At 70.1% G+C, this 55,473-nt stretch carries 56 protein-coding genes (2 of these 56 cut by a window edge); 42 read left to right on the top strand and 14 right to left on the bottom strand.

Annotated features, from left to right (window positions below):
* On the top strand, positions 1-1,123 hold the 3' portion of the coding sequence (gene pgi / locus ACIBJB_RS31605; RefSeq protein WP_398935567.1) for a glucose-6-phosphate isomerase. It extends 533 nt beyond the left edge of the window; 1,123 of the gene's 1,656 nt are visible here — the last part of the coding sequence; its start codon lies beyond the left edge, outside the window; the stop codon is at positions 1,121-1,123.
* 66 nt (positions 1,124-1,189) lie between these two features.
* Here pgi and pgl read toward each other — a convergent pair whose 3' ends face one another.
* Genes pgl through tkt form a run of 5 tightly spaced genes read right to left on the bottom strand, consistent with a single transcriptional unit; the run spans position 1,190 to position 7,920 of the window.
* Positions 1,190-1,972, bottom strand: a complete 783-nt coding sequence (pgl, locus tag ACIBJB_RS31600) for a 6-phosphogluconolactonase (RefSeq protein WP_069763046.1) — start codon at positions 1,970-1,972, stop codon at positions 1,190-1,192.
* On the bottom strand, positions 1,969-3,156 hold the full coding sequence (opcA, locus tag ACIBJB_RS31595; RefSeq protein WP_398935565.1) for a glucose-6-phosphate dehydrogenase assembly protein OpcA: 1,188 nt from the start codon (positions 3,154-3,156) through the stop codon (positions 1,969-1,971). The genes pgl and opcA overlap by 4 nt, the downstream gene beginning before the upstream one ends.
* On the bottom strand, positions 3,153-4,676 hold the full coding sequence (gene zwf, locus ACIBJB_RS31590) for a glucose-6-phosphate dehydrogenase (protein ID WP_398935563.1): 1,524 nt from the start codon (positions 4,674-4,676) through the stop codon (positions 3,153-3,155). The genes opcA and zwf overlap by 4 nt, the downstream gene beginning before the upstream one ends.
* A 4-nt stretch (positions 4,677-4,680) precedes the next feature.
* On the bottom strand, positions 4,681-5,799 hold the full coding sequence (gene tal / locus ACIBJB_RS31585) for a transaldolase (protein WP_398935561.1): 1,119 nt from the start codon (positions 5,797-5,799) through the stop codon (positions 4,681-4,683).
* A 33-nt stretch (positions 5,800-5,832) separates the two neighbouring features.
* Positions 5,833-7,920 carry a transketolase gene (tkt, locus tag ACIBJB_RS31580; RefSeq protein ID WP_398935559.1) on the bottom strand — a complete coding sequence of 696 codons (2,088 nt, stop codon included), beginning with the start codon at positions 7,918-7,920 and terminating at the stop codon, positions 5,833-5,835.
* Between the two features lie 354 nt (positions 7,921-8,274).
* Here tkt and ACIBJB_RS31575 point away from each other — a divergent pair, with 354 nt between their 5' ends.
* From ACIBJB_RS31575 to ACIBJB_RS31560, 4 genes are all read left to right on the top strand, one after another.
* Positions 8,275-9,228, top strand: a complete 954-nt coding sequence (locus tag ACIBJB_RS31575) for a heme o synthase (RefSeq protein ID WP_398935557.1) — start codon at positions 8,275-8,277, stop codon at positions 9,226-9,228.
* A 44-nt stretch (positions 9,229-9,272) separates the two neighbouring features.
* Positions 9,273-9,605, top strand: a complete 333-nt coding sequence (locus tag ACIBJB_RS31570; protein ID WP_398935555.1) for a hypothetical protein — start codon at positions 9,273-9,275, stop codon at positions 9,603-9,605.
* A 228-nt stretch (positions 9,606-9,833) separates the two neighbouring features.
* Positions 9,834-10,940 (top strand): amidohydrolase family protein, encoded by a 1,107-nt coding sequence (locus ACIBJB_RS31565; RefSeq protein WP_398935553.1) that lies wholly within the window; start codon positions 9,834-9,836, stop codon positions 10,938-10,940.
* Between the two features lie 19 nt (positions 10,941-10,959).
* Positions 10,960-11,676: a nucleotidyltransferase domain-containing protein gene (locus tag ACIBJB_RS31560; protein WP_398935551.1), complete on the top strand. Its 717-nt coding sequence runs from the start codon at positions 10,960-10,962 to the stop codon at positions 11,674-11,676.
* On the opposite strand, the gene ACIBJB_RS31555 is transcribed toward ACIBJB_RS31560, so the two are convergent.
* The 4 genes from ACIBJB_RS31555 to ACIBJB_RS31540 all read right to left on the bottom strand — a co-directional run bounded on the left by ACIBJB_RS31555 (position 11,631) and on the right by ACIBJB_RS31540 (position 15,434).
* Positions 11,631-12,653, bottom strand: coding sequence for a heme A synthase (locus ACIBJB_RS31555; RefSeq protein ID WP_398935550.1), 1,023 nt, complete (start codon positions 12,651-12,653; stop codon positions 11,631-11,633). The two genes, ACIBJB_RS31560 and ACIBJB_RS31555, sit on opposite strands and share 46 nt — an antisense overlap.
* A gap of 38 nt (positions 12,654-12,691) precedes the next feature.
* A complete protein-coding gene (locus tag ACIBJB_RS31550; protein WP_398935548.1) occupies positions 12,692-13,462 on the bottom strand; it encodes an ABC transporter permease in 771 nt (256 codons plus the stop codon).
* A gap of 180 nt (positions 13,463-13,642) precedes the next feature.
* Positions 13,643-14,566 carry an ABC transporter ATP-binding protein gene (locus tag ACIBJB_RS31545; RefSeq protein ID WP_398935546.1) on the bottom strand — a complete coding sequence of 308 codons (924 nt, stop codon included), beginning with the start codon at positions 14,564-14,566 and terminating at the stop codon, positions 13,643-13,645.
* Positions 14,567-14,576: 10 nt separating this feature from the next.
* A complete protein-coding gene (locus tag ACIBJB_RS31540; protein ID WP_398935544.1) occupies positions 14,577-15,434 on the bottom strand; it encodes an aminoglycoside N(3)-acetyltransferase in 858 nt (285 codons plus the stop codon).
* 160 nt (positions 15,435-15,594) lie between these two features.
* Between ACIBJB_RS31540 and ACIBJB_RS31535 the strand changes: the two genes are divergently transcribed.
* The 8 genes from ACIBJB_RS31535 to ACIBJB_RS31500 all read left to right on the top strand — a co-directional run bounded on the left by ACIBJB_RS31535 (position 15,595) and on the right by ACIBJB_RS31500 (position 22,268).
* The gene (locus tag ACIBJB_RS31535; protein WP_398935542.1) at positions 15,595-16,338 is read left to right on the top strand and encodes a helix-turn-helix transcriptional regulator; all 744 of its coding nucleotides are present in this window, start codon (positions 15,595-15,597) and stop codon (positions 16,336-16,338) included.
* Positions 16,335-17,756: a Fe-S cluster assembly protein SufB gene (gene sufB, locus ACIBJB_RS31530; protein WP_398935540.1), complete on the top strand. Its 1,422-nt coding sequence runs from the start codon at positions 16,335-16,337 to the stop codon at positions 17,754-17,756. Before ACIBJB_RS31535 ends, sufB begins: the two co-directional genes overlap by 4 nt.
* Positions 17,757-17,815: 59 nt before the next feature.
* Positions 17,816-18,997 (top strand): Fe-S cluster assembly protein SufD, encoded by a 1,182-nt coding sequence (gene sufD / locus ACIBJB_RS31525; protein ID WP_398935538.1) that lies wholly within the window; start codon positions 17,816-17,818, stop codon positions 18,995-18,997.
* Positions 18,997-19,326 (top strand): non-heme iron oxygenase ferredoxin subunit, encoded by a 330-nt coding sequence (locus ACIBJB_RS31520; RefSeq protein ID WP_383865099.1) that lies wholly within the window; start codon positions 18,997-18,999, stop codon positions 19,324-19,326. Before sufD ends, ACIBJB_RS31520 begins: the two co-directional genes overlap by 1 nt.
* Positions 19,327-19,333: 7 nt before the next feature.
* Positions 19,334-20,098 carry a Fe-S cluster assembly ATPase SufC gene (gene sufC, locus ACIBJB_RS31515; protein WP_398935536.1) on the top strand — a complete coding sequence of 255 codons (765 nt, stop codon included), beginning with the start codon at positions 19,334-19,336 and terminating at the stop codon, positions 20,096-20,098.
* Complete coding sequence (locus ACIBJB_RS31510) at positions 20,095-21,369, top strand: cysteine desulfurase (RefSeq protein ID WP_398935534.1); 1,275 nt, start codon at positions 20,095-20,097, stop codon at positions 21,367-21,369. Before sufC ends, ACIBJB_RS31510 begins: the two co-directional genes overlap by 4 nt.
* 99 nt (positions 21,370-21,468) lie before the next feature.
* Complete coding sequence (sufU, locus tag ACIBJB_RS31505; protein WP_398935532.1) at positions 21,469-21,939, top strand: Fe-S cluster assembly sulfur transfer protein SufU; 471 nt, start codon at positions 21,469-21,471, stop codon at positions 21,937-21,939.
* Complete coding sequence (locus tag ACIBJB_RS31500; protein ID WP_028809645.1) at positions 21,936-22,268, top strand: metal-sulfur cluster assembly factor; 333 nt, start codon at positions 21,936-21,938, stop codon at positions 22,266-22,268. Before sufU ends, ACIBJB_RS31500 begins: the two co-directional genes overlap by 4 nt.
* 84 nt (positions 22,269-22,352) lie before the next feature.
* Here the strand turns inward: ACIBJB_RS31500 and ACIBJB_RS31495 are convergent, their stop codons facing one another.
* Positions 22,353-23,171, bottom strand: a complete 819-nt coding sequence (locus ACIBJB_RS31495) for an AbfB domain-containing protein (protein WP_398935530.1) — start codon at positions 23,169-23,171, stop codon at positions 22,353-22,355.
* Positions 23,172-23,373: 202 nt separating this feature from the next.
* Here ACIBJB_RS31495 and ACIBJB_RS31490 point away from each other — a divergent pair, with 202 nt between their 5' ends.
* From ACIBJB_RS31490 to ACIBJB_RS31465, 6 genes are all read left to right on the top strand, one after another.
* The gene (locus ACIBJB_RS31490) at positions 23,374-23,694 is read left to right on the top strand and encodes a DMT family transporter (RefSeq protein WP_398935528.1); all 321 of its coding nucleotides are present in this window, start codon (positions 23,374-23,376) and stop codon (positions 23,692-23,694) included.
* A complete protein-coding gene (locus ACIBJB_RS31485) occupies positions 23,694-24,275 on the top strand; it encodes a TetR/AcrR family transcriptional regulator (protein WP_398935526.1) in 582 nt (193 codons plus the stop codon). Before ACIBJB_RS31490 ends, ACIBJB_RS31485 begins: the two co-directional genes overlap by 1 nt.
* Positions 24,276-24,867: 592 nt before the next feature.
* The gene (dapD, locus tag ACIBJB_RS31480) at positions 24,868-25,857 is read left to right on the top strand and encodes a 2,3,4,5-tetrahydropyridine-2,6-dicarboxylate N-succinyltransferase (RefSeq protein ID WP_398935524.1); all 990 of its coding nucleotides are present in this window, start codon (positions 24,868-24,870) and stop codon (positions 25,855-25,857) included.
* 115 nt (positions 25,858-25,972) lie between these two features.
* A complete protein-coding gene (locus tag ACIBJB_RS31475; protein WP_398935522.1) occupies positions 25,973-26,188 on the top strand; it encodes a hypothetical protein in 216 nt (71 codons plus the stop codon).
* Positions 26,189-26,333: 145 nt separating this feature from the next.
* Positions 26,334-26,903 (top strand): SigE family RNA polymerase sigma factor, encoded by a 570-nt coding sequence (locus ACIBJB_RS31470; protein WP_398935520.1) that lies wholly within the window; start codon positions 26,334-26,336, stop codon positions 26,901-26,903.
* Positions 26,900-28,126 (top strand): WD40 repeat domain-containing protein, encoded by a 1,227-nt coding sequence (locus ACIBJB_RS31465; RefSeq protein ID WP_398935518.1) that lies wholly within the window; start codon positions 26,900-26,902, stop codon positions 28,124-28,126. Before ACIBJB_RS31470 ends, ACIBJB_RS31465 begins: the two co-directional genes overlap by 4 nt.
* Here the strand turns inward: ACIBJB_RS31465 and dapA are convergent, their stop codons facing one another.
* Complete coding sequence (gene dapA, locus ACIBJB_RS31460) at positions 28,127-29,020, bottom strand: 4-hydroxy-tetrahydrodipicolinate synthase (RefSeq protein WP_398935516.1); 894 nt, start codon at positions 29,018-29,020, stop codon at positions 28,127-28,129. It lies immediately after the preceding gene.
* A 152-nt stretch (positions 29,021-29,172) separates the two neighbouring features.
* Between dapA and ACIBJB_RS31455 the strand changes: the two genes are divergently transcribed.
* Genes ACIBJB_RS31455 through ACIBJB_RS31440 form a run of 4 tightly spaced genes read left to right on the top strand, consistent with a single transcriptional unit; the run spans position 29,173 to position 30,962 of the window.
* Positions 29,173-29,301, top strand: coding sequence for a hypothetical protein (locus tag ACIBJB_RS31455; RefSeq protein ID WP_263973619.1), 129 nt, complete (start codon positions 29,173-29,175; stop codon positions 29,299-29,301).
* Positions 29,298-29,990 (top strand): hypothetical protein, encoded by a 693-nt coding sequence (locus ACIBJB_RS31450; RefSeq protein ID WP_398935514.1) that lies wholly within the window; start codon positions 29,298-29,300, stop codon positions 29,988-29,990. The genes ACIBJB_RS31455 and ACIBJB_RS31450 overlap by 4 nt, the downstream gene beginning before the upstream one ends.
* A gap of 52 nt (positions 29,991-30,042) precedes the next feature.
* Positions 30,043-30,462, top strand: coding sequence for a phage holin family protein (locus ACIBJB_RS31445; protein ID WP_365642759.1), 420 nt, complete (start codon positions 30,043-30,045; stop codon positions 30,460-30,462).
* A complete protein-coding gene (locus ACIBJB_RS31440) occupies positions 30,459-30,962 on the top strand; it encodes a DUF3618 domain-containing protein (RefSeq protein ID WP_398935512.1) in 504 nt (167 codons plus the stop codon). Before ACIBJB_RS31445 ends, ACIBJB_RS31440 begins: the two co-directional genes overlap by 4 nt.
* A 67-nt stretch (positions 30,963-31,029) precedes the next feature.
* Here the strand turns inward: ACIBJB_RS31440 and ACIBJB_RS31435 are convergent, their stop codons facing one another.
* Entirely contained in the window at positions 31,030-32,001 is a 972-nt protein-coding gene (locus ACIBJB_RS31435; protein ID WP_398935510.1) for a YihY/virulence factor BrkB family protein, read from the bottom strand.
* Between the two features lie 79 nt (positions 32,002-32,080).
* On the opposite strand from ACIBJB_RS31435, the gene ACIBJB_RS31430 reads away from it, so the two are divergent.
* From ACIBJB_RS31430 to ACIBJB_RS31420, 3 genes are all read left to right on the top strand, one after another.
* Entirely contained in the window at positions 32,081-32,782 is a 702-nt protein-coding gene (locus ACIBJB_RS31430) for an antibiotic biosynthesis monooxygenase (RefSeq protein WP_398935507.1), read from the top strand.
* Positions 32,783-32,844: 62 nt separating this feature from the next.
* Entirely contained in the window at positions 32,845-33,441 is a 597-nt protein-coding gene (locus ACIBJB_RS31425) for an ArsR/SmtB family transcription factor (protein WP_398935506.1), read from the top strand.
* Between the two features lie 3 nt (positions 33,442-33,444).
* Positions 33,445-34,179 (top strand): SRPBCC domain-containing protein, encoded by a 735-nt coding sequence (locus tag ACIBJB_RS31420; protein ID WP_398935504.1) that lies wholly within the window; start codon positions 33,445-33,447, stop codon positions 34,177-34,179.
* A 19-nt stretch (positions 34,180-34,198) separates the two neighbouring features.
* Here the strand turns inward: ACIBJB_RS31420 and ACIBJB_RS31415 are convergent, their stop codons facing one another.
* Positions 34,199-36,022 (bottom strand): endonuclease/exonuclease/phosphatase family protein, encoded by a 1,824-nt coding sequence (locus tag ACIBJB_RS31415; protein ID WP_398935502.1) that lies wholly within the window; start codon positions 36,020-36,022, stop codon positions 34,199-34,201.
* A gap of 276 nt (positions 36,023-36,298) precedes the next feature.
* Here ACIBJB_RS31415 and ACIBJB_RS31410 point away from each other — a divergent pair, with 276 nt between their 5' ends.
* The 7 genes from ACIBJB_RS31410 (at position 36,299) to ACIBJB_RS31380 (ending at position 44,325) form a co-directional block, all read left to right on the top strand.
* A complete protein-coding gene (locus ACIBJB_RS31410) occupies positions 36,299-37,732 on the top strand; it encodes a hypothetical protein (protein ID WP_398935500.1) in 1,434 nt (477 codons plus the stop codon).
* A gap of 210 nt (positions 37,733-37,942) precedes the next feature.
* The gene (locus tag ACIBJB_RS31405; protein ID WP_398935498.1) at positions 37,943-39,388 is read left to right on the top strand and encodes an alkaline phosphatase PhoX; all 1,446 of its coding nucleotides are present in this window, start codon (positions 37,943-37,945) and stop codon (positions 39,386-39,388) included.
* Between the two features lie 88 nt (positions 39,389-39,476).
* Positions 39,477-40,124 (top strand): GntR family transcriptional regulator, encoded by a 648-nt coding sequence (locus tag ACIBJB_RS31400; protein ID WP_398935496.1) that lies wholly within the window; start codon positions 39,477-39,479, stop codon positions 40,122-40,124.
* Positions 40,125-40,153: 29 nt separating this feature from the next.
* Positions 40,154-41,170 carry a 1-aminocyclopropane-1-carboxylate deaminase gene (locus tag ACIBJB_RS31395; protein ID WP_398935494.1) on the top strand — a complete coding sequence of 339 codons (1,017 nt, stop codon included), beginning with the start codon at positions 40,154-40,156 and terminating at the stop codon, positions 41,168-41,170.
* 45 nt (positions 41,171-41,215) lie between these two features.
* On the top strand, positions 41,216-42,256 hold the full coding sequence (locus tag ACIBJB_RS31390; RefSeq protein ID WP_398935492.1) for a LacI family DNA-binding transcriptional regulator: 1,041 nt from the start codon (positions 41,216-41,218) through the stop codon (positions 42,254-42,256).
* A 52-nt stretch (positions 42,257-42,308) separates the two neighbouring features.
* Positions 42,309-43,193 (top strand): LysR family transcriptional regulator, encoded by an 885-nt coding sequence (locus ACIBJB_RS31385; protein WP_398935490.1) that lies wholly within the window; start codon positions 42,309-42,311, stop codon positions 43,191-43,193.
* Positions 43,194-43,266: 73 nt separating this feature from the next.
* The gene (locus ACIBJB_RS31380; protein WP_398935488.1) at positions 43,267-44,325 is read left to right on the top strand and encodes a tartrate dehydrogenase; all 1,059 of its coding nucleotides are present in this window, start codon (positions 43,267-43,269) and stop codon (positions 44,323-44,325) included.
* An 87-nt stretch (positions 44,326-44,412) separates the two neighbouring features.
* On the opposite strand, the gene ACIBJB_RS31375 is transcribed toward ACIBJB_RS31380, so the two are convergent.
* Positions 44,413-46,035: a PucR family transcriptional regulator gene (locus ACIBJB_RS31375; RefSeq protein ID WP_398935486.1), complete on the bottom strand. Its 1,623-nt coding sequence runs from the start codon at positions 46,033-46,035 to the stop codon at positions 44,413-44,415.
* Between the two features lie 278 nt (positions 46,036-46,313).
* Here ACIBJB_RS31375 and solA point away from each other — a divergent pair, with 278 nt between their 5' ends.
* From solA to ACIBJB_RS31330, 9 genes are all read left to right on the top strand, one after another.
* A complete protein-coding gene (gene solA / locus ACIBJB_RS31370) occupies positions 46,314-47,468 on the top strand; it encodes an N-methyl-L-tryptophan oxidase (RefSeq protein WP_398935484.1) in 1,155 nt (384 codons plus the stop codon).
* A gap of 114 nt (positions 47,469-47,582) precedes the next feature.
* Complete coding sequence (locus ACIBJB_RS31365) at positions 47,583-48,263, top strand: haloacid dehalogenase type II (RefSeq protein WP_398935482.1); 681 nt, start codon at positions 47,583-47,585, stop codon at positions 48,261-48,263.
* A gap of 99 nt (positions 48,264-48,362) precedes the next feature.
* Positions 48,363-49,454, top strand: coding sequence for an extracellular solute-binding protein (locus ACIBJB_RS31360; RefSeq protein WP_398935480.1), 1,092 nt, complete (start codon positions 48,363-48,365; stop codon positions 49,452-49,454).
* Entirely contained in the window at positions 49,447-50,610 is a 1,164-nt protein-coding gene (locus tag ACIBJB_RS31355) for an ABC transporter ATP-binding protein (protein WP_398935478.1), read from the top strand. Before ACIBJB_RS31360 ends, ACIBJB_RS31355 begins: the two co-directional genes overlap by 8 nt.
* A gap of 3 nt (positions 50,611-50,613) precedes the next feature.
* A complete protein-coding gene (locus ACIBJB_RS31350; RefSeq protein ID WP_398935476.1) occupies positions 50,614-51,516 on the top strand; it encodes an ABC transporter permease in 903 nt (300 codons plus the stop codon).
* A complete protein-coding gene (locus ACIBJB_RS31345; RefSeq protein ID WP_398935474.1) occupies positions 51,513-52,352 on the top strand; it encodes an ABC transporter permease in 840 nt (279 codons plus the stop codon). The genes ACIBJB_RS31350 and ACIBJB_RS31345 overlap by 4 nt, the downstream gene beginning before the upstream one ends.
* Before the next feature lie 32 nt (positions 52,353-52,384).
* Positions 52,385-53,665 (top strand): NAD(P)/FAD-dependent oxidoreductase, encoded by a 1,281-nt coding sequence (locus ACIBJB_RS31340; RefSeq protein WP_398935472.1) that lies wholly within the window; start codon positions 52,385-52,387, stop codon positions 53,663-53,665.
* A 43-nt stretch (positions 53,666-53,708) separates the two neighbouring features.
* Positions 53,709-55,160: an NAD-dependent succinate-semialdehyde dehydrogenase gene (locus tag ACIBJB_RS31335; RefSeq protein WP_398935470.1), complete on the top strand. Its 1,452-nt coding sequence runs from the start codon at positions 53,709-53,711 to the stop codon at positions 55,158-55,160.
* A gap of 1 nt (position 55,161) precedes the next feature.
* Positions 55,162-55,473: the start of a D-2-hydroxyacid dehydrogenase gene (locus ACIBJB_RS31330; protein WP_398935468.1), read on the top strand. The gene runs 672 nt beyond the window's last position; 312 of the gene's 984 nt are visible here — the first part of the coding sequence; the start codon lies at positions 55,162-55,164; its stop codon lies off the right edge, out of view.

Here is a 55,473-nt window from a genome sequence, read left to right as displayed (position 1 = left end):
CCTCACCGTCCGTTTCGTGTCGAACGTCGACGGCGCCGACCTGCACGAGGCCACCCGCGACCTGGACGCGGCCGAGACGCTGTTCGTCATCGCCTCGAAGACCTTCACCACCATCGAGACCATCACCAACGCCACCTCGGCGCGCGCGTGGCTGCTCGGTGAGCTGAAGGCGGATCAGGAGGCGGTCGCCCGGCACTTCGTGGCCCTGTCGACGAACGCCGAGAAGGTGGCGGACTTCGGCATCGACACGGCCAACATGTTCGAGTTCTGGGACTGGGTCGGCGGCCGCTACTCCTACGACTCGGCGATCGGTCTGTCGCTGATGATCGCCATCGGGCCCGAGCGCTTCCGCGAGATGCTCGACGGCTTCCACCTCGTCGACGAGCACTTCCGCACCGCCCCGGCCGAGTCCAACGTCCCCTTGCTCCTTGGCCTGTTGGGCATCTGGTACGGCAACTTCCATGATGCGCAGTCGCATGCCGTGCTGCCGTACAGCCACTACCTGTCGAAGTTCACCGCGTATCTCCAGCAGCTGGACATGGAGTCCAACGGCAAGTCGGTGGACCGTGACGGCAACCCCGTGGAGTGGCAGACCGGCCCGGTCGTGTGGGGCACGCCCGGCACCAACGGGCAGCACGCCTACTACCAGCTCATCCACCAGGGCACGAAGCTGATCCCGGCGGACTTCATCGGCTTCGCCCGGCCGGTCGCCGAGCTGTCCGACGCGCTCAGGGCGCAGCACGACCTGCTGATGGCGAACTTCTTCGCCCAGACGCAGGCGCTGGCCTTCGGCAAGACCCCGGACGAGGTGCGTGCGGAGGGGGTGACCGAGGAGCTGGTCCCGCACAAGACGTTCAAGGGGAACCACCCGACCACGACGATCCTGGCCCGCGAGCTGACCCCGTCGGTCCTCGGCCAGCTCATCGCGCTCTACGAGCACAAGGTGTTCGTCCAGGGCGCGATCTGGAACATCGACTCCTTCGACCAGTGGGGCGTCGAGCTCGGCAAGGTCCTCGCCAAGCGCGTCGAGCCGGCGCTCACGGAGGGCGCCGAGGTGCCTGGCCTGGACGCGTCCACGAAGGCCCTCGTGACGACGTACCGGGAGCTGCGCGGACGGCAGTGAGAACGCGGACGCCGGGCCCCTCCTGGGAGGGACCCGGCGTCCGAACCGCCTTTGCGGAGGCGGGTGTTACGACGAAGCAGGCGGATACAGCGACCTCGGCAGCTGGGAGGCCGCCGCCGAGTCCAGCAGCCACAGGGTGCGGGCCCGGCCACGGGCCCCGGCCGCCGGCGCCTGGATCTCGCCCGCGCCGGACAGGGCGATCGCCGCGGCCTGGGCCTTGTCCTCACCGGCCGCCAGGAGCCAGACCTCACGGGCCGCGCGGATGGCGGGCAGCGTGAGGGTGACCCGGGTCGGCGGTGGCTTCGGGGCGCCGTGGACGCCGACGACCGTGCGCTCGGTCTCCCGTACCGCGGGGAGCTCCGGGAACAGGGACGCCACGTGGGTGTCGGGGCCCACGCCCAGCATCAGGACGTCGAAGGTCGGGACCGCGCCATGGTTCTCGGGACCGGCCGCCCGGGCCAGCTCCTCGGCGTAGGCCGCCGCCGCGGCCTCGACGTCGTGCCCGTGCGGACCGTCCGACGCGGGCATGGCATGCACACGCTTCGGGTCCAGCGGTACGGCGTCCAGCAGGGCCTCGCGGGCCTGCGTGACGTTGCGCTCCGGGTCGCCCTCGGGCAGGAAGCGTTCGTCGCCCCACCACAGGTCCAGACGGCTCCAGTCGACGGCGTCCCGGGCGGGCGCCGCGGCCAGCGCGGCGAGCAGGCCGTTGCCGTTGCGGCCGCCCGTGAGGACCACCGACGCCGAGCCCCGGGAGGCCTGCGCGTCCACGATCTTCGTGATCAGACGGGCCGCGGCGGCCTGGGCCATCAGCTCCTTGTCGTGGTGCACGACCAGCTGCGGGGTGCTCACTTCGCCGCCTTCCCGGACAGCCCCGAAGGGACCGGCTTCAGCGATGCCGACGGCGCCGCTTCCGGCCCGGAAGCTTTCGCAGCGCCCTCGACAGGGGCTTTGACGGCGACTTCCGCGGAGGCTCCGGCTGCGACCGGCTCCGCGGAGACGGAATCTCCGGAGCCGGGTTCGCCGGCGACGGAGCCGGGTTCTCCTTTGGTGCCGGAACCTCTGGCGCCGGACCCTTTGGCGCTGGGCCCGGGTTCCGGAAAGGGCGCCGACGGGTTCAGCCGCTCCACCCCGAACCGCAGTGCGGAGGCGTACGTGTCGTCCGGGTCCAGCCGGCGCAGCTCCTCCGCGATCAGCTCGGCGGTGTCCCGGCGCTTGAGCGCCACCGCACGGTTCGGCTGCCCCTGGATGGAGAGCGTGGCGAGCGAGCCGTCGGCACGGTCCAGGACGATCGGGCCGCTGTCCGTCTGCATGCGGACCGCCGTGAGGCCAGGACCGTTCGACAGTGACCGCTTCACCGGCACGTCCAGGCGGTCCGCCAGCCACATCGCCAGCAGCTCGCAGCTCGGGTTGAACTCCTCGCCCTCCACCTCGACGGCGTCCACCTTGCAGGTGACCTGGTCGAGCGCGGCGGCCAGCATCGAGCGCCAGGGCGTGATCCGGGTCCAGGAGAGGTCGGTGTCGCCCGGCTTGTAGGTGTCGGCGCGCGCCGTCAGCTCGCGCACCGGCTGCTCGGAGGAGTAGGTGTCGGTGACCCGTCGCTGCGCGAGCGCGCCGAGCGGGTCCCCGGCCGGGTCGAGCGGCGCGTCCACCGGCCACCACACGACGACCGGCGCGTCCGGCAGCAGCAGCGGGAGCACGACCGACTGGGCGTGGTCGACGACCTCGCCGTACAGCCGCAGCACCACCGTCTCGCCGGTGCCGGCGTCGGCGCCCACCCGGACCTCGGCGTCGAGGCGGGACTGGGTGCGGTCACGAGGACTCCGCGACACCCGCTTGATGACCACCAGCGTCCGCGAGGGGTGCTCGCGGGACGCGTCGTTGGCGGCCTTGAGGGCGTCGTAGGCGTTCTCCTCGTCCGTGACGATGACCAGCGTGAGGACCATGCCGACGGCCGGTGTGCCGATGGCCCGGCGGCCCTTGACCAGCGCCTTGTTGATCTTGCTGGCGGTGGTGTCCGTGAGGTCTGTCTTCATGGCCGGCGCCAGCTCCGTCCCTCTCGTGCGAGCATGTCGTCCGCCTCGACCGGGCCCCAGGTACCGGAGGGGTACTGGGCCGGCTTGCCGTGCGTGTCCCAGTACTCCTCGATCGGGTCGAGGATCTTCCAGGACAGCTCGACCTCCTCCGTGCGGGGGAAGAGGTTCGAGTCGCCGAGCAGGACGTCGAGGATCAGGCGCTCGTACGCCTCGGGAGAGGACTCCGTGAACGACTCGCCGTAGGCGAAGTCCATGGACACGTCCCGGATCTCCATCGAGGTGCCCGGCACCTTGGAGCCGAAGCGGACGGTGACGCCCTCGTCGGGCTGGACGCGGATGACGATCGCGTTGGAGCCGAGCTCCTCGGTGGCCGTCGTGTCGAAGGGGGAGTGCGGCGCGCGCTGGAAGACCACCGCGATCTCGGTGACCCGGCGGCCCAGCCGCTTGCCGGTGCGCAGGTAGAAGGGGACGCCCGCCCAGCGGCGGTTGTCGATCTCCACCTTGATGGCCGCGTACGTGTCGGTCTTGGACTGGGGGTCGATACCGTCCTCTTCGAGGTAGCCGACCGCCTTCGCGCCGCCCTGCCAGCCCGCCGCGTACTGACCGCGCACGGTGTTGCGGCCCAGGTCCTTCGGCAGCTTCACCGCGCCGAGCACCTTGGTCTTCTCGGCGGCCAGCGCGTCCGCGTCGAAGGAGGCCGGCTCCTCCATGGCGGTGAGGGCCATGAGCTGGAGCAGGTGGTTCTGGATGACGTCACGGGCGGCGCCGATGCCGTCGTAGTAGCCGGCCCGGCCGCCGATGCCGATGTCCTCGGCCATCGTGATCTGCACGTGGTCCACGAAGGACCGGTTCCAGATCGGCTCGAACATCGTGTTGGCGAAGCGCAGCGCCAGGATGTTCTGGACGGTCTCCTTGCCCAGGTAGTGGTCGATGCGGAAGACCTGGTCCGGGGCGAAGACCTCCTCGACGGTCGCGTTGAGCTCCTCGGCCGACTTGAGATTGTGGCCGAAGGGCTTCTCGATGACCGCGCGCCGCCAGGAGCCGCTCGACTGGTCGGCCAGCCGGTGCTTCTTCAGCTGCTGGATAACCACGGGGAAGGCCGACGGCGGCACGGACAGGTAGAAGGCGAAGTTGCCGCCGGTGCCCTGTGCCTTGTCGAGTTCGTCGATGGTGTCGCGCAGCCGCTCGAACGAGTCGTCGTCGTCGAAAGTGCCCTGGACGAAGCGCATCCCCTGGATGAGCTGCTGCCAGACCTCCTCGCGGAACGGCGTCCTGGCGTGCTCCTTGACGGCGTCGTGGACGACTTCCGCGAAGTCCTCGTTCTCCCAGTCCCGCCGGGCGAAGCCGACCAGCGAGAAGCCCGGTGGCAGCAGACCCCGGTTCGCGAGGTCGTACACGGCGGGCATGAGCTTCTTTCGTGACAAATCGCCCGTGACGCCGAAGATGACCAGGCCCGACGGCCCCGCGATACGCGGGAGCCGTCGGTCGGCGGGGTCACGCAGCGGGTTGCTGCTCGACAAGAGTTCAGCCCTCCGATGGGGCGAGGCGCTGAAGCTCCGCCTCGGTCGACTTGAGCAGGTCGTTCCAGGACGCCTCGAACTTCTCGACGCCCTCGTCCTCCAGGAGCTGCACCACCTCGTCGTACGAGATCCCGAGCTTCTCGACGGCGTCGAGTTCCGCACGGGCCTGCTCGTACGTACCGGCGACCGCGTTGCCGCGGATCTGGCCGTGGTCCTCGGTGGCGAACAGGGTCGCCTCCGGCATGGTGTTCACCGTGTTCGGCGCCACCAGCTCGTCGACGTACAGCGTGTCCTTGTAGGCCTTGTCCTTGACGCCGGTCGAGGCCCACAGCGGACGCTGCTTGTTCGCGCCGGCGTTCTCCAGCTTCGACCAGCGCTCGCCCGAGAAGACCTCCTCGTACGCCTGGTAGGCGAGGCGCGCGTTGGCGACGCCGGCCTTGCCGCGGGCGGCCTTGGCCTCGTCGGTGCCGAGCGCGTCGATGCGCTTGTCGATCTCGGTGTCCACGCGGGACACGAAGAAGGACGCCACGGAGTGGATCTTCGACAGGTCGAGACCCCGCTCCTTGGCCTTCTCCAGGCCGGCCAAGTAGGCCTCCATGACCTCGCGGTAGCGCTCCAGCGAGAAGATCAGCGTGACGTTGACGCTGATCCCGAGGCCGATGACGTCGGTGATGGCCGGGATGCCGGCGCGCGTGGCCGGGATCTTGATGAGGGTGTTGGGGCGGTCGACCAGCCAGGCGAGCTGCTTGGCCTCGGCGACGGTCGCCTTCTCGTTGTGCGCCAGGCGCGGGTCGACCTCGATCGACACGCGACCGTCCTGGCCGCCCGTGGCGTCGAAGACCGGGCGCAGGATGTCGGCCGCGTCCCGGACGTCCGCCGTGGTGATCATGCGGATGGCCTCTTCGACCGTGACCTTGCGGGCGGCGAGGTCGGACAGCTGCTGGTCGTAGCCGTCGCCCTCGGAGATCGCCTTCTGGAAGATCGACGGGTTGGTGGTGACGCCCACGACGTGCTGCTGGTCGATCAGCTCGGCGAGGTTGCCGGACGTGATCCGCTTGCGCGACAGGTCGTCCAGCCAGATCGCCACGCCTTCCTCGGAGAGGCGCTTGAGTGCGTCTGTCATGGAATTACATCTCCTACGTGTCGTATGTGAGCGTCAGCGCTGGGCGGCGGCGAGAGATTCCCGTGCCTTCGCGGCCACGTTCTCGCCAGTGAAGCCGAACTCCTGGAAGAGGACCTTGCCGTCCGCGGAAGCACCGAAGTGCTCCAGGGAAACGATGCGACCGGCGTCCCCGACGTACTTGTGCCAGGTAAGGCCGATACCCGCCTCGACCGCGACACGGGCCCTCACGGCCGGGGGCAGGACGCTGTCCCGGTACCCCTGGTCCTGCTCCTCGAACCACTCCACGGACGGCATGGACACGACGCGCGTCGGCACCCCGTCGGCCTCCAGCTGCTCGCGTGCCTCGACGGCCACGTGCACCTCGGAACCGGTGGCGATGAGGATGACCTCGGGAGTCCCGGTGGAGGCCTCGAACAGGACGTAACCGCCCTTGACGGCGTCCTCGTTGGGCTCGTACGTCGGCACGCCCTGACGGGTCAGCGCCAGACCGTGCGGGGCACCCTTGCCGAACTCCTTGGTCCAGCGCTTGAGGATCTCGCGCCAGGCGATCGCGGTCTCGTTGGCGTCGGCCGGGCGGACCACGTTCAGACCGGGGATCGCCCGCAGCGCGGCGATGTGCTCGACCGGCTGGTGCGTGGGGCCGTCCTCGCCGAGGCCGATGGAGTCGTGCGTCCACACGTACGTCACCGGCAGGTGCATCAACGCCGAGAGCCGGACGGCGTTGCGCATGTAGTCGGAGAAGACGAGGAACGTACCGCCGTAGATACGGGTGTTGCCGTGCAGCGCGATGCCGTTCATCTCCGCGGCCATGGAGTGCTCGCGGATACCGAAGTGGATTGTGCGGCCGTACGGGTCCGCCTCCGGCAGCGGGTTGTCCGCAGGGAGGAACGAACTGTTCTTGTCGATCGTGGTGTTGTTCGAGCCCGCGAGGTCGGCGGAGCCGCCCCACAGCTCGGGGATGACCGCGCCGAGGGCCTGCAGGACCTTGCCGGACGCGGCACGCGTGGCGACACCCTTGCTGGGCTCGAAGACCGGAATCGAGGACTCCCAGTCCTTGGGCAGCTCACCCGCGGCGATGCGGTCGAACTCGGCCGCGCGCTCGGCGTTGTTGTTGCGCCACTCCTGGAAGGACTTCTCCCACTCGGCCTTCGCCTGACGGCCGCGCTCCAGCGCCTGGCGGGTGTGGTTGATGACCTCGTCCGCGACCTCGAAGGACTGCTCCGGGTCGAAGCCCAGCACCCGCTTGGTCGCCGCGACCTCGTCGTCGCCGAGCGCCGAGCCGTGCGCGGCCTCGGTGTTCTGTGCGTTCGGGGCGGGCCAGGCGATGATCGAGCGCATCGCGATGAAGGACGGCTTGTCCGTCACCTGCTTCGCGGCCTCGATGGCGTTGTAGATGGCGTGCGGGTCGATGTCACCGTCCGGCTTGGGGGCCACGCGCTGGACATGCCAGCCGTAGGCCTCGTAGCGCTTGACGGTGTCCTCGGAGACGGCCGTCTCGGTGTCGCCCTCGATCGAGATGTGGTTGTCGTCCCACAGCAGGATCAGGTTGCCGAGCTTCTGGTGGCCGGCCATCGAGGACGCCTCGGCGGAGATGCCCTCCTGGAGGCAGCCGTCACCGGCGACGGCGAAGACGAAGTGGTCGAAGGGGGAGGTGCCCTCGGGGGCCTCCGGGTCGAACAGACCGCGCTCGTAGCGGGCGGCCATCGCCATGCCGACGGCGTTGGCGACACCCTGGCCGAGCGGACCGGTGGTCGTCTCGACGCCCTTGGTGTGGCCGTACTCCGGGTGGCCGGGGGTCTTCGAGCCCCAGGTGCGGAACGCCTTCAGGTCGTCCAGCTCCAGGCCGAAACCGGCCAGGTACAGCTGGGTGTAGAGGGTCAGGGACGAGTGGCCGGCGGACAGCACGAAGCGGTCGCGTCCAACCCAGTCGGGGTCGGCCGGGTCGTGCCGCATCACCTTCTGGAAGAGGGTGTAGGCGGCGGGCGCCAGGCTCATCGCCGTACCGGGATGGCCGTTGCCGACCTTCTGTACGGCGTCGGCGGCCAGGACGCGGGCGGTGTCGACGGCCCGCTGGTCCAACTCGGTCCACTCGAGGTCTGTGGTGGTCGGCTTGGTGCTCACCCTGGGTCAGGGCTCCTCTCCACATGTCACGCATGTCGAAATGCCGGTGCACGGGACGCCCGGCCGTTGTCGAGCCTACCCCCGTAAGTACGTGCGTTTTTTCGAGTCATTCCAGACTGCCGGGCCGGGCGGACATCCGCCTCCCGACTGGCCCGTACCGCATTCGGCAACTGAATACGCAGCCGCTCGTAAGAGTGCTCAACCGAGTGCGCCCGAGCTCTTCCGGGGGCGTCCTCGGACACGACCCGACCCCCGCGAATGCCCGGGTATGGGCAACGTCTACAGTGGCGTGGTACGCGCGAGCCTTTACCGGGACTTCACACGGGTGGGGCTTGCTGGGATGTCTCTGTAGGGGTGTGCGTGACGGCCGTCGAATCCCGTCCAGCCGGAGTGCTGGGGGAGAGCAAGAGCTCGAGTCACCGGCCGTTCGGGGCCCGTGTCAAGGCATTCGTGGCGCTGACCAAGCCCCGGATCATCGAGCTGCTGCTCATCACCACCGTTCCGGTGATGTTCCTGGCGCAGCAGGGTGTGCCGGACCTGAAGCTGGTCCTGCTCACCTGCGTCGGCGGCTACCTCTCGGCGGGCGGCGCCAACGCGCTCAACATGTACATCGACCGCGACATCGACGCGCTCATGGACCGCACCTCGCAGCGTCCACTGGTGACCGGCATGGTGTCGCCGCGCGAGTGTCTGGCCTTCGGCATCACGCTCGCGGTCGTCTCGACGCTCCTGTTCGGCCTCGCCGTCAACTGGCTGAGCGCCTGGCTCTCCCTCGGAGCGCTCCTCTTCTACGTCGTCGTCTACACGATGATCCTCAAGCGCCGTACCTCGCAGAACATCGTGTGGGGCGGCATCGCCGGCTGCCTTCCGGTCCTCATCGGCTGGTCGTCCGTCACGAACTCCATGGCCTGGGCGCCGGTCATCCTCTTCCTGGTCATGTTCTTCTGGACGCCGCCGCACTACTGGCCGCTGTCCATGAAAGTGCGTGAGGACTACGCGCGCGTGGGCGTGCCGATGCTGCCGGTGGTCGCCTCCAACAAGGTGGTCGCCCGGCAGATCGTCCTCTACAGCTGGGTGATGGTCGGGGTGTCGCTGCTGCTTCAGCCGCTCGGCTACACCGGCTGGTTCTACACGGTGGTCGCGCTGCTCGCGGGCGGCTTCTGGCTGTGGGAGGCGCACGGGCTGCAGAACCGCGCCAGGGCCGAGGTGACGGGCGCGAAGCTCAAGGAGATGCGGCTGTTCCACTGGTCGATCACCTATGTGTCGATCCTCTTCCTCGCGGTGGCGGTCGACCCCTTCCTGAGGTAAGGGTCACGTCGCCGTTCCCTCTACCCGTCGGTAGCATCCTGGTCATGGCAGACACGCAGCAGGTTGACGCGAAGGCCGAGCGCAAGGTCGCCCGGCTCGCCAAGCAGATCAGCGCCTTCTCCAAGGAGCACGGTGGCGCCGAGGGCCAGCTGGCCTACGTCGGCGAGCGCGGCACCCGGATCGTCCTCGTCGGCGAGGACGGCGGCTGGGGCGACCTGATGGCCCCCACGTACGAGATCGCCGAGAAGGCCGTCGAGAAGTCCGGCATCACCGTGCACGAGGAGTTCGACGGCGAGTTCGCCGCGAAGGTGAGGACGGGGCCGTACGAGTGGACCCGGATGGCGGGCATCCAGGTCGGCGGCCCGAGCAACGGCTGATCAGTCGTCCCCCGAAGCGGGGCTGCATCGACGTGCGACTCCGCCGCGTGGGTGCGATCAGCCACGACGGGCCCGCAGTCGCGCGAGAGGCCGGCGCCCTCCCTCACGGCCGGCGAAACGGCTCAACCCGCGGAGCGCTTCGCACGGGGTGTGTGACAGCAACACCTGATGCCCGGTTCACCCGTTAGGACCTGTAGCAAGCGCACAGTCCTGCCACGGGGAGCCCGGATGATCGAAACGCCGTCCCTCGTGGACCAGTACTGCCACGGCGTACTGAGGACGGAGCTGGGTCTCGGCACCTTCGAGGCCCAGCTGGCCCGCACCGAGGGCCCGCCCGCCCCGGGGACCACGCTGTTCGACACCCAGACGGGCTTCGCCGTACGACGATGGTGCCCGCCCCTGCTCGGCCTGGAACCGCACTGTCCGCCCGCCCGCTATCTGGCCCGGCGCCGGGAACTCGGCGTACTGGAAGCGGGCCGCAGACTGCTCCGCGGCAGCGGCATCACCACCTATCTGGTCGACACCGGGCTGCCCGGCGACCTCACGGGACCCACCGAGCTGGCCTCCGCCGCGGCCGCCGAGGCCCGCGAGATCGTGCGCCTGGAGCTCCTCGCCGAACAGGTCGCCGACACCTCCGGCACCGTCGAGTCCTTCCTCGCCAACCTCGCCGAGTCGGTGCACGGAGCCGCCGCGAGCGCGGTCGCCTTCACCTCGGTGGCGGGGGTACGGCACGGTCTGGCGCTCGCGCCCGAGCCGCCGGGGCCGGGAGAGGTGCGGGGCGCGGCGGGCCGATGGCTGGCGGGCCGCCGGGTGGGCGGCGAGCTGTCCGACCCCGTGCTCCTACGGCACCTGCTGTGGATCGCGGCCGCCTCGGGCCTGCCCCTCCAACTGCATGCCGGGCTCGGCGAACCGGGTCTGCGCATCGACCGCACGGACCCCGTCCTGCTCACCGACTTCGTCCGGGCCACCGCGGGTCTTGGCACCGACCTCGTCCTGCTGCACAGCTACCCCTACCACCGGCACGCCGCCCATCTCGCCGGCGTCTTCCCGCATGTCTACGCCGACTCCGGAGCCGCCCTCGTGCGCACCGGCGCCCGCGCGGCGACCGTCCTCGCGGAGATCCTGGAACTGGCTCCCTTCGGCAAGATCGTCTTCTCCAGCGGGGCCCACAGCCTGCCCGAACTGCATGTCGTGGGCGCCCGGCTGTTCCGGGAGGCGCTGGCCCGGGTGCTCGGTGGCTGGGTCACGGAGGGGGCCTGGTCGCTGGCGGACGCGCAGCGGGTGGCGGCACTCATCGCGGCGGGGAACGCGCGCAGGGTGTACGGGCTGGAGTGAGCTGTACAGGATGGGGCCCATGCAGACCGACGTCTTGCTGGACCGCTTCCTCGCCGACCTGGCCCCGCTCGCCCCCGTCGCCGTCTGGGCCCACGGCTCCCTCGCGGGCGGCGACTACCAGGAGGGCCGCAGCGACCTGGACCTGATCGCCGTACTCGACCGGCTGGGGCCGCGGACGGTCTGGCGGCTGGCGAAGCTGCACGCGCGGCTGCGGGCCGAGCCGCTGTCCGGGCAACTGCACTGCACCTACCTGACGCCTGCCGCCGACATGGGCCGCCGCCATCTCACCTGGGCGCACGAGGAGCTGTTCAAGCGGCCGGTCACCCCGGTGACCCGACGCGAACTGCACAGCTTCGGACGGGTGCTGCTGGGGAAACCGCCCCCGGACCTGCTGCCGCCGGTGTCGGACCGCGAACTCACCGACTTCGTCTGCCGTGACCTGCGCGACTTCTGGCGCCCGGCCCTCGGCAACGCCCCGCTGTGGACCCGGGACGTGTGGGTCGACCTGGGGCTGCTGACCTTCGCCCGCGCGAGTGTCACGCTGCGGGAGGGACGACTGGTCAGCAAGCGCGAGGCGCTGGAACTGCTGCCGGGGCTCGGGGCGCCCATGGAGGTCGTCGAGGACATCCGGAGGCGCCGCTACGGCTGGCCCGGACCCCCCGTGGAGAACAGGGCGGCGCTGACCCGCGGCTACCTGGGCCCGGCGATCGACGAACTGGTGGCGGCGTACGACTGAGCCGGGAGCTCGGCCTGCTCGCCCTCGGACCGCTCCCGCAGGGCCAGCAGGACACGCAGGACCGCGATCCACACCAGGGCCGAGCCGAGCATGTGCAGGCCGACCAGGAACTCGGGCAGGTCGGTGAAGTACTGGACGTAGCCGATGACGCCCTGGGAAAGGAGGACCAGGAAGAGGTCGCGGGTGCGGTGCAGGGGACCCTTGGGGGCGTCGACCGCCTTGAGGATGAACCACAGGGCGAAGGTCAGCGACACCACGATCCAGGCCAGGACCGCGTGCACCTTGGCCACCGTCTCCCAGTCCAGCGGCATCCGGTCGACCTCGCTGGAGTCACCGGCGTGCGGTCCGGCGCCGGTCACGACGGTGCCGACGAGGATCAGCAGGGCGGCGGCCGCGACCAGGAACCACACCAGCTGCTGCACCGGCTTGCCGACCAGCGGACGGGGTGCCGTGTCACCCTCGCGGGTGCGCTGCCACATCACCGCGGCGACCGTGATCAGGGCCGTCGTCGCCACGAAGTGGGCCGCGACGGTGTAGGGGTTGAGACCCACGAGGACGACGATGCCGCCGAGGATCGCATTGCTCATCACGATCCAGAACTGTGCCCAGCCCAGGCGGGTCAGGCTGCGCCGGTACGGCTTCTCGGAGCGCGCGGCGATGATCGCCCAACCGACGGCGGCGCACAGCACATAGGTGAGCATCCGGTTGCCGAACTCGATGGCGCCGTGGATGCCCATCGCGCGGGTCGCGGTCAGCGAGTCGTCCGTGCACGTGGGCCAGGTCGGGCACCCCAGCCCCGACCCGGTCAGCCGCACCGCCCCGCCGGTGACCACGATGACCACCGCCATGACGAGCGCGGCGAGAGCCGCCCGCTGAACCGTCCGGGAAGTCGGGGTCCAGCGTGCGGCGATGAAGGCGAGCGGGTTGCGGACGGCCGCTACGGCGTCGGCGCGGGTCAGGTTCGGCACGCGTTCCATCGTAGGGGGCCGCTTGTGCACGCGTTCACGAGGGCCCCCTACTCCCAGCGGAAGAAGCGTCCGGCCAGGGCCAGACCCGCCACGGCCCACACCGCCAGGATCCCCAGGTCGCCCCACGGCATCCCGGCCCCGTGCTGCAGCACGTCCCGCAGGCCGTCCGACAGGGCCGTGATCGGCAGCAGACCCAGTACGTCCTGCGCGCCCGAAGGGAACTTGGACAGGGGGACCATCACTCCGCCGCCCACAAGCAGCAGGAGGAAGACCAGGTTCGCCGCGGCCAGGGTCGCCTCCGCCTTCAGGGTGCCGGCCATCAGGAGGCCGAGGCCTGAGAAGGCCGCCGTGCCGAGGATCAGGAGCAGCAGGACGGCGAAGGGGTTGCCGTGCGGGGACCAGCCCAGCGTGAAGGCGATCACCGTCAGGAGGATCACCTGGAGGATCTCCGTCACCAGGACGGATGCCGTTTTCGCCGTCATCAGGCCCCAGCGGGGGAGCGGGGAGGAGGCCAGACGCTTCAGGACGCCGTATCGGCGTTCGAAGCCGGTCGCGATCGCCTGGCCCGTGAACGCCGTCGACATGACCGCGAGGGCCAGGACGCCGGGGGTGAGGAAATCCACCGCCTTGCCCTCGTCCGTGTCGATGATGTCCACCGAGCTGAACAGGACCAGAACCAGGGTCGGGATCACCACCGTCAGCAGGAGCTGTTCGCCGTTGCGCAGGAGCATCTTCGTCTCCAGGACCGCCTGGGTCGCGATCATGCGTCCCAGCCGTGCCGCGCCCGGCTTCGGGGTGTACATACCGGTGGCCGTCACGCGCGCAGCTCCTTGCCCGTGAGTTCAAGGCTGTGTCTTCCCGGGGGGCGACCCCCGGACTCCCGGCAGGTCCTTGTGTGGGCCGGGATCATGAGCGCAACTCCTTGCCCGTGAGCTCCAGGCTGTGTCTTCCCGGGGGGCGACCCCCGGACCCCCGGCAGGTCCTTGTGCGGGCCGAGATCATGAGCGCAACTCCTTGCCCGTGAGCTCCAGAAACACGTCTTCCAGGGTGTGCCGTTCCACCGAGATCTTCTCCGGCATCACGCCGTGCTGGGCGCACCAGGACGTCACCGTCGCCAGCAGTTGCGGGTTGACCTTGCCCACGACCCGGTAGGAGCCGGGGGTCAGTTCGGCCGCCGAGCAGTCCGCCGGGAGGGCCTTGAGCAGGGAGCCCACGTCGAGCCCGGGGCGGCCCATGAAGCGCAGGGTGTTCTCGGCGCCGCCCCGGCACAGCTCCTCCGGGGAGCCCTGGGCGATGACCCGGCCGCCGTCGATGATCGCGACGTCGTCGGCGAGCTGTTCGGCCTCGTCCATGTAGTGCGTGGTGAGGATCACCGAGACGCCGTCCGCGCGCAGGTCGCGGACCAGGTCCCAGGTCGAGCGGCGGGCCTGCGGGTCCAGGCCGGCGGTCGGTTCGTCCAGGAACACCAGTTCCGGGCGGCCCACGACGGCCATGGCGAGCGCCAGCCGCTGCTGCTGGCCGCCGGACAGGCGCCGGTACGTCGTCCGGCCGCAGCTGCCGAGGCCCAGGCGCTCGATCAGCGTGTCCACGTCGAGCGGGTGTGCGTGGAGCCTGGCCACGTGCCGCAGCATCTCGTCGGCCCGGGCGCCCGAGTACACGCCCCCGGACTGCAGCATCACGCCGATCCTCGGGTGCAGCTCACGGGCCTGTCGCACCGGGTCGAGGCCCAGGACCCGGACCGTGCCGGAGTCCGGCCGGCGGTATCCCTCGCAGGTCTCGACGGTGGTCGTCTTGCCCGCGCCGTTGGGCCCGAGTACGGCGGTCACGCCCGCCCGGGCCACCAGGTCGAGGCCGTCCACGGCGGTCTTCGTGCCGTACCGCTTCACCAGGGCGTGGACCTGGACCACGGGCTCACTTCGCATGGGCCCGAGTCTAGGTTCGCCGCCCGCGCCGCAGACGGGCGGGTGCAGGATCTCCACCCAGCGCATTGCCGGGAACGTCCTCCCGTGAGCGATGCAGCGCCAGCCACCGCTCCGCGTACCGCACGGCGTCCGCCACCGGGAACAGCCGTGCGTCGGCCGCGCCCACCTTTCCCCGTACGACGACGGCCCGGTCGCGCTCGAAGTCGTGGCCCAGTTCGTCGAAGCGGTCGGAGGTGATCGAGACCTCCGTCACCACCTCCCACCCGTCCGGTCCCGGGCGACCGACCCGCACGAGCGGGGTCGGGACGCGGTACTCGGCGAGATGGAAACTCGTACAGGTGTCGTAGCCCGCGCCGAGGAGCAGCACGCGCGCGTGCAGGGCCTCGAGGCGGGCCAGCGGGCTCTGCTCGCCGAGGCGGCAGTCGGGGGCGTGGCCGTCCAGGACCGCATGCGCGCCGGGGCCTATCGCCGCGAAGGAGGTCTGCGGGTGTGCGCTGCGCCGGGCGCCGGGCCAGGTGCGCACCGTCTCCGGGATCACGCCGACCCCGCGCGAGGGCGTGACGAGGGGGTCGTAGGCGGGCATGGTCGCCCGGATCGTGTCCCACCACTCCTCGGGCACCGGCGGGTCGCTCCACACCGCCGGGTCGGAGAGGTCGCCGGTCTGGGTGGGGACCACGAGGGTGCCGTCCGGGCCGAGGGCGTCGAGCAGCCCCTGGACCACCGCGACCGGGCCTCCGCAGACCCAGCCGAGGGCGCTCAGGGAGGAGTGCACGAGGAGGATCTCGCCGCTGCGGACGCCCAGCTCGCGCAGCTGCCCCGCGAGGGTGTCGCGGGTGACAAGTGGGCCGGTGGGAGGTGGTTTCGGCATGGTTCCGGAGTGTCCCTGACAGGGCCGCGACATGCCACCGGTTTGATCGATCAAGATCGTTCCCCCAGGTCAGGTTAGGGATGCCTAAGTGATGCAGGGCACCGTCCACCCGGTGGGACGCGGCTTGCCCGGTCCTGAGGAATTACGCAACAATGGCGTTGTGAAAAACGTCGGCGAGGCTCGGGAGACCCCCACGGGGGCCCCTCAGGAGGAGCTCGCGACCGGTGAGCGGTCCACCCGCAACCGCGTCGCGCGATCCATCCTGGACCACGGCCCGTCGACCGTCGCCGAGCTGGCCGGTCGACTGGGCCTGACCCACGCGGCCGTCCGACGTCATCTGGACGCCCTGGCGGCCGACGAGGTCGTGGAGGCGCGGGAGCAGCGGGTGTACGGCGCGCGGACGCGTGGCCGCCCCGCCAAGGTCTTCGCGCTCACCGACTGCGGCCGGGACGCCTTCGACCAGTCGTACGACAAGCTCGCCGCGGACGCCCTGAGCTGGATCCAGGAGCGGTTCGGCGGGGACGAGGCGGTCGTGGCCTTCGCGCGTGCCAGGATCGCCGCGCAGGCCGAGGAGTACCGCAAGGCCGTCGAGTCCGCCGCCCCCGAGGAGCGCACCGAAGCCCTGGCCAAGGCCTTGAGCGCGGACGGGTACGCTGCTACGGCGCGGAGCGCACCGGTCGGCGAGCAGCTCTGCCAGCACCACTGCCCGGTGGCCCATGTCGCGGAGAAGTTCCCCCAGCTCTGTGAGGCGGAGACCGAGATCTTCTCCCAGCTGCTCGGAACGCACGTCCAGCGACTGGCGACCATCGCGCACGGCGACGGCGTCTGCACGACGTTCATCCCCAAGATTTCCCACATGTCTGATCACGCATCTGCAAGCACGGCCGGGAGGAACCCCGCATGACTCTCCCCACGGAGACTGCCCACCCCGAGCTCGAGGGCCTGGGCACGTACGAATACGGCTGGGCCGACTCCGACACGGCCGGCGCTTCCGCGCGGCGCGGAATCAACGAGGACGTCGTCCGCGACATCTCCGCGAAGAAGAACGAGCCGGAGTGGATGACCAAGCTCCGCCTCAAGGGCCTGCGCCTGTTCGCCAAGAAGCCCATGCCGAACTGGGGCTCCGACCTCTCCGGCATCGACTTCGACAACATCAAGTACTTCGTGCGTTCCACGGAGAAGCAGGCGGAGTCCTGGGAGGACCTGCCCGAGGACATCAAGAACACGTACGACAAGCTCGGCATCCCCGAGGCGGAGAAGCAGCGCCTCGTCGCCGGTGTCGCGGCCCAGTACGAGTCCGAGGTCGTCTACCACCAGATCCGCGAGGACCTGGAGGAGCAGGGCGTCATCTTCCTGGACACCGACACGGCGCTGAAGGAGCACCCGGAGCTCTTCAAGGAGTACTTCGGGACCGTCATCCCCGTCGGTGACAACAAGTTCGCGTCGCTGAACACCGCGGTGTGGTCCGGCGGCTCCTTCATCTACGTGCCGAAGGGCGTGCACGTCGAGATCCCGCTCCAGGCCTACTTCCGTATCAACACGGAGAACATGGGCCAGTTCGAGCGGACCCTGATCATCGTCGACGAGGGCGCCTACGTGCACTACGTCGAGGGCTGCACGGCGCCGATCTACAAGTCGGACTCGCTGCACTCCGCGGTCGTCGAGATCATCGTCAAGAAGAACGCCCGCTGCCGTTACACGACCATCCAGAACTGGTCGAACAACGTCTACAACCTGGTCACCAAGCGCGCCGTGGCGTACGAGGGCGCGACCATGGAGTGGATCGACGGCAACATCGGCTCCAAGGTGACGATGAAGTACCCGGCCGTCTACCTGATGGGCGAGCACGCCAAGGGCGAGACGCTCTCCATCGCCTTCGCGGGCGAGGGCCAGCACCAGGACGCCGGCTCCAAGATGGTCCACATGGCGCCGAACACGTCCTCCAACATCGTGTCGAAGTCCGTGGCGCGTGGTGGCGGCCGTACGTCCTACCGCGGTCTCGTGGAGATCGGCGAGGGCGCGCACGGCTCGAAGTCCAACGTGCTGTGCGACGCGCTGCTCGTCGACACCATCTCCCGCTCGGACACGTACCCCTACGTGGACGTCCGTGAGGACGACGTGTCCATGGGCCACGAGGCGACCGTCTCCAAGGTCTCCGAGGACCAGCTCTTCTACCTGATGAGCCGTGGTCTGAGCGAGTTCGAGGCGATGGCCATGATCGTGCGCGGCTTCGTCGAGCCCATCGCGAAGGAACTCCCCATGGAGTACGCGCTCGAACTCAACCGGCTGATCGAGCTGCAGATGGAAGGCGCGGTCGGTTAAGACCCGCCCCCGACAGCAGCAGCAATTTTCTGACGTAGGAAGAGAGCAGACCGACAGCCATGGCTGAGGCTCAGAACATCCCGGTGGGGTCCACCACCGCCGGCCAGATCGCGGTGGCCGCCGAGTCGACCGTCGCCACGCGCATGAGCGCGCCCCCGTCCTTCGACGTGGCGGACTTCCCGGTCCCCCACGGCCGCGAGGAGGAGTGGCGGTTCACGCCGCTGGAGCGACTGCGCGGGCTGCACGACGGCACCGCGGTCGCCACCGGCGACGGCCTGAAGGTCGACATCGACGCCCCCGAGGGTGTCGTGATCGAGACCGTCGGCCGTGACGACGCGCGGATCGGCAAGGCCGGCACCCCGGTGGACCGCATCGCCGCCCAGGCGTACTCGGCGTTCGAGAAGGCCGGCGTGGTCACCGTCCCCAAGGAGACGGTGCTCACCGAGCCGATCCGGATCGCCGTGCACGGCGAGGGCGGCACCGCCTACGCCCACCAGGTGATCGAGCTCGGAGCCTTCGCCGAGGCCGTCGTGGTCCTCGACCACACCGGTGACGCCGTACTCGCCGCCAACGTCGACTATGTCCTCGGGGACGGCGCCAAGCTGACCGTCGTCTCCGTCCAGGACTGGGACGACAAGGCCGTGCACGTGGCCCAGCACAACGCGCTGATCGGCCGGGACGCCACCTTCAAGTCGTTCGTGGTCACCTTCGGCGGCGACCTGGTCCGGCTGCACCCGCGCGTGTCCTACGCCGGCCCCGGTGGCGAGGCCGAACTGTTCGGCCTGTACTTCACCGACGCGGGTCAGCACCAGGAGCACCGCCTGCTGGTCGACCACAACACCCCGCACTGCAAGTCGAACGTCGCCTACAAGGGCGCGCTGCAGGGCGAGGGCGCCCACGCGGTGTGGATCGGTGACGTGCTCATCGAGGCCAAGGCCGAGGGCACGGACACGTACGAGATGAACCGGAACCTGGTTCTGACCGACGGCGCCCGGGTCGACTCCGTGCCGAACCTCGAGATCGAGACCGGCGAGATCGTCGGAGCGGGCCACGCGAGCGCCACCGGCCGCTTCGACGACGAGCAGCTCTTCTATCTGATGGCCCGCGGCATCCCGGCCGACGAGGCCCGGCGCCTTGTCGTCCGCGGCTTCTTCGCCGAGCTGGTCCAGCAGATCGGCGTCGACGACATCGAGGAGCGCCTCCTCGTGAAGATCGACGAGGAGCTGGAGGCGTCGGTCTGATGACTGCCCCGTCGACGTTCGTACGCGCCTGCGGGCTGAGCGAGCTGGAGGAGGACACCCCGAAGCGGGTGGAACTCGACGGCACGCCGGTCTCGGTCGTCCGGACCGAGGGGGAGGTGTTCGCCATCCACGACATCTGCTCCCACGCGAACGTCTCGCTCTCCGAGGGCGAGGTGGAGGACTGTCAGATCGAGTGCTGGCTGCACGGCTCCAGCTTCGACCTCCGCACCGGCAAACCGTCCGGCCTTCCCGCGACGCGCCCCGTCCCCGTATACCCCGTAAAGATCGAAGGGGACGACGTGCTCGTCTCCCTTTCCCAGGAGTCCTGAGGCACCCATGGCAACGCTTGAAATCCGAGACCTGCACGTCACCGTCGAGGCCGACAACGCCACGAAGGAGATCCTCAAGGGCGTCGACCTCACCGTGAAGCAGGGCGAGACGCACGCCATCATGGGCCCCAACGGCTCCGGCAAGTCGACGCTCGCCTACTCGCTCGCGGGTCACCCGAAGTACACCATCACGAGCGGCACCGTCACCCTCGACGGCGAGGACGTCCTGGAGATGTCCGTCGACGAGCGCGCCCGCGCGGGCCTGTTCCTGGCGATGCAGTACCCGGTCGAGGTCCCCGGCGTCTCGGTCTCCAACTTCCTTCGTACGTCCGCCACCGCCATCCGCGGCGAGGCCCCCAAGCTGCGCACCTGGGTGAAGGAGGTCAAGGAGACCATGGAGCGTCTCCACATGGACCCCGCCTTCGCCGAGCGCAACGTCAACGAGGGCTTCTCCGGCGGTGAGAAGAAGCGCCACGAGATCCTCCAGCTGGAGCTGCTGAAGCCGAAGGTCGCGATCCTCGACGAGACGGACTCCGGTCTGGACGTCGACGCGCTGCGGGTCGTCTCCGAGGGCGTCAACCGCGTCCGTGAGACCGGTGAGGTCGGCACCCTGCTGATCACGCACTACACGCGCATCCTGCGCTACATCAAGCCCGACTTCGTCCACGTCTTCTCCGGCGGCCGCATCGTCGAGTCCGGCGGCGCCGAGCTCGCCGACAAGCTGGAGAACGAGGGCTACGAGGCATACACGAAGGGTGGCGTATCCGCGTGACGCAGCTGCCGGGCCTCCTCACCGGGACATCGCAACTACTTGACGAGGCGCTCCGCAAGGACTTCCCGATCCTGGACCGCCAGGTCCACGACGGCAAGAAGCTCGTGTACCTGGACAACGCGGCGACCTCGCAGAAGCCGCGCCAGGTGCTCGACGCCCTGAACGAGTACTACGAGCGCTACAACGCCAACGTCCACCGCGGTGTGCATGTGCTCGCCGAGGAGGCCACGGCGCTGTACGAGGGCGCGCGCGACAAGGTCGCCGCCTTCATCAACGCGCCGAGCCGCGACGAGGTGATCTTCACCAAGAACGCCTCCGAGTCGCTCAACCTCGTGGCGAACATGCTGGGCTGGGCCGACGAGCCCTACCGCGTGGACCACGAGACCGAGATCGTCATCACCGAGATGGAGCACCACTCCAACATCGTGCCGTGGCAGCTGCTCGCGCAGCGCACGGGCGCGAAGCTGAAGTGGTTCGGCCTGACCGACGACGGCCGGCTCGACCTGTCCAACATCGACGAGATCATCACCGAGAAGACGAAGATCGTCTCCTTCGTGCTGGTGTCGAACATCCTGGGCACGGTCAACCCGGTCGAGGCGATAGTCCGCCGCGCGCAGGAGGTCGGTGCCCTGGTCTGCATCGACGCCTCGCAGGCCGCGCCGCACATGCCGCTGGACGTCCAGGCCCTCCAGGCCGACTTCGTGGCCTTCACCGGTCACAAGATGTGCGGCCCGACCGGCATCGGCGTGCTCTGGGGCCGCCAGGAGCTCCTGGAGGACCTGCCGCCGTTCCTGGGCGGCGGCGAGATGATCGAGACCGTGTCGATGCACTCGTCGACGTACGCCCCGGCGCCGCACAAGTTCGAGGCGGGCACGCCTCCGATCGCGCAGGCGGTCGGTTTGGGTGCCGCGATCGACTACCTCTCCTCGATCGGCATGGACAAGATCCTCGCGCACGAGCACGCGCTCACCGAGTACGCGGTGAAGAAGCTCGGCGAGGTGCCGGACCTGCGGATCATCGGCCCGACCACGGCCGAGGACCGGGGCGCGGCGATCTCCTTCACGCTCGGTGACATCCACCCGCACGACGTGGGCCAGGTCCTCGACGAGGAGGGCATCGCGGTACGCGTGGGTCATCACTGCGCACGCCCTGTCTGCCTGCGGTACGGAATTCCTGCGACCACGCGAGCGTCGTTCTATCTGTACTCCACGCCGGCCGAGATCGACGCTCTGGTCGACGGCCTGGAGCACGTACGGAACTTCTTCGGCTGAGGGGCGTGCTGAAACCGTGCTGTGTTATCCCGGGGGACAACCCCCGGACCCCCGGCCGAAAGGCCACGCCACGGACGATGGGATGCGAGGTTTGTCGTCGTGAAGCTGGACTCGATGTACCAGGAAGTCATCCTGGACCACTACAAGCACCCGCACGGGCGTGGTCTGAGGGATGGCGACGCCGAGGTGCACCATGTGAACCCCACGTGCGGTGACGAGATCACCCTCCGTGTGAAGTACGACGGCAAGACGATCGAGGACGTCTCGTACGAGGGCCAGGGCTGCTCGATCAGCCAGGCCTCCGCCTCCGTGCTGAACGACCTCCTCGTCGGCAAGGACCTGGCCGACGCGCAGAAGATCCAGGAGACCTTCCTGGAACTGATGCAGTCGAAGGGCAGGATCGAGCCCGACGACGCGATGGAAGAGGTGCTGGAGGACGCGGTCGCGTTCGCCGGTGTCTCCAAGTACCCGGCCCGGGTCAAGTGCGCCCTCCTCAGCTGGATGGCGTGGAAGGACGCGACGGCCCAGGCGCTGGGCGCCGACGCCGACGCCGAAAGGAAGACCGCATGAGCGAGACCGTTGAGATGAAGCCGGCCTCGGAGGAAGAGGTCCGCGAGGCGCTGTACGACGTCGTCGACCCCGAGCTGGGCATCGACGTCGTCAACCTCGGCCTGATCTACGGCATCCACATCGACGACGCGAACATCGCGACCCTCGACATGACCCTGACCTCGGCGGCCTGTCCGCTGACGGACGTCATCGAGGACCAGGCCAAGTCCGCCACGGACGGCCTCGTGAGCGAACTCCGCATCAACTGGGTGTGGATGCCGCCGTGGGGGCCGGACAAGATCACGGACGACGGCCGGGAGCAGCTTCGGGCGCTCGGCTTCAACGTCTGAGCGAACCCGTTCGTGGGAAAGCGGCGGCACCTGCCGGGTGCCGCCGCTTTCCTGTGCTCGTACGGCCCTGTGGTCATACGCGGCTCAGGCCAGCCCGCCCACCAGCTGGAACGAGGAGTCCGCCAGGTACTGGGAGCTGTACTCGAAGCGTTCGAGGCGGACCACGAAGTTCTCGTGGCGGAGGAAGTAGCCGGGGTAGTTGACCGACTCCAGCATTATCGCGCCGGAGTAGGAGGCGTCCCGGGCGCAGAAGGTGGCGTCCTGCCTGAAGAGGGAGGAGCCGTCGTTGCGGTCGGCCCGCAGGACGAAGTCGCGGTGGCGCAGGTACTTGCCGTCGTGGGTGGTGAAGGAGTAACAGGAGCTGTTCGCCAGGCCCTTGACCTGGGTGAAGGTGGAGTCCTCGCGGGATTCCGAGCCGCGGACCGGGTCCAGGCCCACATAGCCGTCGTCCACGTGCCAGTACCGGGCGGGGTAGTTGACCGAGCGGACCGAGCGATGGGTCACGGACGGGTGCGGCTTCGGCGAACTGCCTTTGGAGGCCGTGGACTTGGGCGGCTTCGGGGTGGCCGTGACCGTGGCGGTGGGCTCGGCTCCCTGCTGCCGGGGGCCCCGGGGAGTGGGGGACACCGACGAGAGGCCGCTGTCGCCCGGCGGGGGCGTGGTCGCCGCCGGGGGCTGCGAGGAGAAGGAGATCAGACCGGATCCCTCGTCCCGCGCGGTTTTTGACGGTCCGCCGGTTTCGTTGTCCGTGGCGGCTATCGCCGCGACACAGGCGATGATCGTGGCCACCGCCAACGCCCCGGCGAGATAGAGCCGTCGGGTGCCGGGCGTGCGGGAGGTGTCCAACGTCCAGCCGTTCTCCCAGGGGCGGTCCTGGGGCGGCCGGGACTTGTCTTCGGGCATGCGCTGTTCCTCCGGCGCGGCGCGAGGCGACGTGCCGCTGCTGTGGTGGCGCGGTATGTGAAGGGTGAAACACAAGTGGTTCCGGGGGAACACTAGTGGTTACCGGGGGTCCCGAGCAGCCCTTTGAACCGGCCGGTTTCCACTTCTGGCGGATGCCGTCCGAGGGCATCGTCCCCGGGAACTGTTATGTACGCTTGTACACATGGGATACCTGCTGCTCGCCGGAGCCATCGCCGCCGAGGTCGGAGCGACCACGGCCATGAAGTACACCGAGGGCTTCAGCCGGTTCGGGCCCTCGCTGCTGACCGTGCTGGGGTACGTCCTCTCCTTCGCGCTGCTCGCCCAGACGCTCAAGACGGTGTCGGTCGGCACCGCCTACGCGATCTGGGCCGGGGTGGGCACCGCGGCCATCGTCGGCATCGGGATGCTCTTCCTCGGGGAGGAGATGACGGCCACCAAGGCCGCCGGGATCGCGCTGATCATCCTGGGGGTCGTGGTGCTGAACCTGGGCGGGGCGCACTGATGGCCCGGCGGCACGACCCCGAGCGCCGGCAGCGGATCATCGACGCGGCCATCCGGGTCGTGCGGGAGAAGGGGCTAGCGGGGCTCAGTCACCGCAGCGCCGCGGCCGAGGCCGATGTGCCGCTCGGTTCGACGACGTACCACTTCAAGAGCCTCGACGAGCTGATGGTCGCCGCGCTGCGCCAGGCCAGTGAGGGCTTCGCCAAGGCGGTCGCCGCACACGGCGCCCTGGACGACCCCGGCGGTGACCTGGCCGCCGACCTCGCCCGCGTCCTCGGCGACTGGCTCGGCGGCGACCGCACCGGCGTCGAGCTGGAGTACGAGCTCTACCTCGCCGCCCTGCGCCGCCCCGCCCTGCGCCCCGTCGCCGCCGAATGGGCCGACGACCTCGCCGAACGCCTCACCCGCCGCACGGACCCGGTCACCGCACGGGCGCTGGTCGCCCTGGCCGACGGGATCTGCCTACAGGTACTGCTGACCGGGGCGCCGTACGACGAGGGGTATGCGCGGGAGGTGCTGGGGCGGGTGATCCCCGCGGCCCCGGGTGGTTCCGGTCGGGGCATCTCCGCCGACCGCGGGTAGTCCCGGCCGACTGCCGGTGATGTACGCGGAGCGTGGGCGATTCCGGTCGCCCCGGGGGGCTCTGCCGACGGCTGGGGGTCTCCGCGTCGGCGGGTGATCTTCACGTGTCCGGGTGGTCCCTGTCGGCCTGGGTGATCCCACGGCCGCGGGCGGTACGCGCCCGATCACAGGTGGCCTGCACGGGTTCCGGTGGTTCCCGCCGGCCCGGGGGTGAGCTTCTCCGATCGCGGGTGGTCCCCGTCGGCCTGGGTGTTCCCTACGGCCGCGGCCGGTCCGCGCCCGATCACAGGTGGCGCCCGCGGCTTCCGGTGGTTCCCGCCGGCCCGGGGGTGAGCTTCTCCGATCGCGGGTGGTCCCCGTCGGCCCGGGTCCCCCGCCGTCCGTCGGGTCCCGAGCCGTCCGTCGGGTCCCCCGCCGTCCGTCGGGTCCCGAGCCGTCCGTCGGGTCCCCCGCCGACCCGGATGATCCCTACCGGCCCAGGTGATCTTCTCCTGGGTGGCACGTGATGTCGTCCGGCGGCCCGGCCGCCCGACTCCTGAGACGTCCCGCGCAGGGTTCGCCTCGTATGCCCCGCGCCGGTTAGGTTTCCCTCATGACCGACACGACTGCTCCGCGCACCACCGGCGCCATCGCCGCAGGCCTCGCCACCGTCGCCGCCGACGGCACCGTACTCGACACCTGGTTCCCCGCCCCCGAACTCTCGGCCGAGCCCGGCCCCGCCGGTACCGAGCGGCTGTCGGCCGAGAAGGCCGTCGAACTGCTCGGCGAAGGGGCCGCCAAGGCGATCGGCCCGGACGCCCGCCGTGGCGTCGAGGTGATCGCGGTCCGCACGGTCATCGCCTCCCTCGACGAGAAGCCGCTCGACACGCACGACGCCTACCTGCGTCTGCACCTGCTCTCGCACCGGCTGGTCCAGCCGCACGGCCAGAGCCTGGACGGCATCTTCGGCCTCCTCCCCAACGTCGCCTGGACCTCGCTCGGCCCGGTCGCCGTCGACGAGATCGAGAAGGTGCGGCTCAACGCCCGCGCCGAGGGCCTGTACCTCACGGTCACCTCGGTCGACAAGTTCCCGCGCATGACGGACTACGTGGCCCCCAAGGGCGTCCGTATCGCCGACGCCGACCGGGTCCGCCTCGGCGCGCACCTCGCCGCGGGCACCACCGTCATGCACGAGGGCTTCGTCAACTTCAACGCGGGCACGCTCGGCACGTCGATGGTCGAGGGCCGCATCTCCGCCGGTGTCGTGGTCGGCGACGGCTCCGACATCGGTGGCGGCGCGTCGACGATGGGCACGCTCTCCGGCGGCGGCAACGTCCGCATCACCATCGGCGAGCGCTGCCTGATCGGCGCCGAGGCGGGCGTCGGCATCGCGCTCGGCGACGAGTGCGTCGTCGAGGCCGGTCTCTACGTCACCGCGGGCTCCCGGGTCACCATGCCCGACGGGCAGATCGTCAAGGCCCGTGAGCTGAGCGGCGCCTCGAACATCCTCTTCCGCCGCAACTCGGTCACCGGCACGGTCGAGGCCCGCCCGAACAACGCGGTCTGGGGCGGGCTCAACGACATCCTGCACAGCCACAACTGAAACCCGCGAAGATCACTTACGGGTTACCCGGCGTGACCTCGGGGTCGTTTCGGCAGATGAACGGGTGGACGCAGAGTCCGATCAGACGCCGAAATGACGAACGAGGGATCGAGCGATGAGGAACGTGCGGACGAGGGCCGTGACGGGCGGGCTGACGGTGCTGGCCGTGACGTGTCTGCTGACCATCGGCAGCGCACACGCCGACGAGACCAACACCGCCTCCCACAACGGCCCCCGGGTCGGTCTGGTCAACATCGGCCAGGTGGACGACCCGATGGAGGACGTCCTGGAGCACCTGCTGCTGATCGGCGACGGGTACTCCTGGAACTGATCCCACGCCACGGAAAGTCGCCGTAGAGGACCTGGTTCCTCTACGGCGACTTTTTTCGTGTGAGTGGCATAGCGGCGGCGGCCCGCACGCGTCACAAGGGTCGGAGGGGCGGCGCACAGGCGTCGCCGGGGAAGAGAAGGTGACGATGAATGCCGAAGGGCTGGAGAGTTTCCGGGACTTCGTGGACAGCAGGTCGTCCGCCCTGCTGAAGACCGCTGTGCTGCTGTGCGGGGGAGACCAGCACGCCGGTGAGGACCTGTTGCAGAACGCCCTGGTCAAGACGGCCGGACGGTGGCAGAAGATCGACGAACCCGAGGCCTATGTACGGCAGGTCCTCTACCGCCAGCAGGTCAGCCGCTGGCGGCTGAAGTGGCCCCGCCGGGAGGTCAGTGTCGCCGAGCCGCCCGAACCACCGGGCAGCGGCGAGCCCGGCGCCGACACCGCCGCCGCGGCCGAACTGCGCCTGGTGATGCGCGAGGCCCTGTCCCGGCTCACCGCACGCCAGCGCACCGTGCTGGTGCTGCGCTACTTCGAGGACCTGCCGGAGGCCGACGTGGCGCGGCTGCTCGGCTGCTCCGTCGGCACCGTACGGTCCACCACCCACCGTTCGCTGGCCCGGCTGCGCCAGCTCGCGCCCGAACTGGCCGCCCTCGGGCCCGCCCAGGCCGAGCGGCTCGCGTCCCGTGACTACTCGCCCGTGGAGGTGCGTCCGTGAACGTCGACGACATCGTGCGCGACGCTCTGCGCGAGCAGGCCACCGAACAGCCCCCGGTGGCGGCGGGGTTCGCCGACCGGGTGCTCGCCGTCCGGCGCCGCCGCCGTACCCGCAGGATCGCGGCCGCCGCGGTCGTCACGGTGGCCGTGGTCGCCGTCGGGGTCGGGGTGCCGCTGCTGGACTCCGGCAAGCACGACGTACGGCCCTCGGGTGGCGGTGGCGTCGTGGTGGAGAAGAAGACGAAGGCCCACCCCGACCAGTCGCCACCCCGCGAGGAGATCTCCGTCGGGGGCACGACCCTGGCCGGGTACTTCATCCCGGAGACGGTCAAGAAGACCGCGAACACCGCCGTCAACCAGCGCACCTACCACCTGCTGAACCCGAGGACCGGCACGTACGCCAAGACCGTGGACTGGTCCTGGGTCGCCGTCGCGCCCGGCGCGAAGACCGCCGCCGTCCTCGAACAGGACCTGCCCGCCTCGCGGATCGGCCTGCTCGACCTGACCACCGGCAGGGTCGAGCGGTGGATCCCGGTCGAGCGCGGGGTCGGCGGGCTCGCCTTCTCCCGCGACGGCCGCAAACTGGTCGCGACGACGTACAGCAAGAATCCCGATCTGCGGGTCAAGTCGGAGGGCTCCGACGACTGGGGCCAGGAATGGACGTCGAGCCGCACCGGCTTCTACGTCCTCGACGTGGCCTCCGGGAAGGGCGCCTGGAGCGAGGTGAAGCTCGCCGGCGGCGACGGCGAGCTCGCGGGGACCTTCCTCAACGCCCGCCAGGACTTCGCCCTCACCGACGACGGACTGCACGTCTGGTCCGGGAACCCCATGGGGGACATCGGCAAGGAGTTCTGGGACCTCAAGGGCAACAAGGTCCCCACACCGGCGAAGGACAAGCACCTGGAGTGGTTCGTGGACGCGGGGAAGTCGCCGGACGGCAGCCTCGTCGCAGGGGACTTCGCGGGCGAGAAGTGGAAGACCTCCTCCTGGATCGTCGATGCCACGACCGGTGAGAAGACCGAGGTGCGCGGGCAGCAGCTGCTCGCCTGGGTGGGCAACAAGCAGCTCATCGCCTGGGACATCGGCAAGAACGACAAGAGCGAGTTCCATCAGCGGCTCGTGCTGGTCACCATCGGCAGCGACAAGGAGGTCCCGCTCAGCGGCTTCCGCGAGGGCAACGACGGCGACGCCGGACGCTGGGAGCCGGTCTTCGCCCAGCCCTGATCAGGCGGCCACGAGTCGTTCGTACTCCGCCAGCAGCCCGTCGGCCGCCTCCCGGCCGGCGGGCCGCAGCGGGGCGCGGACCGGGCCCGCGGGCAGACCGAGCGCGTTCAGGAGGGCCTTGGCAGTGACCGTGCCGGGCAGGCCCGCCGACATCATCGCCTCGATCAGCGGCGTGGCCCGTTGTTGGAGGCGGGCGGACACGGGGGTGTCGCCCGCCTCGAACGTGTCCAGGATCGCGCGGAGTCGGGCCGGGACCACGTTGGCCACTGTGCTGACGTAGCCCGCCGCGCCCACCGCGTACAGGGCCAGGATGTGCTCGTCGCAGCCCGCGTAGTACGCCAACTCCGTGCGGTTCAGGACCTTTTGGGTGCCGAGAAGGTCGTAGGAACAGTCCTTGACCGCGACGATCCGGGGGTGCTCGGCGAGCCGGATCATCGTCTCCGGTTCGATGCGGGTGCCGGTGCGGCCCGGGATGTCGTAGAGCATGACGGGCAGTCCGGAGGCGTCCGCGATCTCCGTGAAGTGCGCCTCCAGGGCGTCCTGCGGCGGCCTGCTGTAGTAGGGGCTGACCACCAGCACCCCGTCCGCGCCCGCCTTTTCGGCCGCGAGGGTCAGCTCCACGGTGTGCCGGGTGTCGAAGGTGCCCACCCCCGCCACGACCGACGCCCGCTCGCCCACCGCCTCCCGTACCGCCATGACGAGGGCGGCCTTCTCCGCGTCCGTCGTGGTCGGTGACTCGCCCGTGGTGCCGGAGAGGACGAGTCCGTCGCAGCCCTCCCTCACCAGGTGGTCGGCGAGCGTCTGGGCGCCGTCGAGATCGAGGGCACCGGCCTGGTCGAAGGGGGTGATCATGGCGCAGAGGGCGCGGCCGAAGGGCGGGGCGGTTGTCGTCATACGCGTAGTCTCGGCAGATCGACCGTGAAGCTCCACTTAATTCTTCTACGGCGTACCGGTAAGTGATGCTGCGAAAAGGCCCTATGTCCAAATCGGGCCCGCATGGGTCACCATGGTCAGGACGGTGCACGACCCCTGGTCCTGGAGGCGTCATGAAGCTCGGCAAGGCACTCGCCACCGGAGTCGCGGAAGAGCGGCCGGAGATCCACGACGAGGAGCTCGAGCTCCCCGAGGAGATCAAGGAGCTGAAGGCTCCCGAAGAGGTTCCGGCGGCCCGATGAGACTGCGGCTTCCGGAGGAACGCCCGACGGAGCCGCCGACCGGATACAAGATCGCCCACCCGGTGCTGTCCCAGGACGGCACCCGGGCCGGGTTCACCGGTGTGTCGCTCGGCGGCGCGCTGCCGTACGGAGTCCTGGCCGACGCGTCCTGCGTCTACGGCCTGCGGCACCGGGCGCCGAACCGCCGCTGCGACTGCGGCTTCCACTGCGTGCACGACCGCGCGGCGGCCGAGGCACTGCTGTGCACGGCCGAGCACCGTACGGCCGTCCTCCTCGACGTCCTGGTCCTCGGCCGCTACCTCCGCTTCGAGCGCGGCTTCCGCTACGCCCGCCAGCGGGTGCGGACCGCCACCGTCGGCCCCTGCGCCTGCGGCACGGTCGCGGCGGCCCTCGCCGATGCCGACTGGGGCAGACCCGGCTGGCGGGCCCTGGCGCCCTCGTGCGCGGGCTGCCTGCGCGGTCGTACGGCCGTCTCGCTCGCCGGGTTCGCGCGGCTGGCCGGAGAGGGGCTGCGCGTGGTGGCACGGCCGGCCGCCGTGCTCACGCAAGGTGATCCCGGTCTGCCCGAGGGTCTCGGGGTGCCCGAACTCGCCGCCGAGGCGGCCCTGTTGCAGGCCCGGCTCGACTGGTTCCAGAGCCAGCTGGCCCGGCTCGGACAGCGTGGCCCGGACGGCGGTCCGCAGGGGTAGCGGGGGCCCGGCCGGGTACCCGGGAGTTCCGACCGAGAGGAGGCGGAACACCGTGACCGGAACCACGGCCCCCAGGCCGGTGCACGACGAACATCACTCGGTGGGCGAACTCGTCGGACAGGCCACCGAACAGGTCTCGCGGCTGGTGCGGCAGGAAGTCGCCCTCGCGAAGGAGGAGCTGGCCGAGAAGGGCCGGCGGGCCGGCAGGGGCGGCGGACTGCTCGGTGCGGCCGGCGCCTTCGCCTACGCGGGACTGCTCGCCCTGGCCGGAACGGCCACCGCCGCCCTCTCCCTGGTGCTGTCGGTGTGGGCCTCGGCGCTGATCGTGACGGCCGTGCTGTTCGTGATCGCCGGGGTGCTCGCCGCCACCGGCCGCGCCCAGCTGCGCCGTGCCACACCCCCGACGCCCGAGGAGGCACTCGGCAGCGTCAAGGCGGACGTCGAGGAGATCAGGGAAAGGGCGCACCGATGACGGACAGGACGAGCGGCGAGCCCCCCGTGACGGGGGCCAAGGGACCCGATGAGCTGCGGCAGCAGATCGAGCGGACCCGCAGCGAACTCGGCGACACCGTAGAGGAGTTGGCAGGGAAAATGGACGTGAAGGGCCGCGCGCGGGCCCGTGCGGCAGACCTCAGGGACAAGGCGGGCGCGATGACCGTGCAGCTGCGCAGCAGTGCGGCACAGGCCGGTCACACCGTGCACGACCGGGCCACGCAAGCCGGTCACAAGGTCCAGGACAAGGCGGTGAAGACCGGTCACAAGGTCCAGGACCGGACGCTGCAGGCGGGCCATGTCACCCAGCACAGGACGTCGCAGACGAGTGCCGCGCTGGAGCGGAGGGCGGAGCACAGCGTCCCCAGGCCGGCCCGGCCCCTGGTCCTGGCCGCGATACGGCATCCGCGGCCGGCGCTGATCGTCGGCGCGGCCCTCGCCGCGGTCGTCGTGGTGTCGTGGCGGTATCCCAAGAAGTGACCCACGAAGTGAGCGGTGCGTACGGCTGGGCGCGGGCGGTGGCCCGCGCCCAGCCCTGTGCGTACCGTCACCGCCCGCGGCTCGCCCGCAGCCTCGGCGGCCACTTCCGGGTGTCCCGGGGCTCCACGTACAGCTCCTGAGCCGGCTCGGCCTCGCCGGAGACGATCGCCCGCTCCCGGGCCAGCTCCGCGTCGAACTCCAGGCCCAGCAGGATCGCCAGATTCGTCAGCCAGAGCCACACCAGGAAGACGATGGCGCCGGCGAGGGTGCCGTACGTCTTGTTGTAGGAGCCGAAGTTGGCGGCGTACAGAGCGAAGCCCGCGGAGGCGGCGAGCCAGACCAGGGTGGCGAGGACACTGCCCGGCGAGATCCAGTGGAAGCCGCGGCCGCGGACGTTGGGGGCCGCCCAGTACAGCAGCGCGATCATCAGGACGACCAGGAGCAGCAGCACCGGCCACTTGGCCACGCCCCAGAGCGCGATCGCCGCGTCGCCGAACCCCACCGCCCGGCCCGCCCGTTCGGCCAGCGGGCCCGTGAACACCACGATCAGCGCGCTCGCCGCCAGCATCAGCATCAAGGTCACGGTCAGCGCCAGCCGCAGCGGCGTCAGCTTCCACACCGGACGCCCCTCGGGAAGGTCGTACACCGCGTTGGACGTACGGATGAACGCGGCGACGTACCCGGACGCCGACCACAGCGCCGCGAGCAGGCCGACGATCGCGAGCACGCTGCCCGTGCCGCCGCTGTCGCCGAGCTGGACCACCGCGTCCCGCAGGATGTCCCGGGCCGGACCCGGCGCGAGGTCCCCGATGTTGTCCAGGATCTTGTCCGTGGCGCGCTGTCCCACCACGCCCAGCAGGGAGACCATCACCAGCAGGGCGGGGAACAGCGACAGGACGCCGTAATAGGTCAACGCCGCCGCACGGTCGGCGAGTTCGTCGTCCAGCAACTCTTTCCCCGTGCGCCGCAGGACCGCGCGCCAGGAGCGCGCGGGCAACTTGGAGGGACTGTTCGGCTGGTCGTCGGCCTGCTCGTCCATGCCGTGGCGGGTCTCCCGAAACACCCCGCCGAACCGCCGACTTGACCTGAATCTTGGTTGAGGTTGAAGGGTGGTGGCCATGACACGTCGTACCGACACTCACCCCGACCTGACCGACCCTCGCGTCGGTGCCCCCTTCTTCAGTCACTGGCGTGTGGGCACGCCCCTGCGCCAGCGGCAGACCGTCGAGGCCGTCGCCGCCGTCTGGGAGCGGCAGCCCTGGCCCACCGACGGCCTGCTTGCCTATCACCTCTACCGCGGGCACGACACCGCCACCCTGATGCACTACTCGCAGTGGGCGAGCGAGCAGGCCTACGAGGCCTTCGTCAAGACGCACCGGCAGGAGCGTGTGGACGAGATCGACACCGTCGTTCCGGGCATCGAGCGGCTGGGCCTCGGCCGCTACCGGCACTACCGCAGCGTCGCCCGGGACGGTGACCCGCGCGTCCCCGGCTGCATCGTGATCGTCGACATCGAGTTCGACGGACCCGACCCCGACCGGCAGCGGGCCTGGGTCGACGCCGTCCTCGACGCGCTGGAGAACGAGCCGAACCCGCATCCCGGCGGTATCAGCGCTCACTTCCACCTCAGTACCGACGGCACCCGGGTCCTCAACTACGCCGAGTGGGAGAGCGCCCAGGCCCACCTCGACGCGCTCGCCGCGCCGGGGGAGGGGATCGGCTCTGCCTCGGAGCGCTGGGAGCGCGTGCAGACCTGGCCGGGGTTGAAGAGCACCACCGTCAGCAGGTACGACCACGCTCTCGGGCTGATTCCCGGCTAGGGCCTCCCACCGAACACTCGAACCGTCTGGACAAAAAAAGTGTTCGGTGAGACGGTGGACCCATGCTGGACGTCACCGTGATCGAGGACCCCGAGGCCGCAGCCGTCTCCCTGGACCCCATACGGGCGAGGCTGCTCGCCGAACTGGCGGCCGGCCCCGCGTCGGCCGCCATGCTGGCCGGAAAGGTCGGGCTGCCCCGGCAGAAGGTGAACTACCACCTGAAGGCGCTGGAGCGGCACGGCCTGGTCGAGCTCGCCGGGGAGCGCCGCAAGGGCAACGTCACCGAGCGGCTGATGCGGGCGACCGCGGCATCGTACGTGATCTCACCGCTCGCCCTCGCCGCCGTGCAGCCCGACCCGGACCGCTTCCGCGACCAGCTCTCCGCGCGCTGGCTGCTGGCGCTGGGTGCGCGGCTGGTGCGGGACGTCGGTTCGCTGATCACCGGCGCGGCGAAGGCCCGCAAGCGGCTGGCGACGTACGCGCTGGACGGCGAGCTGCGCTTCGCCTCGGCCGCCGAACGGGCCGCGTTCATCGAGGAGTTGACGGCCGGAGTCACCGGCCTGATCCGCAAGTACGACGCCCCGGACGCCGAGGGGGGCCGTGACCACCGGATCGTGGTGGCCGTCCATCCCACGCTGAAACAGACCGAGTTGGAGTAGATCATGTCCAAAGAGTTCGAGATCGCCCGCGAGTTCGAGGTCGACGCCACCCCCGAGCAGGTGTGGGAGGCGATCACCACGGGAACCGGCGGCTATCTGTGGCCGATGGAGCCGCCCGAGCCCCGCGTGGGCGGCAGGGGGCCCTTCGGGTCCACGATCACCGCCTGGGATCCGCCGCACCGCTACACCAACCGGGTCGAGAACGTCGACGGCATCTCCGAGCAGAGCCTCAACCAGCTCGACTACACCGTCGAACCCCGCGCCGAGGGCCGACGGGCCTGGGTGCGGTACGTCCACAGCGGGATCTTCGTCGACGACTGGGACAACCAGTACGACGGCGCCGCCAAGCACACCGACTTCTATCTGCACACCCTGCGCGAGTACCTGACCCACTTCGCGCCCCGCCCGGCCGCCTTCGCGACCTTCGACGGACCCGAGGCGTCCAAGGCACCGGACGCCCTCGCCGTCGTGGGGCGGGCGCTCGGCGTCGGCGAGGACGTGGCCGCCGGTACCCGCGTGACGGTGCACGGGCCGGACACCTTCGACGCCGTGGTCGACTTCCGCAACCCCTACTTCATCGGGTTGCGCACCGACCGGGGACTCACCCGCGTCTTCGGCCGCAACCACTGGGGCCACCCGGTCGGGATCTCCCTGCACGACTTCGCACCCGACTCCGACATCAAGGAGTGCGAGAGCGAGTGGCAGGCCTGGCTGAACGGGGTGTTCAACCAGGCCTGAGCGGTCGTACGACTGCCGGCTACGGCTTGAAGCGCAGCACCTGCGGGTCGTGGTCGCTGATCTGGTCGTGGAACTCCGAGTTGATGTGCACGCTGTCGTACTCGAAGTCGCAGCCGCTCCGGACCGACGGGCTGACCAGGATCTGGTCCAGGACCTGCTGGTTGCCCTGGTAGTCGTAGGTGTAACGCTCGCTCCTGGGCAGCGACTTGATCGCGGACCAGAGCTCGCCGTCACCCTCCAGGATCTTCGCGGTGTCGGAGAACTCGAAGTCGTTGATGTCGCCGAGGGCGATGACGTCCGCGTTCTTCTGGGTGTCGAGGATGTCCTTGACGAAGGCGTTGACCAGCGTCGCCTGCTGGTGGCGCTGAACCTCCGAGCTGCGCGGCACCGGCTGGGTCGCCGAGGTCAGACCGAAGTCGCCGCCCTTGGAGTTGAAGTGGTTGGCGATCACGAAGACCGTGCGGCCACGGAAGACGAACTCGCCGGCCAGCGGCTTGCGGCTGGACTTCCAGGCCGTGTTCGTCGGGTCGATACGGCCCGGGGAGACCGTCAGCGCGGCCTTCCCGTGGGTCCTCGTCACGCCGACCGCCGTGGTGGCGTCGCCGCCCGCGCGGTCCGTGAAGGAGACCCGCTGCGGGTTGAAGAGGAACACCTGGCGGATGTTGCCGCCCGGCTCGCCGCCGTCGGTGTCGTTGGCCGGGTCGATCGAGCGCGACTCGTACCTCGGGCCGCCCGCCGCGACGATCGCGTCGATCAGCTTGGTCACCGTCACGTCGGCGGCGGTCGTGCCGTCGTCCTTCGCGCCGTTGTTGTCCTGGATCTCCTCCAGGGACACGATGTCGGGCGACTTCAGGTTGTTCACGATCGCGGAGGCGTGCTCCTCGAAGGTGGCGTCGGTCGGGTCGAGGTTCTCGACGTTGTACGTCGCGACCGCCAGCTCGCCGTTCCTCTGCTTCTGCGTGGTCTCCCGCTCCAGACCGGCGCTCTTCAGCGTGCCGAGCTCGTTCGCCACCAGGGTGTAGCCGCCGAACTGGTTGTAGTCCAGCGGGCCCGCGGTGGAGCCGGTGAGGACGTCACCGACGTTCGCGACGGGGAAGGCGGAGGTCGAGCCCAGCGACTGGATCTGCAGCCGCCCGGTGTTCTGCGAGCTGTAGGAGCCGTAGAGCGTGCCGCCCCGCCTGGTGGTGTTCTCGCGCGGCTTCACCGTCACCCACAGCTCGGTGTACGGGTCGCTCGCGCCGACCACGCGGGTGTCGGCGACCTTGACGTTCATGCCCTCCAGGGACTCGTAGAAGTCCAGGGCGTACTTCTTCGGCTCCAGGGTCAGGCCGTTGATCGAGTTCCCCGCGGCGGGGTCGCCCTCCGGGGCGTAGGCGGCCGGCACCGATCTCGCGTCGATCACCGTGGCCGCCGGGACGGCGTTGCCGCTGGAGACGACCGTGACGGTCGGCTTGGTGATTTCGGTCAGCGACTGGTTCCCGGTCGACGTGCCGCCCGGGACGTACTCCGAGACCGTGCCGGTGACCGTGACGGCGTCACCGACGGCGACCTTCGGGGTGGAGCTGGTGAAGACGAAGACGCCCTCACTGGTGGCCGGGTCGGCGTCGGGGTTCGGATCCTGGATCCAGAAACCCTTGGAGGAGCCGTAGGTGCGCACACCGGTGACGATTCCGGCCACATCCGCGACCTTCTGACCGGCGTACGGGGATATCCGGGTCGCGCCCTGGATGTCATGGATGCTGACGCCGGCCGCGTGGGCGGGCGAGACGAGGACGACGGTAGAGGCCGCCGACAGGGCGGCGACGGTGAGCGCGGCGAGACGCGCGGACTTCTTGCTCGGCAACGGGATCCCTCCGGGGACGAACGTAGGCGCCGGGACGAGGGTGAACGTGGAACGGTGGGAGCCGCGACCTGTGGGGCGGAGGCGACGCGCGTAGAAAATACAGTGAACACATGTCCGCCGGATTTCTACGCGCGTCAATCTCCTGCCTGGTCAGTCCAGTTGTCAAGGTTTCAGCCATGTACGGACCCTGTCGGGGACATGAACCGGGCGGCATAGGTGGATATCCGTCTACGCTGAGCGGCTGAGTGGCACGACGCGTCCTAGGAGAACCAGCCGATGTCAGACAGCTCCCCCCTGCCGCCGGTGCGGCTGCACCCCGAAGCGGAGCTGGCGCGGGACGCCCTGTCCACGCCGCTGCTCGCCCGGGCCGCCCGGCTCGCCCGCTGGGCCGGCGAGGACACGCGGGTCGACGCCGGGGGCGGACTCGTCGAGGAGCAGCTGCCCGCGGCGGCCGCGCACCTCGGACTGGCCGGGGACGAGGCGGCGGCCTGTGCGAGCGAGGCCTGGCGGGTGGCCGTCGACACCGGGCTCGTCGAGATCGTCGACGAGGAGGAGGGCACGGTCGCCACCGGCGAGGACCTGGCGCTGCTGTCCGGATCCCCGCAGGACGTCCTCGGCGTGTGGCTGACGGCCATGGAGACGGCGCTGGCCGACGCGAGCGTGCCGGATCTGGACGACCTGGTCGACGCGATGTCCTCCGGGGACGGTGGCGGGGAGATCGACTTCGCCTCCCTGGACTGGGACCCGCAGGCCGAGCAGGAGTTCCTCGACGGTGTGCTCGGGAACCTCTACCTGCTCACCGTCAGCGAGGACGGTCCCGGCGACGGACCCGTGCCGCTGCCCGCCCTCGCCGCGTCGATGATCGTGCCCAGTGACATGGGCGAGCCGACCAACGACGTCCTGGAGCAGGTGTCCGACGCGATGATGCGGCTCGACGACCAGTTCCGGGTCCTGGAGCCGGTGGGGATCGTCGAGTACCAGCCCGTCGACGAGGCGCTCATGGCGGACACCGACGAGGAGCCCGCCGCGGCCGTCGACGAGACCGACGTCTCCCGGTACGGCATGGTCCGGCTCACCCCGCTCGGGCTGTACGGGCTGCGCTCCCGGCTGCTGGAGGCGGGCATCACGGCACCGGCCGTCGGCGACCTCGCCGACAAGGGAGCGGACGCGCTGCTCGACGGGACCTCGACGTTCCCGCCCTCCGCCGCGCAGGCCGAGACCGAGCAGTGGCTGGACCGGCGTGAACCTCTCGCGGCGGCGCGGGAGTTGCTGGCGGCGGCCCGGGGGAGTGACGCGGGCGCGCCCCTGCGCAGGCTGCGGTGTCAGCAGGCGTTGTCCTTGGTCGGCGCGGTCGCCGAACCCGCGTTGCGGGAGGTCCTCGACGACGCCGAGCTCGGCGGGCTGGCCCGGGTCTGGCTGACCGAGCGGGGGTTCGGGGACGTGCCCCCGCCGTCCCAGGACATGGTGTTCTGGCTGACCGTCGACACGATCGCCGCGCAGCTCGCCGCGGAGGGGAACTCCGAGGAGTTGCAGGGGCTGGTGGAGGGGCTGGCCCAGCAGCACGGGGGGTTCTTCGCGGCGGCCTGGCGGGTGGATCACCCGGCCACCGCGGATGTGCTGGAGGCGATGGGGCGGTTGCATCCGGACAAGCGGGTGGCGAAGGAGGCGCGGAAGGCTGCGTTCAAGGCGAGGTCGCAGCAGGGGGGTTGAGGTTGTGTCGCGGGTGCGGGCCGGTGGGGGCTGGTCGCGCCGTTCCCCGCGCCCCTAAAGGGGCGCTTTCCTTGCCCTTTGTTGATTCATGGAACCGGGTGCGCTGAAGTCTCCTGGCGTTCAACCGGTGTTCAGATGTGGGCGGGAGCGTAGCGCCGACCCGAGGTCCCCCACCCTCCACGGCGTTCACCCACCGTCTCAGGAGACACCATGTCGCTCACCCGCAGGGACTTTGCCGCGAAATCCGCGATCACCGGAGCCGGTGTCGCGCTGGCGGGCAGTGTCGGCGCCCTCGCCACCGCACCGAACGCGCTCGCGGCCACCGATGTCGAGAGCGAGGGGGCGGAGATCGCGGGCGCCCACGGCGGTGTCGGCTACGGGCCGCTGATCCCCGACCCCGCGGGCCTGCTCGCGCTGCCCGCCGGGTTCACGTACAAGGTCATCACCTACAGCGGCAGGACCAAGCTGGAGTCCGGCGAGTTCACCCCGTCCAACCACGACGGTACGGCCACCTTCTGCGGCCCCCGCGGCGCGACCCTCCTGGTCAACAACCACGAGCTCAAGGGCCCGCGTGCCAACTGGCCCCACCCCGTGCCGCTCACCGAGGGCCTCGTCTACGACCCCGCCGCCTCCGGTGGCTGCACGGTCGTCGAGGTCCGCCACGGGCATGTCGCCGAGTGGGTCGGCATCGCCGGCACCTCCACCAACTGCGCGGGCGGCAGCACCCCTTGGGGCACCTGGCTCACCGGCGAGGAGACCGAGGACAAGGCCGGCCAGAACGGCATGACCAAGGACCACGGCTACATCTTCGAGGTCGACCCCGAGGACCGCCGCGCCAACCGCGACCCCAAGCCCGTCAAGGCGTTCGGCCGGTACGCCCACGAGGCGGTCGTCATCGACCCCAAGCGCGGCCACGCCTACCTCACCGAGGACGCCTCCGGCCCCAACGGCCTGCTCTTCCGCTGGACCCCGCCGGCGGGCTTCCACCACGGCCACGGCAAGCTGCGCACCCTCGCCGACAACGCCGGAGCCCTGCAGGCCTTCAAGTGCTTCGACTCCGGCGGCAAGTTCGTCGACGACCTCTCCCGCGCCACGAAGATCGGCACCGTGTACGGCGTCGACTGGGTCGACGTCCCCGACCGCGACGCCAAGACGGTCTCCGTCCGCAAGCAGTTCACCGACGGCCAGGTCACCCGCGCCCGCAAGCTCGAGGGCATGTGGTGGGGCGACGGCGGCGCGTACATCGTCTCCTCGTACGCCCGTGAGGAGAGCCCCGTCCAGCACGACGGCCAGGTCTGGTTCTACGACCCCAAGCGCCGCACCCTCACCCTCAAGGTCCTCCTCGGCGTGAACTCCGACCCGTCCAAGGACGGCGCCTTCGACGGCCCCGACAACATCACCGTCTCCCCGTACGGCGGCCTCGTCATCGCCGAGGACGGCGAGGGCGTCCAGCATCTGTTCGGCGCCACGGAGAGCGGCCGCACCTACCCGATCGCCCGCAACGAACTGAACCAGGGCACCGAAGCGGAGCCCGAGTACAGCGAGTTCACCGGCGTCACCTTCTCACCCGACGGAAAGACGCTGTACGCCAACATCCAGACGCCGGGGATCATGCTGGCGATCACGGGGCCGTGGAAGCGCCAGAAGCGCGGCTGAATCTGATGCGCGCGTGTGACCCGCACCAGAAGGAGGTGCGGGTCACACCCTTGTCCATCCCCGGCACTGACATCTAACATTTCAGTTCATGGAGGCCATACGACCACTCGCCCGCACCCTTCTCCGGGACCGCGCCTACGCATCCATCCGGGACGCCATCGTGGCGGGCGAGATCGAGCCCGGGGCGGTGGTGCGGGACGCCGAGCTCGCCGAGCGGCTCGGGCTGTCGCGGGCCCCCGTGCGGGAGGCGTTCGCGCGGCTCGTCGACGAGGGGCTGCTGGAGAGCAAGCCGCAGAGCTACACGAGGGTGACCCAGGTCGTCGCCGCCGAGGTGCGGGACGCCGCCGCGGTGGTGGGGGCCATGCACGAACTGGTCACGCGGGTCGCCGTGCCCCGGCTGTTCGCCGCCGACATCGAGACGATGCGCGCGGCCAACGAACGGTTCGCGGCCGCCGTCACCACGGGTGACGTGGACGAAGCCCTGCACGCCGACGACGCCCTGCACGACGTCCTCGTCCGCGTCAGCGGCAACCGCGCGGCCGCCGCCACCACCGCCCGCTACACCCCGCTCATCCGCCGACTGGAGCGCCGGCGCTTCGGCGAGGGCGGCAACTGCCGCTCGGCGGGCCTGCACGACCGGCTGATCGAGGCCTGCGCGGCCGGTGACGTGGACGAGGCGGTCCGGGTCACGGCGGAGATCTGGCGGGGCCTGGCCGAGCTGGCCGACAGCGACTGAGCCCACAGCGACCGACCCGGGAGGTCCTCATGCCCCTTTCGTCCTACGCCCGTTACCCCCTCCTCTTCGGGCCGTCCCCCGTCCACCGCCTGGAGCGCCTCACCGCGCACCTCGGCGGTGCCGCGCTGTGGGCCAAGCGCGAGGACTGCAACTCCGGGATCGCGTACGGCGGCAACAAGACCCGCAAGCTGGAGTACCTGGTCGCGGACGCCCTCGCCAAGGGCTGCGACACCCTCGTCTCGATCGGCGGTGTCCAGTCCAACCACACCCGTCAGGTCGCCGCCTGCGCCGCCCGGGCCGGGCTCAAGTGCGTGCTGGTGCAGGAGAGTTGGGTGGACTGGCCGGACGCCGTCTACGACAAGGTCGGCAACATCCTGATCAGCCGGCTCGCCGGGGCCGACGTACGGCTGGTGAAGGCCGGGTTCGGGATCGGGTTCAAGGAGAGCTGGGAGCAGGCGCTCAGGGATGTCGAGGAAGGGGGCGGCAAGCCGTACGCCATCCCCGCCGGCGCCTCCGACCACCCGCTCGGCGGCCTCGGTTTCGCCGCGTGGGCCTATGAGGTCGCCGATCAGGAACGCGAGTTGGGCGTCTTCTTCGACACGGTCGTGGTCTGCTCGGTGACCGGCTCCACCCAGGCCGGCATGGTCGCCGGGTTCCGGGCGCTGGAGGAGGCGGGCGGCCGGCCCCGGCGCGTGCTCGGCATCGACGCCTCCGCCAAGCCCGTCGCCACCCGGGAACAGATCGCGCGGATCGCCCACGACACCGGCCAACTCATCGGCGTACAGAAGGAGTTGACCGAGGAGGACGTGGAGCTGGACGAGCGGTACCACGCGGGGGTCTACGGCATCCCCGACGAGACCACGCTGGACGCGATGCGCATCGCCGCCCGCACCGAGGGGATGGTCACCGACCCCGTGTACGAGGGCAAGTCGATGGCCGGGATGATCGACCTGGTCAGGCGGGGCGAGATCGGCGAGGACTCCACCGTGCTCTACGCCCATCTCGGCGGGCAGCCCGCGCTCAACGGGTACAGCGCGCTGTTCTAGCACGGGCTGGGCCCGTTCCCGTGCCGGCTGGATACAGTGCACTGCATGTGGACCGACGAGCAGCAGCGGGAGCCCGGTGGTCAGGCGTCCGACGGACCTCGTCGCCGGGCCACGATTCACGACGTGGCGCAGCTCGCGGGAGTGTCACGGCAGACGGTCTCGCGGGCGGTGAACGACAAGGGCGAGATCGACCCGGACACCAAGGCGCGGGTGCTCGAAGCCGTGCGGATGCTGGACTACCGGCCCAGCCGGTTCGCGCGCGGGCTGGTGCGGAAGGGGACGGTGACCGCGGGGCTGGTCATCCCGGATCTGATGAATCCGTTCTTTCCGGAGGTCGCGGCCGGGGTACTGGAGGCCGCGGAGGAGCGTGGCTGGCAGGTCGTGGTGTGGGACACCCGCACCGACGGTGCCAAGGAGCGGGAGGCGCTCGGCGTGCTGTCCCACCAGGCGGACGCCGTGATGGGCTACTTCAAGAACGACGACGAGGTCCTCGCCCGGTACCTCGGTGGCCTGCCGCTCGTCCTGCTGGAACGGGGCCCGCAGCAGACCCGGTTCGCGGCCGTCGGGATCGATGCCGCGGCGGGTCTCGAACAGGGCATCGCCCACCTGGTCCGGGCAGGGCACCGGCGGATCGGCATGCTGGACGGGGACCGGCTCACCCCCGGGCCCCGACGGGAGGCGTTCCTGGCCGAGGTACGGCGGCACGGGCTGCCGGTCGACGACGGCTGGATCGCGATGTCGAACGGCCACGGTGTCGCGGGCGGTGAGGCAGCGATGGAGCAACTCCTCGACGCCCGGCCCCAGTTGACCGCCGTGTTCGGCTTCAACGACCTGATCGCCGTCGGCGCGATACGGGCCGCCCGGCGGCGGGGCCGGAGGGTGCCGGAGGACCTGGCCGTGCTGGGCTTCGACGGGCTCTCCCTGGGCGAACTGGTGGAACCCGCCCTCACCACCCTGCGGCTCGACAAGCGCCGGCTCGGGCGGCTGGCCGTCGAGCAGGTCGCGCGGCTGCGCGCCGGCGAGAAGCCGCTGACCGGTGCGGATGCCTGGGTGGCACCTGAGCTGGTGGTACGCGCCTCGGCCTGAGACCTGCCGTATCCGAGCCGTCGCTTGATTTACTGAGGGGCAGAGGGCGCGTATGGACATCCGGCAGCTGGAGTACTTCCTCGCGATTGTCGATCGTGGGGGTTTCAACCGTGCGGCCGCTGCTCTGTACGTGTCGCAGCCGGCGCTGTCGCAGGCCGTGCGGGCACTGGAGCGTGATCTCGGCTCGGAGCTGTTCCATCGCATCGGGCGTAGGGCGGTCCTGACGGAGGCCGGAAGGGCCCTGATCGAGCCTGCCCGGGAGGCCGTACGGAGTCTGGAGACGGCGCGAGCGAGTGTCGCGTCGGTGCATGAGCTGCGCGAGGGGCGCCTGGATGTGGCGTCGACGCCGACACAGGCGGTGGAGCCGCTGACGACCTTGGTGAGTGCCTTCAGCCGGCGGTATCCCGGCGTCTCCGTGGCCATCAAAGCGGCGTTCACCGCGCGTGATGTGATCGACATGGTGCGCACGGGTGCCGTGGAGTTGGGGCTCCTGGCGTCCGCCGGGCCGGTCTCCGGCAAGGAGGTCGTCTTCCACGTACTGGGGCGGCAGCGCTTTGTGCTGGTGGTGCCGGCCGACGGCCCGTTCGCCGATCGGACGGCGGTGGAGTGCCGGGAGCTCGCGGGACAGCGGCTGATCGTCGGGCAGCCGGGTACCGGGATGCGCGCATACGTCGACGCGCTGCGCGAGCAGGGCATCGAGTTCACCGTCGCCGCGGAGAGCGAGCACCGCGTGTCGCTCATACCCCTGGTACTGGCCGGGGTCGGGCTCATGGTCGTCACGGATGCCTGGCGGGACCTCGCCCGGCGACTGGGCGCCCGGGTCCTGGACATCGAGCCGGAAACCGGCTTGAACATCGCCCTCGTCAGCCGCCGCGGCAGCCTGTCGCCCGCGGCCGCCGCGTTTGTCACGGCCGCCACCTCGGCCGCCGACTGCTGATAGGCACCGCTTATAAAGGAGATCCGCTTTGCGTCTTGGACGCCCCACGGATCTCCTTGCTGCAATCGACGGCATGACGACCAACCACCGCATTGCCCTGATCCCCGGCGACGGCATCGGCGCCGAGGTACTGCCCCCGGCACAGCAGGTGCTCGATGTTCTCGGCCGCCGCCACGGCTTCAGCCTGTCCTACACGTCGTACGACTGGTCGTGCGAGCGGTACCTCCGGGAGGGCGCCATGATGCCCGACGACGGGATCGACCAGCTGCGCGACAAGGACGCGATCCTGCTGGGCGCGGTGGGATACCCGGGGGTGCCCGACCATGTCTCGCTGTGGGGGCTGCTGATCCCGATCCGGCGCGGCTTCCGCCAGTACGTCAACCTCCGGCCCATCCGCGTCTTCGAAGGCACCGACAGTCCGGTGCGCGGCGCACGGCCGGGCGAGGTCGATTTCGTCGTCGTGCGCGAGAACATGGAAGGCGAGTACAGCGAGGTCGGCGGTCGGCACAACAGGGGCTTCCCGGACGAGATCGCCGTGCAGGAGGCCGTGTTCACCCGGGCCGGCGTCACACGCGTCCTGGACTACGCGTTCACGCTCGCCTCCCGGCGCGGCGGCCGACTGACCTCCGCGACCAAGTCGAACGGCATCGTGCACACCATGCCGTTCTGGGACCAGCTCGTCACCGAGCGGGCCGCCTCGTTCCCGCAGGTCGCCTGGGACCAGGAGCACATCGACGCGCTCGCGGCCAAGTTCGTCCTCCAACCGGCCCGCTTCGACGTCGTCGTCGCCTCCAACCTCTTCGGCGACATCCTCAGCGACCTCGCGGCCGCGGTCGCCGGATCCATCGGCATCGCCCCGGCGGCCAACGTCAACCCCGAGCGGGACTTCCCCTCGATGTTCGAGCCGGTACACGGCTCCGCGCCCGACATCGCGGGGCAGGGTATCGCCAACCCGCTGGGCGCGATCTGGTCCGCGGCCATGATGCTCGACCACCTCGGCCAACCCGCCGCGGCCAGGGACATCACCGACGCGATCGCCTCGGTCCTGGCCAAGACCGATGTCCGCACCCGTGACCTGGGTGGAACCGCGACCACCGCCGAGTTCACCGAGCGGCTGATCGAGCTCCTCTGAGCCTTCTGGAAAGTCTGCCGACGCAAGCCCGAACAGCTCGGCACCCGCCGGCCGTAAAGGTACTCGGCGTGACGGCGGGCGTGCCCGTCATGCGCCGGGAACAGCTGCTTCCCCGGCGTCCAGGACCAGCACCGCGACGTGCAGGGACGTGCACTGCAGGCCTGATTCCAGGTCGCAGCCGAGGAGCCGTTCGATGGTGTGGAGGCGCTGGTAGTAGGCCTGCCGGGACATGCCGGCGCGTTTCGCCGCGACCGACTTGTTCCCGGCCGCCGCCAGATAGGCGCGCAGTGCCGGGAGCAGGTCGCCGTTGTTGCGGTCGTCGTGCTCGATGAGGCGGGTCAGTTGCCGTTCCGCGTACCGCTGAAGACGGGTGTCCTCTCGCAGGACGCCCAGCAACTCCGGCAGCCGGACGTCGGCGGGGACGTAGAACCACCGCTCCGGGGAGGCGGGTGTTATGGCCTCGGCCGTCTGCTCCGCCTCCTGCCACGACCGGGCGATCCCGGCGAGGTCGGTCACCCCGGGGCCGACGGCGACGACGGCCTCCGGTCCCAGCTCCTCCCGGGTCAGACGGCCGATCCGCTCGGCGACCGGCTGCCAGGCGCTCGCCTGTGCCAGTGCCAGAAGTACACCGATCCGGCCCGGGGCCGTCTCACCGACCAGGGCGCGGACGCCGGTCTGCGCCAGCGCCTTCGCGATCCGTTCGTCGAGGTGCTCACTCTCGGTGCCGGTGTACGTGTGGCGGATGACCACGGCGAACAGCCGGTGCCCGAGGGCCGGGAGCCCCAGTGCCTCGGCGCGGGCGCGTGCGTCCGCGGGGGAGCGGAAACGTCGTTCGTACAGGTCCCGCAGTACGGAGCGGTGGGCCCGGCGCTCCCACCAGGCCGGCCCGGCCAGGCGCGCCATGGTCAGCGCGATCGCCGCACGCTCCAGCACCAGGACGTGTTCCGGGTCGGGCTCGGCGTTCAGCCGGCCCTCCAGCAGGACCAGCCGCCCCCACAGCCCCTGGTGGTCCTGCACCGGCGCGATCAGCCACCCCTCCGGGCCGCTCGGCGTGATCCTCTCCGGCGTCGGGGCGGCCCGCGAACGCCGCGACCAGGCCGACACCACCGGCTCGTACGGCCGGCCGAGCAGCTCGCACATCAGGACCCGGTGGTTGAGATCCTCCAGCACCACCGGGGCTCCGGTGAGCTCCGCGGTGGTGTGCACCAGTTCCTCGGGGTCCGCGCCCCGCAGCGTCAGGGCGGTGAAGACGTCCTGGATGTCCCTCCCGCGCCGCAGCAGGGCCCCTTGGGCGTCAAGGATGAGCGCGTGCACCGTCTGCGTGACGTCGATGAACCGGACGCCCCGGGCCAGCTCGACCAGCGGCACTTCACGGGCACGGCACGCCGCCACCAGCTCGCCGGGCACCTTCCGGTACCGGTAACCGAGCTCCACGATGAGACCGGCCGCGCCGACGTCGGCCAACTGGTCGACATAGCCTCGCAGCTCGGAGGCGTCCTCTGGATGCGGCATGCCGGTCGTCAGTACCAGCTCGCCGCCCTCCAGGAAATCGGCGGGATTGAGCAGCTCGGTGACATGCACCCAGCGCACCGCCCTGTCCAGCTGTGACTCACCGGCCAGCACACGCGGCATCCCCTCGGTGAGCACGGGCAGCCGCAGTACCTCCGCGATCGTGGGGAAGTGCCCGTTTGCGGGCCGTCTGGGCGGCATGGGGGGTGCTTTCGTCCGAGGGGATCGGGCACACCCTCGCACCGGCCACTCACCGTGACAAGAGGGGGCAGACATTTTGTACGGCCCGGCCGTCCGCGGTGACAGACCGTCTCGAGAAGGCCCCCAGGTGGAACACAGTGTGGGTTGACCTGCAGGTTCCCCCGGGCCGAGAGTGAACGCCATCCCCAGCGGGACCCGAACCGGAAGAGTCCCCACGATGTCCGCACCGTGCTGGGGCCCACTGCCACCCGGACCACACCATCGAAAGGAGCGACCTCATGCGCAACCCGAAGCGCGTCGCCGTGATCGGTGCCGGCAGCATGGGCAGCCAGGCCATGTGGCGACTGGCCGCCCGCGGAGCCGAGGTCATCGGCTACGACCGGTACGCGCCGGGTCATGACCGCGGTGCGGCCGGAGGCGAGACCCGCATCTTCCGAGCCGTCCACCTCGGCGAACCCCGCTACATCCCGCTGCTGCGGCTCGCCGACCGGATGTGGGACCACCTCCAGGAGGAGACCGGATTCTCGCTGCGACGCCGCAGCGGATGCCTGGTGATGGGCGAAACCGCGTCGCCCTCGATGGGCCTCCTCCTCGCCGCCGGCTCCACCCACCGGCTGGATCACGAGGTACTGGACCGGGAGGAACTCGCCCGCCGCTACCCGCAGCACCGCCTCCCGGACGGGCACACCGCCATCCTCGACCGGATGGGCGCCGTCATCAGGCCCGAGGCGTCGATCCAGGCCGCCGCCGCCCGTGCCGAGCAACTGGGCGCCCGGCTGCACCGCTACACCCCGGTGCGGGAGATCGCGCCCGCGACAGGCGGCGGGGTGCACATCGTCACCGACCAGGGCACGGATCGCGTGGACACCGCGGTGGTGACAGTGGGCCCCTGGATCAACACCCTGCTCCCGGACCTGCCGCGCGCGGTCGACGTCCGCCGGCTGATCAGCTCCTGGCACATCCCCACCCGCCACGACTGGTTCACGGGCGGCGCCCCCGCCTTCGTACGCAGCACACCCCACGACTGCTACGGGCTCCCGTCGCCCGACGGCATGTCCGTCAAGCTGGGCCTCTCCTTCAAGCTGGGCCTCCACTCCGCGCGCCATCTGCCGGTATCCGACCCCGAACGGCTCGACCGGACGGTGCGGCCGGAGGAACTCGCCACCATGCGTGAGTTCATCAGCGAGCTGATGCCCGACCTGAACCCCGATCCCATCAGGATGTCGGCCTACATGGAGGGCTACACCGACTCCGGCGACCCGCTCGTCGGCCGCCTCCCCGGCGAGGACGACATCATCGTGATGGCCGGCTTCTCCGGCAGCGGCTTCAAACTGTCACCCGCCATGGGCGAGATCGCCGCCGACCTCGCCCTGGACGGCACCACCGACCATCCCGTCGGCTTCCTGGCACCGGCCGCAGCCGACGCCGTCTGACCTGAAGTCACCTCGCCTCCCCTCATGGGGAAGTCCGTCACCGATGTGCCGGACAAACGGCGACAAATGCTGAATCGAAACCTGCTCCTGCAGCAAAGAAACTGGAGTTCTTCCATGCCCATTCCGTCGTTTCAGTTCCGGCCGAAGTACGTCTCGTTCGACTGCTACGGCACGTTGATCGAGTGGCCGATGACGCCCATCACGCGTGAGCTCGTCGGGGACCAGATCCCCGCGGAGCACTGGGACCAGTTCCTCCGGGAGTTCCGCGGCTACCGCTACGACCAGGTCCGCGGCGAGTACTACGCCTACGAGCAGGTGCTGCAGGACTCCTTCGAGCGGGTCTGCCGCAAGTGGGGTGTGAAGGCGGCGCCGGACGCGGGCAAGCGGTTCGCCGACGGCGTGCGCAGCTGGGGCCCGCACGCCGACGTGCCCGAGCCGCTGAAGAAGATGGGCGAGCACTACAAGCTGGTGATCTTCTCCAACGCTGAGGACTCTTTCCTGAAGGAGAGCGTGCCCCGGCTCGGGGCGGACTTCCACGCGGTCTTCACCGCGGAGCAGGCCGGCTACTACAAGCCCCGGTACGCAGCGTTCGAGTACATGCTCGACCAGCTCGACGCGTCCCCCGAGGACTTCGTGCACGTCTCCTCGCACACCCGCTACGACCTGATGCCGATGCACGACTTGGGCTTCCGCAACCTGATCCTCCTGGACCGGGGCTACGACCCGGTCACCCACGGCTACGACTACGTGCCGGTGAAGTCCCTGGACGAGCTCAACACCATGCTCGGCATCTGAATCCCCACGCACACCGTCCCGCACGGACAGCCCAGAAGGACCCCCCACCCCAGTGTTTTCCGTTCCCCCGAACCCACACCCAGCACCAGGAGGCGCCCGATGGAAGCCAACCGGATAGGACGCAGAACCGTACTCAGCACCGCAGGCGCGCTGGCCGCCGCCACCGTGGTGACCGGCTGCGGCACCCTCATGGGCAGCAGCGAAAGCCGCGGCTCGGGCAGCGCCAAGAAGCGACTCGTCGTCAGCAACAGCGGCGGCACCTACAACGACGCCCTGACGAAGGCGATCTACGAGCCGTTCGCCAAGGAGACCGGCATCACGGTCACCACGGTCAACTACCAGTCGGCGCAGATCATCGCCCAGGTCAAGCAGGGTCGTCCACAGGTCGACCTGATGGACAACACACTGCTGAACTTCCAGAAAATGGCGGGGCTGGAGTGTCTGGAGCCGGTGGACCACGACCGGCTGAAGAGTGTCAAGGACGCCGGGATCGCGGAGCACTACCTGCCGGAGTACGCAGTCGGCAAGAACGTGTGGGCGAGCGTGATGGCCTACCGCACGGACAGCCTCAAGCGCGCCCCGAAGAGCTGGGCCGACTTCTGGAACACGCATTCCTTCAGCGGCCCCCGCTCGCTGCAGAGCGCGGAGGCCGACCTGCCGGAGCTCGAGTTCGCGCTGCTGGCCGACGGTGTGCCGCTGGACAAGCTGTACCCGCTGGATGTGGACCGGGCGTTCGCGTCGATGTCGCGGATCCGCGGCGATGTGAAGAAGTTCTGGAACACCGGCGCCCTGCCGGCCGTTCTGCTCGGCCGCAAGGAGGTCGTCGCGACCAGCCTGTGGGGCGGCCGCGCGGACGAGCTGATCAAGCAGGGTCAGCCGGTCGCCTACCAGTGGAACGGCGCCCGCAGGATGACCAACGGCTGGGGCATCCCGAAGGGCGCGGGCAACACGGACGCGGCCTACCGGCTGATCGACTTCTCGCTGCGTCCCGAGGTACAGGCGGCGTTCTCCAAGCTCTTCCCGCACGGCCCGGTCGTCCCCGGCGCCACCAAACTGCTCTCGGCGGACGTCCTGGCCACCCTGCCGACCTCGCCGACGAACCTCAAGACCGGGTTCGACGCGGATGTGGCCTGGTGGGACAAGAACCGTGACGCCGTCAGCAAGCGCTGGCAGGAGTGGGCCGATGCCTGAGCGGACCCGGAGTCTGACCGCCGCAACGCTGTCCGCCGACCACCTGGCCACCGCCCTGGCCCCTCGCTCCTCCTCACCGACGGGCAAGTCGTTGTCGGTGACGGGGCTGTGCAAGTCCTACGGCGGGACGACAGTGGTCGACGGCGTGGACATGGACATAGCGGCGGGTGAGTTCGTCACCTTCCTCGGCTCCTCCGGTTCCGGCAAGACGACCACGCTGATGATGCTGGCCGGGTTCACCGAGCCCGACTCCGGCGCCATCGCAGTGGACGGCCGGGACATCACCAAACTCAACCCGGGCAAGCGGGACTTCGGTTTCGTCTTCCAGCAGTACCTGCTCTTCCCGCACATGACGGTCGCCGAGAACGTCGCCTTCCCGCTCACCCTGCGCGGTGTGCCGAAGTCGGAGATCCGCCGCCGGGTCGGGGAGACACTGGAGGCGGCGGGCCTGTCGAAGTTCGCCGGCCGCAAGCCCCGTGAGCTCTCCGGTGGTCAGCAGCAGCGCGTCGCCCTGTGCCGGGTGCTGGTCTACCGCCCGCCGATCGTGCTGATGGACGAACCGCTGGGTGCGCTGGACAAGAGGCTCCGCGACCAGATGCAGACCGAGATCAAGTCCATCCAGCGCGAACTCGGCCTGACCGTCGTCTACGTGACGCACGATCAGGAGGAGGCGCTGGTTCTCTCGGACCGGATCGCCATCATGAAGGACGGCCGCATCGAGCAGTTCGACACCCCCCGCGGCCTGTTCGAACGCCCCCGCACCCCGTTCGTCGCCGACTTTCTGGGCGCCGCCAACTTCCTCACCGGCAACGTCGAGGAGGGTGGAGACGACTGCACCCGCGTGCGGCTGGACACCGGCGGCGTCCTCACGGCCCGCGCCCACCCCTGCGTGCCCGGACAGAGCGTGCGTGCCGCGGTGCGGCCGGGCAAGCTGCGCCTGGTCGGTCCCGAGGAGGGTTGCTGTTCCGGCACGGTCGAGACGGCCGTCTACGTCGGCTCGCTCACCCGGATCAGCGTCCGCCTGGACGGTGCCGCTGCGGGGACGCCGCCGCTGCGGATCGAGACCGCCGCCGTCCCGCCGCGTCCCGGCGAGCGGGTGTGTGTCACCGCCGACCGGGACGACGTCAGCGTCTTCGACGCCACGGACGGGGGGTGAACCGTGGCCGGCACCGCTCTCGCACCCGGCAAGGTGCGTGTGAAGACGTCCGCGATGCGCGGGCACCGCTCCCGGCTCGCCCTGGTCAACGCCGTCCCTGTCACGGTGTTCCTGCTGGTGCTGTTCGTCTACCCGATCATCGGGGTGCTCTCCCTCAGCCTCAAGGGCGACAGTGGCGCATTCACCCTGCACTGGTACGCCGACGCCCTCAGCGGTGTGAACCTGTCCGTGCTGCTCTCCACCTTGCGGATCTCCGCGGAGACCGCGGTGCTCAGTCTCCTGGTGGGTTTCGTCCTGGCCCATGCCATCGCCCGGATGCGGCCCGCATTCGCCGCGCTGGCCATGCTGATCGTGGTGGTGCCGCACTTCATCAGTGCCCTGGTGCGCACCTACGGGTGGATCATCATGCTCGGCGACCACGGCCTCATCAACACGCTGTTGACTTCCCTGCACGTGCCCGGAGCCCCGTTCCCGCTGCTCTACAACGAGACCGGTGTGGTCATCGGCACCACCTCGGTCATGCTGCCCTACACCGTCCTGGTCCTGCAGGGCGTGATGCGCGGCGTCGACGGCCGGCTCCTGGCCGCGGCGGCAGGCTTCGGCGCAAGCCGGTTCACCATCTTCCGCAGGATCTACCTGCCGCTGGTCGCGCCCGGAATCGGCACCGCGGGACTGCTCAGCTTCATCCTGTGCCTGGGCTACTACATCACCCCGGCCCTGATGGGCGGCGACAAGCAGACCGTCGTCGCCGCGCTCATCGACCAGCAGGTGATGCAGCAGGACCAGTGGAACTCCGCCGCCGCCTTCGGCGTCATCCTGCTCCTGCTCACCTTCGCCGGCCTGGGCGTGCTCGGCCTGGTCAAGCTCCGCCGCAAGAAGGCACACGCACGAAGGAGCAGCTCATGATGGAACTGCCCGCCACCCGGGCCGGACACATCGGCCGCGCCCTGAGCGCCACCGCGATCCTGCTGTTCCTGGCGATGCCCATCGTCATCATCCTGGTCACCTCCTTCGGCGCCGACGGCATCGGCACCTTCCCGCCGAAGGAGTACAGCACCCACTGGTACGAGCAGATGGCCGCGCCCGGCGGCAACTGGGCCACCTCCATCGCCCTGTCCAGCCTCATCGCCTCCCTCACCACCGTGTTCTCCCTCATCCTGGGAGCCACCGCCGCCACCGCCCTGGCCCGCGGCCGACTGCCCCTGCACACGGCGGTCTACGGGCTGGTCCTGGCTCCGCTGCTCATCCCCCAAGTGGTCATCGCGCTCGGCCTGTTCCTGTTCTTCGAACCGGCCGGAATGCTCGGCAGCCCCCTGGCCATCGCTCTCGGCCACACCGTGCTCGCCGCGCCCATCGCGATCCTCATCATGATCTCCACGCTGAGGGGCATCGACGAACGGCTCGAAGACGCCGCCGCCAGCATGGGCGCCAACCGGGTGACCATCGCCCGGCGCATCACCTTCCCCCTGGCCACCCCCGGGTTGATCGCCGCCGCGGTGTTCTCGTTCATCACCAGCTTCGACGAGTTCTTCATCGCCCAGTTCATGTCGACCCCCGACACCCGCACCCTGCCGGTCCTGGTCTTCAACGCCCTGCAGTTCGACGTCGACCCGACCGTCACCGCCGTCAGCGCCGTCCTCATCGCCCTGGCCGTCCTGGCCCTCGCCCTGGTCGTCCTCGTCCGCAGACTCGGCGGCCACCGCGACGGCCAGAACGCCCTCCCCGTCGAACCGCTCACCTGAGCCACGTCGAAACTCCCCGCAGAGGACCCGAAATGAAGACGATTCCCTACTGGATCGAAACCGCTGGGGTGTTTCCCGACCGGTCCGGCAAGCCGCTGACCGAGGACGCCGACCTGGTGGTCATCGGCGCAGGCCTGACGGGTCTGTCCACCGCCCTCCACTCCGCCCGCAAGGGCGCCCGCGTCACCCTCGTCGAGAAGGGCCAGATCGGCTCCGGGGCCTCCGCGCGCAACGGCGGCATGGCCAACCTCGGCTTCACCATCGGCGTGGGCCAGGCCATCCGCCGGTACGGACTCGAGCGGGCCCGCGAGATCTACAACTCCTACGGCGAGGCCGTGGACACCGTCGAGCGGCTCGTGAAAGAGGAGTCCATCGACTGCCAGTTCCACCGCGTCGGACGCCTGGGCGTCGCGTCCCGCCCCGCGCACTTCGAGAACAAGAAGGCCCAACAGCGCGACCTGGCCAAGTACTTCGGACACGAGACCACTCTGGTCAGCAAGTCCGAGCTGCGTTCCGAGATCGGATCCGACGCCTACCACGGCGGCCTGCTCGACCCGTTCAGCGCCGCACTGCACGTCGGCCGCTTCGTGCGCGGCATGGCCGAGGCGTGCGAGCGCACCGGTGTCGAGATCCACGAGCGCAACGCGGCCATCGGCGTGCGGCGAACCGCCGCGGGCCGGTTCGAGGTCAGCACCGAACGCGGTGTGATCCGCGCCGGGCAGGTCATGATGGCCACCGACGCCTACACCGACAAGAACTTCCCGTGGCTGCGCCGCCGTCAGGTCTGCCTGGGCAGCTTCATCATCGTGACCGAGCCGCTCGGCGAGGACCTTGCCCGGGACATCATCCCCAAGGCCCGCCTCATCGTCGACTCCAACCAGGTCTGCCACTACTTCCGGCTCACCCCGGACAACCGGCTGCTGTTCGGCGGCCGCGCCCGCTTCGCACCCTCCGACCCCACCTCGGACAAGAAGAGCGGGGCGGTCCTGTTCCGTGAGATGTGCCAGATCTTCCCCCAACTCGTCCGCACGAAGGTCGAGTACGTGTGGGGCGGCTCCGTCGGATTCGCGATGGACCGCATCGTGCACGCCGGGCAGACCGAGGACGGCGTCCACTACTCCATGGGATACGCGGGCCACGGCGTGCAGATGGCCACGCACATGGGCCAGGTCATGGCCGAGGTGATGGACGGCCACCCCGAGGCCAGCCCGGTCCGCGACCTGGCCCCGCCCCGCATCCCCCTCTACAACGGCACCGCCTGGTTCCTGCCCTTCGCGGGCGCCTACTACAAGACGCTGGACCGCATCCGCTGACCGGTCGGCAGCCCCTCACCGCACATCCAAGGAGATACCCACGATGACTGTCGTCCGTGATGTTCCCAAGCAGCTGTTCATCGGTGGTGACTGGCAGGACGCCGAGTCCGGCCGGACCCTGTCCGTCGACAACCCGGCCACCGGCGATGAGCTGTGCCAGGTCGCCGACGCCTCTCCCGCGGACGGCCGGCGTGCCGTCGAGGCGGCGGTCGCCGCGCAGGCCGCCTGGGCCGCCACTCCGCCCCGGGTGCGCAGCGAGATCCTGCGCCGCGCCTACGACCTCATCATCGCGCGCACCGAGGACCTCGCGCTGCTGATGACCCTGGAGATGGGCAAGCCCCTGGCCGAGGCGCGTGCCGAAGTCGCCTACGGCGCGGAGTTCTTCCGCTGGTTCTCCGAGGAGGCCGTCCGTATCGACGGCGGGCTGACCACCGCCCCCGACGGCAGGAACCGCCTGCTGGTCACCCGCCAGCCCGTCGGCCCCTGCCTGCTCATCACCCCCTGGAACTTCCCCCTGGCCATGGGCACCCGCAAGATCGGCCCCGCCCTCGCCGCCGGCTGCACCATCGTCCTCAAACCCGCCCCCCAGACCCCCCTGACCAGCCTCGCCCTTGCCGCGATCCTGAAGGAAGCCGGTCTGCCCGACGGCGTCCTCAACGTCGTCGTCACCACCGACGCCGCGGGCGTCGTCGAACCCCTCCTGCGCGGCGGGAAGATCCGCAAACTCTCCTTCACCGGCTCCACCCAGGTCGGCCGGATCCTGCTGGCCCAGTGCGCCGACACCGTCATCCGCACCTCCATGGAACTGGGCGGCAACGCCCCCCTCATCGTCTTCGACGACGCCGACCTCGACGTCGCCGTCGAAGGCACCATGGTCGCCAAGATGCGCAACATGGGCGAGTCCTGCTGCGCCGCCAACCGCATCTACGTCCACACCTCCGTCGCCGAGGAGTTCGCCTCCCGCCTCGCCGCCCGCATGGCCGCACTGAAGGTCGGCGACGGCACCGAACCCGGCACCGACGTCGGCCCCCTCATCGACAACGCCGGCCGCAGCAAGGCGCACGACCTGGTGCGGGACGCCGTCAAGCGCGGCGCCACCGTCCTGACCGGCGCCGAACTCCCCGAGGGGCCGGGCTGCTTCTACCCGCCCACCGTCCTCACCGGCATCGCCCCTGAGTCGGCGATCATCGACACCGAGATCTTCGGTCCGGTCGCCGCGATCCGTACCTTCGACACCGAGGACGAGGCCGTCACCGCCGCCAACGACACCGAATTCGGCCTGGCCGCCTACCTGTTCACCCAGAACCTGGACCGCGCCCTGCGCGTCAGCGAACGCCTCGAAAGCGGCATGATCGGCGTCAACACCGGACTGGTCTCCAACCCCGCCGCGCCCTTCGGCGGCGTCAAGCAGTCAGGCCTGGGCCGCGAAGGCGGACGCGTCGGCATCGACGAGTTCCTGGAGTACAAGTACATAGCCGTCCCCGTCGGAGCCTGACATGCCCGAGCGACTCGTCGTCCTCTACCGCGGCAACCGGCCCCCCGCCACCGAACTCATCGAACGTCTCGCGGACACCGTCTACGCCACCGAGGAGGAACTGCCCTATCTCCTCCCCGGTGCCGACGCCCTCCTGGCCTGGGTCACCATCACCCCGGCCATCCGCGAGGCCTGGCCCGACAACCCGGACAAGGCACCCCGCTGGGTCCACGCGGCCTCAGCGGGTGTGGACTCCTTCCTGTTCCCCGCCCTGGTGGACGATCCGGGCGTTGTCCTGACCAACGCCCGCGGGGTCTACGACCAGCCGACCGCC

Origin of the sequence: Streptomyces sp. NPDC050759 (assembly GCF_044456945.1) — a bacterium.
GTDB lineage: Bacteria > Actinomycetota > Actinomycetes > Streptomycetales > Streptomycetaceae > Streptomyces.
This window is presented reverse-complemented; position numbering and strand designations above follow the sequence as displayed.

Excerpts from the sequence above, each read along its gene's own strand:
- opcA (WP_398935565.1), bottom strand. The coding sequence starts at position 3,156 with ATGAAGACAGACCTCACGGACACCACCGCCAGCAAGATCAACAAGGCG.
- tal (WP_398935561.1), bottom strand. The coding sequence starts at position 5,799 with ATGACAGACGCACTCAAGCGCCTCTCCGAGGAAGGCGTGGCGATCTGG.
- ACIBJB_RS31570 (WP_398935555.1), top strand. The coding sequence starts at position 9,273 with ATGGCAGACACGCAGCAGGTTGACGCGAAGGCCGAGCGCAAGGTCGCC.
- ACIBJB_RS31565 (WP_398935553.1), top strand. The coding sequence starts at position 9,834 with ATGATCGAAACGCCGTCCCTCGTGGACCAGTACTGCCACGGCGTACTG.
- ACIBJB_RS31560 (WP_398935551.1), top strand. The coding sequence starts at position 10,960 with ATGCAGACCGACGTCTTGCTGGACCGCTTCCTCGCCGACCTGGCCCCG.
- ACIBJB_RS31555 (WP_398935550.1), bottom strand. The coding sequence starts at position 12,653 with ATGGAACGCGTGCCGAACCTGACCCGCGCCGACGCCGTAGCGGCCGTC.
- ACIBJB_RS31545 (WP_398935546.1), bottom strand. The coding sequence starts at position 14,566 with ATGCGAAGTGAGCCCGTGGTCCAGGTCCACGCCCTGGTGAAGCGGTAC.
- ACIBJB_RS31540 (WP_398935544.1), bottom strand. The coding sequence starts at position 15,434 with ATGCCGAAACCACCTCCCACCGGCCCACTTGTCACCCGCGACACCCTC.
- sufB (WP_398935540.1), top strand. The coding sequence starts at position 16,335 with ATGACTCTCCCCACGGAGACTGCCCACCCCGAGCTCGAGGGCCTGGGC.
- sufD (WP_398935538.1), top strand. The coding sequence starts at position 17,816 with ATGGCTGAGGCTCAGAACATCCCGGTGGGGTCCACCACCGCCGGCCAG.
- ACIBJB_RS31520 (WP_383865099.1), top strand. The coding sequence starts at position 18,997 with ATGACTGCCCCGTCGACGTTCGTACGCGCCTGCGGGCTGAGCGAGCTG.
- sufC (WP_398935536.1), top strand. The coding sequence starts at position 19,334 with ATGGCAACGCTTGAAATCCGAGACCTGCACGTCACCGTCGAGGCCGAC.
- ACIBJB_RS31500 (WP_028809645.1), top strand. The coding sequence starts at position 21,936 with ATGAGCGAGACCGTTGAGATGAAGCCGGCCTCGGAGGAAGAGGTCCGC.
- ACIBJB_RS31495 (WP_398935530.1), bottom strand. The coding sequence starts at position 23,171 with ATGCCCGAAGACAAGTCCCGGCCGCCCCAGGACCGCCCCTGGGAGAAC.
- ACIBJB_RS31490 (WP_398935528.1), top strand. The coding sequence starts at position 23,374 with ATGGGATACCTGCTGCTCGCCGGAGCCATCGCCGCCGAGGTCGGAGCG.
- ACIBJB_RS31485 (WP_398935526.1), top strand. The coding sequence starts at position 23,694 with ATGGCCCGGCGGCACGACCCCGAGCGCCGGCAGCGGATCATCGACGCG.
- dapD (WP_398935524.1), top strand. The coding sequence starts at position 24,868 with ATGACCGACACGACTGCTCCGCGCACCACCGGCGCCATCGCCGCAGGC.
- ACIBJB_RS31475 (WP_398935522.1), top strand. The coding sequence starts at position 25,973 with ATGAGGAACGTGCGGACGAGGGCCGTGACGGGCGGGCTGACGGTGCTG.
- ACIBJB_RS31470 (WP_398935520.1), top strand. The coding sequence starts at position 26,334 with ATGAATGCCGAAGGGCTGGAGAGTTTCCGGGACTTCGTGGACAGCAGG.
- dapA (WP_398935516.1), bottom strand. The coding sequence starts at position 29,020 with ATGACGACAACCGCCCCGCCCTTCGGCCGCGCCCTCTGCGCCATGATC.
- ACIBJB_RS31455 (WP_263973619.1), top strand. The coding sequence starts at position 29,173 with ATGAAGCTCGGCAAGGCACTCGCCACCGGAGTCGCGGAAGAGCGGCCG.
- ACIBJB_RS31450 (WP_398935514.1), top strand. The coding sequence starts at position 29,298 with ATGAGACTGCGGCTTCCGGAGGAACGCCCGACGGAGCCGCCGACCGGA.
- ACIBJB_RS31440 (WP_398935512.1), top strand. The coding sequence starts at position 30,459 with ATGACGGACAGGACGAGCGGCGAGCCCCCCGTGACGGGGGCCAAGGGA.
- ACIBJB_RS31435 (WP_398935510.1), bottom strand. The coding sequence starts at position 32,001 with ATGGACGAGCAGGCCGACGACCAGCCGAACAGTCCCTCCAAGTTGCCC.
- ACIBJB_RS31430 (WP_398935507.1), top strand. The coding sequence starts at position 32,081 with ATGACACGTCGTACCGACACTCACCCCGACCTGACCGACCCTCGCGTC.
- ACIBJB_RS31425 (WP_398935506.1), top strand. The coding sequence starts at position 32,845 with ATGCTGGACGTCACCGTGATCGAGGACCCCGAGGCCGCAGCCGTCTCC.
- ACIBJB_RS31420 (WP_398935504.1), top strand. The coding sequence starts at position 33,445 with ATGTCCAAAGAGTTCGAGATCGCCCGCGAGTTCGAGGTCGACGCCACC.
- ACIBJB_RS31410 (WP_398935500.1), top strand. The coding sequence starts at position 36,299 with ATGTCAGACAGCTCCCCCCTGCCGCCGGTGCGGCTGCACCCCGAAGCG.
- ACIBJB_RS31405 (WP_398935498.1), top strand. The coding sequence starts at position 37,943 with ATGTCGCTCACCCGCAGGGACTTTGCCGCGAAATCCGCGATCACCGGA.
- ACIBJB_RS31400 (WP_398935496.1), top strand. The coding sequence starts at position 39,477 with ATGGAGGCCATACGACCACTCGCCCGCACCCTTCTCCGGGACCGCGCC.
- ACIBJB_RS31395 (WP_398935494.1), top strand. The coding sequence starts at position 40,154 with ATGCCCCTTTCGTCCTACGCCCGTTACCCCCTCCTCTTCGGGCCGTCC.
- ACIBJB_RS31390 (WP_398935492.1), top strand. The coding sequence starts at position 41,216 with ATGTGGACCGACGAGCAGCAGCGGGAGCCCGGTGGTCAGGCGTCCGAC.
- ACIBJB_RS31385 (WP_398935490.1), top strand. The coding sequence starts at position 42,309 with ATGGACATCCGGCAGCTGGAGTACTTCCTCGCGATTGTCGATCGTGGG.
- ACIBJB_RS31380 (WP_398935488.1), top strand. The coding sequence starts at position 43,267 with ATGACGACCAACCACCGCATTGCCCTGATCCCCGGCGACGGCATCGGC.
- ACIBJB_RS31375 (WP_398935486.1), bottom strand. The coding sequence starts at position 46,035 with ATGCCGCCCAGACGGCCCGCAAACGGGCACTTCCCCACGATCGCGGAG.
- solA (WP_398935484.1), top strand. The coding sequence starts at position 46,314 with ATGCGCAACCCGAAGCGCGTCGCCGTGATCGGTGCCGGCAGCATGGGC.
- ACIBJB_RS31365 (WP_398935482.1), top strand. The coding sequence starts at position 47,583 with ATGCCCATTCCGTCGTTTCAGTTCCGGCCGAAGTACGTCTCGTTCGAC.
- ACIBJB_RS31360 (WP_398935480.1), top strand. The coding sequence starts at position 48,363 with ATGGAAGCCAACCGGATAGGACGCAGAACCGTACTCAGCACCGCAGGC.
- ACIBJB_RS31355 (WP_398935478.1), top strand. The coding sequence starts at position 49,447 with ATGCCTGAGCGGACCCGGAGTCTGACCGCCGCAACGCTGTCCGCCGAC.
- ACIBJB_RS31345 (WP_398935474.1), top strand. The coding sequence starts at position 51,513 with ATGATGGAACTGCCCGCCACCCGGGCCGGACACATCGGCCGCGCCCTG.
- ACIBJB_RS31340 (WP_398935472.1), top strand. The coding sequence starts at position 52,385 with ATGAAGACGATTCCCTACTGGATCGAAACCGCTGGGGTGTTTCCCGAC.
- ACIBJB_RS31335 (WP_398935470.1), top strand. The coding sequence starts at position 53,709 with ATGACTGTCGTCCGTGATGTTCCCAAGCAGCTGTTCATCGGTGGTGAC.